Origin of the sequence: Pseudaestuariivita rosea (assembly GCF_017592335.1) — a bacterium.
Classification (GTDB): Bacteria; Pseudomonadota; Alphaproteobacteria; order Rhodobacterales; family Rhodobacteraceae; genus Parasulfitobacter; species Parasulfitobacter rosea.
Window position 1 is genome coordinate 1 of the sequence record NZ_JACNMP010000025.1, and the last position, 47,601, is coordinate 47,601.

Annotated in this window: 53 protein-coding genes and 1 tRNA gene; 30 read left to right on the plus strand and 24 right to left on the minus strand. The window is 58.9% G+C overall.

The annotated features are described in order from the left end of the window. Positions 1 to 124: 124 nt before the first annotated feature. Positions 125 to 748 (minus strand): LysE family translocator, encoded by a 624-nt coding sequence (locus H7848_RS14705; RefSeq protein WP_208352894.1) that lies wholly within the window; start codon positions 746 to 748, stop codon positions 125 to 127. A 61-nt stretch (positions 749 to 809) separates the two neighbouring features. Between H7848_RS14705 and H7848_RS14710 the strand changes: the two genes are divergently transcribed. Then, positions 810 to 1,256, plus strand: coding sequence for a hypothetical protein (locus tag H7848_RS14710; RefSeq protein WP_208352896.1), 447 nt, complete (start codon positions 810 to 812; stop codon positions 1,254 to 1,256). Between the two features lies 1 nt (position 1,257). Here the strand turns inward: H7848_RS14710 and H7848_RS14715 are convergent, their stop codons facing one another. The 3 genes from H7848_RS14715 to H7848_RS14725 all read right to left on the minus strand — a co-directional run bounded on the left by H7848_RS14715 (position 1,258) and on the right by H7848_RS14725 (position 2,996). Continuing rightward, positions 1,258 to 2,016, minus strand: a complete 759-nt coding sequence (locus H7848_RS14715) for a Stf0 family sulfotransferase (RefSeq protein ID WP_208352897.1) — start codon at positions 2,014 to 2,016, stop codon at positions 1,258 to 1,260. Between the two features lie 61 nt (positions 2,017 to 2,077). Continuing rightward, positions 2,078 to 2,590: a copper chaperone PCu(A)C gene (locus H7848_RS14720; protein ID WP_208352900.1), complete on the minus strand. Its 513-nt coding sequence runs from the start codon at positions 2,588 to 2,590 to the stop codon at positions 2,078 to 2,080. Positions 2,591 to 2,639: 49 nt separating this feature from the next. After that, complete coding sequence (locus tag H7848_RS14725) at positions 2,640 to 2,996, minus strand: hypothetical protein (RefSeq protein WP_208352903.1); 357 nt, start codon at positions 2,994 to 2,996, stop codon at positions 2,640 to 2,642. Positions 2,997 to 3,044: 48 nt separating this feature from the next. On the opposite strand from H7848_RS14725, the gene H7848_RS14730 reads away from it, so the two are divergent. After that, the gene (locus tag H7848_RS14730) at positions 3,045 to 3,668 is read left to right on the plus strand and encodes an eCIS core domain-containing protein (protein ID WP_208352905.1); all 624 of its coding nucleotides are present in this window, start codon (positions 3,045 to 3,047) and stop codon (positions 3,666 to 3,668) included. Between the two features lie 276 nt (positions 3,669 to 3,944). On the opposite strand, the gene rpmB is transcribed toward H7848_RS14730, so the two are convergent. Together rpmB and H7848_RS14740 are read right to left on the minus strand one after the other, a co-directional pair. Then, complete coding sequence (gene rpmB / locus H7848_RS14735; RefSeq protein WP_208352909.1) at positions 3,945 to 4,232, minus strand: 50S ribosomal protein L28; 288 nt, start codon at positions 4,230 to 4,232, stop codon at positions 3,945 to 3,947. A gap of 157 nt (positions 4,233 to 4,389) precedes the next feature. Next, entirely contained in the window at positions 4,390 to 5,349 is a 960-nt protein-coding gene (locus tag H7848_RS14740; protein WP_208352911.1) for an OmpA family protein, read from the minus strand. Between the two features lie 284 nt (positions 5,350 to 5,633). Here H7848_RS14740 and H7848_RS14745 point away from each other — a divergent pair, with 284 nt between their 5' ends. The 3 genes from H7848_RS14745 to H7848_RS14755 all read left to right on the plus strand — a co-directional run bounded on the left by H7848_RS14745 (position 5,634) and on the right by H7848_RS14755 (position 7,024). Further along, a complete protein-coding gene (locus H7848_RS14745; protein WP_237072770.1) occupies positions 5,634 to 5,921 on the plus strand; it encodes a YjhX family toxin in 288 nt (95 codons plus the stop codon). 12 nt (positions 5,922 to 5,933) lie between these two features. Next, positions 5,934 to 6,398: a GNAT family N-acetyltransferase gene (locus tag H7848_RS14750; RefSeq protein WP_208352912.1), complete on the plus strand. Its 465-nt coding sequence runs from the start codon at positions 5,934 to 5,936 to the stop codon at positions 6,396 to 6,398. Positions 6,399 to 6,487: 89 nt separating this feature from the next. Beyond that, entirely contained in the window at positions 6,488 to 7,024 is a 537-nt protein-coding gene (locus H7848_RS14755; RefSeq protein WP_208352915.1) for a GNAT family N-acetyltransferase, read from the plus strand. A 7-nt stretch (positions 7,025 to 7,031) separates the two neighbouring features. Here H7848_RS14755 and H7848_RS14760 read toward each other — a convergent pair whose 3' ends face one another. Beyond that, positions 7,032 to 8,225, minus strand: a complete 1,194-nt coding sequence (locus H7848_RS14760) for a DegT/DnrJ/EryC1/StrS family aminotransferase (protein WP_208352919.1) — start codon at positions 8,223 to 8,225, stop codon at positions 7,032 to 7,034. 321 nt (positions 8,226 to 8,546) lie between these two features. Between H7848_RS14760 and H7848_RS14765 the strand changes: the two genes are divergently transcribed. From H7848_RS14765 to cysE, 18 genes are all read left to right on the plus strand, one after another. After that, positions 8,547 to 8,888 carry a hypothetical protein gene (locus tag H7848_RS14765; protein ID WP_208352920.1) on the plus strand — a complete coding sequence of 114 codons (342 nt, stop codon included), beginning with the start codon at positions 8,547 to 8,549 and terminating at the stop codon, positions 8,886 to 8,888. Beyond that, positions 8,815 to 10,170, plus strand: coding sequence for a DNA-packaging protein (locus H7848_RS14770; protein ID WP_208353018.1), 1,356 nt, complete (start codon positions 8,815 to 8,817; stop codon positions 10,168 to 10,170). The genes H7848_RS14765 and H7848_RS14770 overlap by 74 nt, the downstream gene beginning before the upstream one ends. 145 nt (positions 10,171 to 10,315) lie before the next feature. Then, positions 10,316 to 11,488 carry a phage portal protein gene (locus tag H7848_RS14775; protein WP_208352921.1) on the plus strand — a complete coding sequence of 391 codons (1,173 nt, stop codon included), beginning with the start codon at positions 10,316 to 10,318 and terminating at the stop codon, positions 11,486 to 11,488. Next, positions 11,481 to 11,705: a GTA head formation protein, RCAP_rcc01685 family gene (locus tag H7848_RS14780; protein ID WP_208352922.1), complete on the plus strand. Its 225-nt coding sequence runs from the start codon at positions 11,481 to 11,483 to the stop codon at positions 11,703 to 11,705. Before H7848_RS14775 ends, H7848_RS14780 begins: the two co-directional genes overlap by 8 nt. A gap of 14 nt (positions 11,706 to 11,719) precedes the next feature. Further along, positions 11,720 to 12,265, plus strand: a complete 546-nt coding sequence (locus H7848_RS14785; RefSeq protein ID WP_208352923.1) for an HK97 family phage prohead protease — start codon at positions 11,720 to 11,722, stop codon at positions 12,263 to 12,265. 35 nt (positions 12,266 to 12,300) lie between these two features. Further along, a complete protein-coding gene (locus H7848_RS14790; RefSeq protein ID WP_208352925.1) occupies positions 12,301 to 13,482 on the plus strand; it encodes a phage major capsid protein in 1,182 nt (393 codons plus the stop codon). A 155-nt stretch (positions 13,483 to 13,637) separates the two neighbouring features. After that, a complete protein-coding gene (locus tag H7848_RS14795; RefSeq protein ID WP_208352927.1) occupies positions 13,638 to 14,234 on the plus strand; it encodes a head-tail connector protein in 597 nt (198 codons plus the stop codon). Next, positions 14,234 to 14,569, plus strand: coding sequence for a head-tail adaptor protein (locus H7848_RS14800; RefSeq protein WP_237072771.1), 336 nt, complete (start codon positions 14,234 to 14,236; stop codon positions 14,567 to 14,569). Before H7848_RS14795 ends, H7848_RS14800 begins: the two co-directional genes overlap by 1 nt. After that, positions 14,566 to 14,964, plus strand: coding sequence for a DUF3168 domain-containing protein (locus H7848_RS14805; RefSeq protein ID WP_208352933.1), 399 nt, complete (start codon positions 14,566 to 14,568; stop codon positions 14,962 to 14,964). Before H7848_RS14800 ends, H7848_RS14805 begins: the two co-directional genes overlap by 4 nt. Before the next feature lie 23 nt (positions 14,965 to 14,987). Beyond that, the gene (locus tag H7848_RS14810) at positions 14,988 to 15,401 is read left to right on the plus strand and encodes a phage major tail protein, TP901-1 family (protein ID WP_208352936.1); all 414 of its coding nucleotides are present in this window, start codon (positions 14,988 to 14,990) and stop codon (positions 15,399 to 15,401) included. Between the two features lie 3 nt (positions 15,402 to 15,404). After that, positions 15,405 to 15,722 carry a gene transfer agent family protein gene (locus tag H7848_RS14815; RefSeq protein WP_208352939.1) on the plus strand — a complete coding sequence of 106 codons (318 nt, stop codon included), beginning with the start codon at positions 15,405 to 15,407 and terminating at the stop codon, positions 15,720 to 15,722. Position 15,723: 1 nt separating this feature from the next. After that, entirely contained in the window at positions 15,724 to 15,909 is a 186-nt protein-coding gene (locus H7848_RS14820) for a rcc01693 family protein (RefSeq protein ID WP_208352942.1), read from the plus strand. 10 nt (positions 15,910 to 15,919) lie between these two features. Then, positions 15,920 to 16,582: a phage tail tape measure protein gene (locus H7848_RS14825; RefSeq protein ID WP_208352946.1), complete on the plus strand. Its 663-nt coding sequence runs from the start codon at positions 15,920 to 15,922 to the stop codon at positions 16,580 to 16,582. 19 nt (positions 16,583 to 16,601) lie between these two features. Further along, positions 16,602 to 17,234 carry a DUF2460 domain-containing protein gene (locus H7848_RS14830; protein ID WP_208352949.1) on the plus strand — a complete coding sequence of 211 codons (633 nt, stop codon included), beginning with the start codon at positions 16,602 to 16,604 and terminating at the stop codon, positions 17,232 to 17,234. Next, positions 17,234 to 18,118 carry a DUF2163 domain-containing protein gene (locus H7848_RS14835; RefSeq protein ID WP_208352951.1) on the plus strand — a complete coding sequence of 295 codons (885 nt, stop codon included), beginning with the start codon at positions 17,234 to 17,236 and terminating at the stop codon, positions 18,116 to 18,118. The genes H7848_RS14830 and H7848_RS14835 overlap by 1 nt, the downstream gene beginning before the upstream one ends. Next, positions 18,115 to 18,558, plus strand: a complete 444-nt coding sequence (locus H7848_RS14840; RefSeq protein WP_208352953.1) for an NlpC/P60 family protein — start codon at positions 18,115 to 18,117, stop codon at positions 18,556 to 18,558. Before H7848_RS14835 ends, H7848_RS14840 begins: the two co-directional genes overlap by 4 nt. After that, the gene (locus H7848_RS14845; protein WP_208352954.1) at positions 18,558 to 22,490 is read left to right on the plus strand and encodes a baseplate multidomain protein megatron; all 3,933 of its coding nucleotides are present in this window, start codon (positions 18,558 to 18,560) and stop codon (positions 22,488 to 22,490) included. The genes H7848_RS14840 and H7848_RS14845 overlap by 1 nt, the downstream gene beginning before the upstream one ends. Before the next feature lie 64 nt (positions 22,491 to 22,554). After that, positions 22,555 to 23,367 carry a serine O-acetyltransferase gene (gene cysE / locus H7848_RS14850; RefSeq protein WP_208352956.1) on the plus strand — a complete coding sequence of 271 codons (813 nt, stop codon included), beginning with the start codon at positions 22,555 to 22,557 and terminating at the stop codon, positions 23,365 to 23,367. Positions 23,368 to 23,380: 13 nt separating this feature from the next. Here the strand turns inward: cysE and H7848_RS14855 are convergent, their stop codons facing one another. The 6 genes from H7848_RS14855 to H7848_RS14880 form a co-directional block, all read right to left on the minus strand. After that, on the minus strand, positions 23,381 to 24,277 hold the full coding sequence (locus H7848_RS14855; RefSeq protein WP_208352958.1) for a hypothetical protein: 897 nt from the start codon (positions 24,275 to 24,277) through the stop codon (positions 23,381 to 23,383). Positions 24,278 to 24,416: 139 nt separating this feature from the next. Continuing rightward, complete coding sequence (locus tag H7848_RS14860) at positions 24,417 to 25,721, minus strand: pyruvate dehydrogenase complex dihydrolipoamide acetyltransferase (RefSeq protein WP_208352961.1); 1,305 nt, start codon at positions 25,719 to 25,721, stop codon at positions 24,417 to 24,419. A 2-nt stretch (positions 25,722 to 25,723) separates the two neighbouring features. Further along, positions 25,724 to 26,149, minus strand: a complete 426-nt coding sequence (locus tag H7848_RS14865; protein ID WP_208352963.1) for a hypothetical protein — start codon at positions 26,147 to 26,149, stop codon at positions 25,724 to 25,726. Between the two features lie 3 nt (positions 26,150 to 26,152). After that, entirely contained in the window at positions 26,153 to 27,523 is a 1,371-nt protein-coding gene (locus H7848_RS14870) for a pyruvate dehydrogenase complex E1 component subunit beta (RefSeq protein WP_208352966.1), read from the minus strand. Positions 27,524 to 27,529: 6 nt separating this feature from the next. Next, complete coding sequence (pdhA, locus tag H7848_RS14875; RefSeq protein WP_208352969.1) at positions 27,530 to 28,540, minus strand: pyruvate dehydrogenase (acetyl-transferring) E1 component subunit alpha; 1,011 nt, start codon at positions 28,538 to 28,540, stop codon at positions 27,530 to 27,532. Positions 28,541 to 28,810: 270 nt separating this feature from the next. Next, complete coding sequence (locus H7848_RS14880) at positions 28,811 to 29,410, minus strand: histidine phosphotransferase family protein (protein ID WP_208352971.1); 600 nt, start codon at positions 29,408 to 29,410, stop codon at positions 28,811 to 28,813. Positions 29,411 to 29,435: 25 nt separating this feature from the next. Here H7848_RS14880 and H7848_RS14885 point away from each other — a divergent pair, with 25 nt between their 5' ends. The 3 genes from H7848_RS14885 (at position 29,436) to olsA (ending at position 31,335) form a co-directional block, all read left to right on the plus strand. Beyond that, positions 29,436 to 29,618, plus strand: a complete 183-nt coding sequence (locus H7848_RS14885; RefSeq protein ID WP_208352974.1) for a DUF3553 domain-containing protein — start codon at positions 29,436 to 29,438, stop codon at positions 29,616 to 29,618. Positions 29,619 to 29,743: 125 nt separating this feature from the next. Then, on the plus strand, positions 29,744 to 30,511 hold the full coding sequence (gene olsB, locus H7848_RS14890) for an L-ornithine N(alpha)-acyltransferase (protein ID WP_208352977.1): 768 nt from the start codon (positions 29,744 to 29,746) through the stop codon (positions 30,509 to 30,511). Next, positions 30,508 to 31,335, plus strand: a complete 828-nt coding sequence (gene olsA, locus H7848_RS14895; protein ID WP_208352979.1) for a lyso-ornithine lipid O-acyltransferase — start codon at positions 30,508 to 30,510, stop codon at positions 31,333 to 31,335. Before olsB ends, olsA begins: the two co-directional genes overlap by 4 nt. Before the next feature lie 211 nt (positions 31,336 to 31,546). Here olsA and H7848_RS14900 read toward each other — a convergent pair. From H7848_RS14900 to H7848_RS14930, 7 genes are all read right to left on the minus strand, one after another. Further along, positions 31,547 to 31,620: transfer RNA gene (locus H7848_RS14900), tRNA-Gly, on the minus strand. A 38-nt stretch (positions 31,621 to 31,658) separates the two neighbouring features. After that, positions 31,659 to 32,474 carry a class I SAM-dependent methyltransferase gene (locus tag H7848_RS14905; RefSeq protein WP_208352981.1) on the minus strand — a complete coding sequence of 272 codons (816 nt, stop codon included), beginning with the start codon at positions 32,472 to 32,474 and terminating at the stop codon, positions 31,659 to 31,661. After that, a complete protein-coding gene (locus H7848_RS14910; RefSeq protein ID WP_208352983.1) occupies positions 32,471 to 34,498 on the minus strand; it encodes an ASKHA domain-containing protein in 2,028 nt (675 codons plus the stop codon). Before H7848_RS14910 ends, H7848_RS14905 begins: the two co-directional genes overlap by 4 nt. Positions 34,499 to 34,593: 95 nt before the next feature. Beyond that, positions 34,594 to 34,860, minus strand: a complete 267-nt coding sequence (locus H7848_RS14915) for a hypothetical protein (RefSeq protein WP_208352985.1) — start codon at positions 34,858 to 34,860, stop codon at positions 34,594 to 34,596. Between the two features lie 99 nt (positions 34,861 to 34,959). Continuing rightward, positions 34,960 to 35,940: a methyltetrahydrofolate cobalamin methyltransferase gene (locus H7848_RS14920; RefSeq protein ID WP_208352988.1), complete on the minus strand. Its 981-nt coding sequence runs from the start codon at positions 35,938 to 35,940 to the stop codon at positions 34,960 to 34,962. Between the two features lie 3 nt (positions 35,941 to 35,943). After that, on the minus strand, positions 35,944 to 36,870 hold the full coding sequence (locus tag H7848_RS14925) for a methylenetetrahydrofolate reductase (protein ID WP_208353021.1): 927 nt from the start codon (positions 36,868 to 36,870) through the stop codon (positions 35,944 to 35,946). Between the two features lie 26 nt (positions 36,871 to 36,896). Then, positions 36,897 to 37,193: a virulence factor gene (locus tag H7848_RS14930; RefSeq protein ID WP_208352991.1), complete on the minus strand. Its 297-nt coding sequence runs from the start codon at positions 37,191 to 37,193 to the stop codon at positions 36,897 to 36,899. Between the two features lie 232 nt (positions 37,194 to 37,425). On the opposite strand from H7848_RS14930, the gene H7848_RS14935 reads away from it, so the two are divergent. Together H7848_RS14935 and H7848_RS14940 are read left to right on the plus strand one after the other, a co-directional pair. Beyond that, entirely contained in the window at positions 37,426 to 38,538 is a 1,113-nt protein-coding gene (locus H7848_RS14935) for a Ppx/GppA phosphatase family protein (RefSeq protein ID WP_208352993.1), read from the plus strand. Positions 38,539 to 38,540: 2 nt separating this feature from the next. Continuing rightward, on the plus strand, positions 38,541 to 39,248 hold the full coding sequence (locus H7848_RS14940; protein ID WP_208352995.1) for an RlmE family RNA methyltransferase: 708 nt from the start codon (positions 38,541 to 38,543) through the stop codon (positions 39,246 to 39,248). 150 nt (positions 39,249 to 39,398) lie between these two features. Here the strand turns inward: H7848_RS14940 and H7848_RS14945 are convergent, their stop codons facing one another. From H7848_RS14945 to H7848_RS14960, 4 genes are read right to left on the minus strand one after another with little or no spacing between them, the layout of a single operon-like run. After that, positions 39,399 to 39,971 carry a hypothetical protein gene (locus H7848_RS14945; protein WP_208352998.1) on the minus strand — a complete coding sequence of 191 codons (573 nt, stop codon included), beginning with the start codon at positions 39,969 to 39,971 and terminating at the stop codon, positions 39,399 to 39,401. 45 nt (positions 39,972 to 40,016) lie between these two features. Continuing rightward, complete coding sequence (gene ureG / locus H7848_RS14950; RefSeq protein WP_208353001.1) at positions 40,017 to 40,628, minus strand: urease accessory protein UreG; 612 nt, start codon at positions 40,626 to 40,628, stop codon at positions 40,017 to 40,019. After that, entirely contained in the window at positions 40,625 to 41,248 is a 624-nt protein-coding gene (locus H7848_RS14955) for an urease accessory protein UreF (RefSeq protein WP_208353002.1), read from the minus strand. Before H7848_RS14955 ends, ureG begins: the two co-directional genes overlap by 4 nt. Next, positions 41,238 to 42,104 (minus strand): YihY/virulence factor BrkB family protein, encoded by an 867-nt coding sequence (locus H7848_RS14960; protein ID WP_208353004.1) that lies wholly within the window; start codon positions 42,102 to 42,104, stop codon positions 41,238 to 41,240. Before H7848_RS14960 ends, H7848_RS14955 begins: the two co-directional genes overlap by 11 nt. A gap of 160 nt (positions 42,105 to 42,264) precedes the next feature. On the opposite strand from H7848_RS14960, the gene H7848_RS14965 reads away from it, so the two are divergent. Both H7848_RS14965 and H7848_RS14970 read left to right on the plus strand, forming a co-directional pair. Next, complete coding sequence (locus tag H7848_RS14965; protein WP_208353007.1) at positions 42,265 to 44,052, plus strand: autotransporter assembly complex protein TamA; 1,788 nt, start codon at positions 42,265 to 42,267, stop codon at positions 44,050 to 44,052. Next, positions 44,052 to 47,291: a translocation/assembly module TamB domain-containing protein gene (locus H7848_RS14970; RefSeq protein ID WP_208353014.1), complete on the plus strand. Its 3,240-nt coding sequence runs from the start codon at positions 44,052 to 44,054 to the stop codon at positions 47,289 to 47,291. The genes H7848_RS14965 and H7848_RS14970 overlap by 1 nt, the downstream gene beginning before the upstream one ends. Positions 47,292 to 47,601: the final 310 nt, after the last annotated feature.

The window sequence follows — 47,601 nt, forward strand, 5'->3', positions numbered from 1 at the left end:
TCTCCCGAAGGTCCATCGAAAGTGCCTTACCCACTGCTCGCCCTCCATCTTGTGGTCGGCGACAGTGAATCAGCAAAATAAGCCTATGTGAATCCCCCTTGATTCAGGTCGATTTCATCACGCTCTAGGCGCTACGTTGAAGCGTGGCCGTCATCACCCCCATGCTCACCAGCGCACCGCCGCCTGCGCGGTTCATCCAGCGCAGGACGCCGGGGCGGCGGATGCGGGTGCGCAACTGGTCGGCCAGCAAGGCATAGGCCAGCGCGTTGATGGCGGCCAGCGTCACGAAGGTCGCAATCAGGATCGCAAACTGCGGGATCAGCGGCTGATCGGGGCGTACGAACTGCGGCACAAAGGCGATGAAGAACGCGATGCTTTTGGGGTTCAGCGCAGTGACCGCCGTGGCGTGCAGGAACGTGGTGCGCGCTGTGGCCCGCGACACGGCGGCGATGTCAAGTGACGGGGGCGGGCTGCGCAGCAGTTTGATGCCCAGATAAACCAGATAGACCGCCCCCACCCATTTCAGAACCGTAAACGCCGTGGCCGAGGCCAACACCAGCGCCCCCAACCCCGCCAGCGACGCCGTCATCGCGATCAGATCGCCCAAGGCCACCCCCGCCGCCGTGCTGACCGCCACCCGGCGCCCCTGCGTGATAGCATAGGACAGCACCAGCAAAATCGTCGGCCCCGGGATCAATAGCAGCGCAGTTGATGCGGCAACGAATGTCAGCCATAGGTCAAGTGGCATTGCAGGCCCCTCTTTGGTCTTGTTACGCGTTAGTTAAAGCATTCTTTGGAAGTGGTAGTCTATGGAACAGATATCAGCAACCAGCGCCGCGCGGGCTTTTTTGGACAAAGTATGGGGCGGCGATGCGCCATCGGATGCTGAACTGAGCAGCGCCTTGGATCAACTGGTCTGTGCCTATCATGCAACAAAGCCTCAAACGAATGTAAATTCAGATGTGACAGGGCCCGAGCGGGATTGGAATACACTTTACGCCCAAACGGGCGCCAGATTTCCCGATTATGGGTATTATAGCGTGGCCGATCCGATGGACATGATCAGCTTTTCTGCCAGCGTCGGTGATGCAATTGATGATATCGCAGATATCACGCAAGACATGCGCGAGGTGATTTGGCTGGCTGAGAATAGCAGCGCAGCCGACGCAGAATACCGTTTTCGCACTTTGTTTTTTCACTGGGGCCGACACGCCCGAGAACTGACGCTTTACCTGCACGCACGGCAATTCGGATGATTTACCGGACTGTTTCTTCTAAGAACCGTTCTTTCCACTCAAGGCTGGTGGCATCTGCCAGTTTCGCCGTGGCTGGGGTGGTGGTTTGGGCGATTGTTTCGTTCAGCCCAAGGGTTTTCAATATCTTGGCAAGTGTTGACCGTGGGTCGCGGGATAGGTCTTCGTAGGTCAGGCTTAGCGGCGTGATGCCATGGGCTTCGAACCAGCTTTGCCATTCGGTGTCCAGACGGTGCATTTCGTCCATCCACCGTTGGATCAGCGCCGCGTCATAGACTGGGGGCTGGGGGTCGGACAGTCGTTCCAGCTCTGATCCATCGGAATTGCGATGCCACAGTCCGGTTTGGCTGGCCATGACATAGGAAATCGCCTGGTCGACTTTATCGCTGCGGGTCAGGTGGATGAAAAGCGTGCGGCCAAAGGCGGCCTGAAATCGGTCCATATCCGTTGGCAGACCGGGATAGAGAACATCCAGCTTGCGGTTTAGAAAATCAAAGCTTTTGCGTTGCAGGCGCAGGGCGAACAGATCGGTACCGCCGCAGCCTCGGGTCAAGACGGTTGTCATGATACTGTCCAGCGTGGTGGTTTCGCTTTCACCGCCGACCTGAGGCAGGTCCAGATAACACAGCCAGTCTGCTATATCGGCTTTGTGAAACCACGATTTGGGGTGCCCAGCCACGCCGGTATCTGACAGCATTCTGCACAGCAATGTACTGCCGCTGCGCGGGGTCGTGCAGATGATATAGGACTGATAGCCTGGCATTCCCGATTTGTGCTTTGGTCTATGTAAAAGACCCCGGGCCATGATCCGGGGTCTCTGAGTTTTACATGCCGTCGCCATGTTTCATGCCGTGATCATGACCGTGATCGCTGTGGGCGCCATGACCATGTGCGCCGTGCTGCGGCTGGCGCTCCAGATCGACGGGGATCTGCACCTGCACCTCGCCCGCTTTTTCAAAGATCAGGGTCACGTCGATCATATCGCCCTGATTGAATGGCCGGTTCAGACCCATGAACATCACATGATCGCCGCCGCGTTCCAGCATATGGGTTTCACCAGCGGCGATAGAGAAGCCTTCTTTGACCTCGACCATCTGCATGATTCCGTCTTCTTCGATATGGGTGTGCAGTTCAACCAGAACGGCGGCGTTCGAGCGAGCCGAGATCAGGCGGTCATCTTCTTCGCCCATATTCATGATCCCCAGAAATGCCGCCCCGGATTTTGCCATGGGGGTAGACGCGCGGGCGTAGGGGTCCATGATCTTGATCTCGGCCACAGCGGGGATCGCAAGGGCCAGTGAAACGGCCGCTGCCGTGCAAAAACGTGTCAGAAACATAGTATTGTCCTTTGGTTCAGTGATGTTTTCCAGGTGTCAAAGAAACGTGTCAGAAAAACATCACAAAAGGCGGCGCGCGGGCTTTGGCGGGATCGGTGTTGACGTTATATTCCAGATCATACGGCGCCATGACGGTGTCACCCCGTCCCCAGACGGCCGGATCGATCTGCGGCTGATAAATAGGCACTGCGGCGATCAGGCTGCTGGTGCAGTCAGGGCAGATATGCGGGTGTTCGACCGGGTTGCCCTGTTCATCAATCAGCACCACGATGGTATCCTGGCCGATACACAGGATCATCTGGCCTGCGACATGGGTCTGACCGCGGGCAAGCGCCAGGCTTTGACTGGTCAGCGCCAGCGTCAGGATAAAGCAAAGGCAAAGGAACCGCTTGATCATAGGTCGCATTTATCGTTCTGATCGGGGAAACCCAAGTGACAAAATGAACCAGCCTTTATGTTTGCAAGATTATACAGTGCTTTGATCTGTTTGACGGTTTTGGCGGGCACGGCGTGGTCGCAAGTGATCTGTCAGGTAGAGCGTGACCTGGATATAACCATCCTTGCCGATGGGATTGGGGCATCGATGGGGCCGGTTCTGGCCGATGCGATCCGCGCCAGCCGTACGGCGGCGATCGAAAAGGGGGTGCAGCCCCTGCTGCCCGAGGTGCGGCGCAAGATGCAGCGCAGTTTTGACAATGCCGTGCTGAACCGGGTGCGTTACCGCATCGGGGTCGAGGGTACGACGCTGCAGACGCTGTCCCTGAAGTTCGGGCGCTATCATGCGATGGTGCTGGGCGATGTCGTGATTTTTCGGTCGGAAGAGGATTTGAACGATCCCGCGCTGGTGGCGCATGAACTGGCCCATGTTCTGCAATACGACGCCTGGGGGATCGATGAATTCGCCCGCCGTTATGCCCGTGACCATATCGCGGTTGAGGATGAAGCCGATCGTGTCGCGGACGACTGGCTGGCCGGGCGGCCTGCGCAGGTCAGCAATGATACGGGGGTGGGCGATGTGATCCGCAAAATCATGGTGCCGTGCGATGCTGTGTCGCCAAACGAAACAACCCAGCCGTGAGGCGTGTTACGTAAGAGTGGGAACTTTCTTAAAGCATCATACCAAAAACTTGTAATATATTTCATGAAACTAAGGGCAGCGACCGGCCCGAGGGTGGGTGCTAAAGGCGCCCGCCCTGGGGGGAGGGTCGGGCGCTGCCCGGTGGTGCCCACCGGGCGGAGTGAGTGGATAAATACGTCGCAGATTTTCACGACAATGCTTCAGCGATATGCGTTAATCAAAACGAAACAACCCCGCCGTAGGGCAGGGCTGCTTCAAACCGCAAAAGGCGTCAGATCAGGCGGTGGCCTGGGCCTTTAGGATATCTTTCTTTACTTTCAGCGCGGAAGACGACAGCTCGGCATCTTTGGCTTTCGCCATGAAACCGTCCAGCCCGCCACGGTGGTCGACTGTGCGCAGCGCAGCAGAGGACACGCGGAACTTGAAGGAACGGCCGAGAGCCTCGGACTGCAGGGTCACATCCTGCAGGTTCGGCAGAAAGCGGCGCTTGGTTTTGTTGTTTGCATGGCTGACGTTGTTGCCAACCATTGGACCTTTGCCGGTCAATTCGCAGCGGCGCGACATGGGTTCATCCTTGGTTTTTATAAAACGTACAGAGGCCGCGGCAACACCACGCCCGAATTCAGTCTGTGCCGTTTAAGGGCATCGGCGCTGCGGGTCAAGCGATTCATTTGTGTTTTTTGTGCTTTCGTGTCCTGACTTCAGAAGTAAATGCGGGCTTCTATTTATGCAGGACAAGTTCGACCCGTCGGTTGGCGGCACGTCCTTCTTCATCCGTGTTTGTGGCATTTGGCGCGACCGGGCCAATTCCGACGGCTATCAGGCGGTCGGCCCCCACGCCCCTGGACATCAGCGCGTCTGCAACGGCTTTTGCGCGCTCTTCCGACAGGTTAAGGTTAAAGTCATAACTGCCGTCCCAATCGGTGTGGCCGACGACATAGAACTGCAGATCAGGATTTTCCGACAGATATGCTGCTGTTGTGTCAAGTGTTTCGTTGGATCTGGGGTTCAGCTCTGCCGTGCCTGTTTCAAAGAAAACGCCCTCTAACACGACAGTTCCGGTCTGGGTCATGGCCGCCGACACATCCTCGATGGTGCCAATCCCGATCTTGTCGACATCTAACGAGGCACTTGTCACAATTGTCTGATGCACACTACGGTCCGCATCATAATTGCTGGCCCCGGTGACGACCATTACATGCGCCTGTTGATCGTCTTGTGTGACAACGGCAGTTATGATCCCGAAATCGTTAAGGAAATAGATAACCTCACCGCCAAACAACATGCTGTTGCCAACACTTTCGTTATAAAAATCAGTGTCAGTCCCGCCGCAATCAGCCTGTCCGAAACAGGAAAACAGGATTTCAGCCCCCAGATCATTCAGTGCCTTTTCATAATTGGCAAAAATCTGGAAACCCGACAGGGCGTCATTTTCAATAAGATATTTGATATTGCTGACCTGTCCTTGCACGGTGGTCAGATCATATTCACCGTTGTCGAAAGCAGAGGTGATCATCTGGGCGCGATCGAATTCGCGTGATTTGTAAGTCTCGATATAAAATCCGGGATACCGTGATATCAAAGGATGATCAGATGATCCTTTGATGTCTGTCTCGGCTTGCAAAGATGCAGCAAGTGCCAGGTAAAATACTGATATTACATAAACAATCAATTTGGGCATGGTGCTGTCCTATATCTGGTTCAATAATTGTACCCCGCCACATTATCTGAATGGTTTCACAAGTCCATCTGCTGAATGATCATAAGAAGTAGAGGCGGATATGCTTCAGTGCCTACTGAATGGCCGCTTGCAAAAACCGTATCAGCCGCCTATTCAGCATGCATATCCCGCGCTGTTGCGGGGTGATGGAGAATTTATGTCTACGATTGCGGCCCGCCGCTGAGGTCCATTTGACTGGACCATCCTGAACCAAAAGACTTCCGCGCGCGAGGCCGGAAGCCTTTTTGTCTGACATAAACTCAAAAGATAATCCGGTGAATATATCGAAACACGAACAGCGTGTTTTGCATGTTTTGGCACAGGGCGGAGAGATTCATTTCGAACGCCTGCCGAACGGCAAAATACGCGATGTCTGCTGCTATACGCGCGACGGCCATATCCTGATCGATTGCGATTTGCGGCTTTTTGAACGTCTGAAAAAGCGGCGCTTCATCAAATCGGTAAACGGACGCCCCTATCGTGCCACGCGGCTTGGGATCAGTTCCGTGAATGCTCAACATGATAATCGTTAAGGAGAGGGATCAATGACAAAACCTGAAATTCAACCAACACAGCAGGCTGATATCGCTGGTCTTCAAGTGGTGCTGGACCAGACCGGGCTTTTCCCAAGTGACATGCTGCCAGATATGCTGGCACCCGCTTTGGCGCGTGAAGCAGAGGCATTCTGGCTGACCTGTCACATTGGGGACGCCGCTGTCGGCTTTTGTTATACTGCGCCCGAAGAGCTGACTGTTGGTACCTGGAACATGCTTGCGCTTGCGGTGCGGCCGGACTTTCAGGGGCAGGGGCTTGGCGGTGCGCTGGTCAAGGCGGCTGAGAAGCATCTTGCCGATATGGGGCAGCGGATTTTGATCGTCGAGACGTCAGGGACCGATGCCTTTGCTCTAACGCGCAAATTTTATGCCGAGAACGGTTATGATGAGGAGGGTCGTATTTGCGATTTCTGGGCGGAGGGCGATGACAAGGTGGTTTTTCGTAAGACTTTATAGTTGCCAGCGGGCCCTTCGCCCCAGCAATCGGCGAAGGGCTTGATGGTCGATATTGACATCTGACGTCGGTGTGGTCTGCATGCGGTGTGATGGATCAGGATATTGAAATTAAAAAGCTGGGACCCGAGCCGCTTGGGGAGTGTTTGGGCGATTTGGCTGATGTTCTGCATGCCACTGTGCAGCAGGGAGCGGCGGTCAGTTTTCTTTTGCCGCATGGGGTGCAGGATAGCCGTGCGTTTTGGCAGTGGGACGTTTTTCCGGATGTTGCGCGGGGCAATCGGGTGATTTGGGCCGCTATGGTCGGCGCGCGGGCGGTTGGGACGGTACAGTTGATCACGCGTTTGCCGGAAAATCAGCCGCATCGGTGCGAGGTCGCCAAGCTGTTGGTGCATCCTGAGTTTCGCCAGCTCGGTCTAGCGCGCAAACTGATGCATGCGCTTGAGAACGAGGCGCGTGTGCTGGGCAAGCATCTGATCACGCTAGACACGCGCACCGAGGATTTGGCCGAACCGTTTTATCAGAAGCTGGGGTATCAGGTGGCCGGTGTTATCCCTGATTTCGGGCTGGATGCGGACCGCAGCGGGTATCACGCGACGACGTATATGTATAAGATTTTGTCTCGGTAACGGTGCCCTAATGGGACTGCCAGACCGCGCTGATCTCGGCGCGGATGATGCGGGCGATCAGGGCGCAGTCGTCCAGGCTGAAGGTCAGGGGCAGGCGCATGTCCATGACGCTGTTCAGGATACGGTCGGTTTTGGGCATGGGCGCCGGGTTTGCATAGCGCCAGCTGTCGTATTTTGAGGTAAAGCCCACAGGTTCATCCGGGCCGAACCATTTCAGTTCGACCCCGCGGTTCAGGCACCTTGTGATGACCTCTCGGATATCATTCGCAGCCCAGTCCAGCAGCAGGAACTGAAAGGATGAGGCCACGTATTTTTCCTGGGGCGGGCGGCGGATTACGGTCAGGCCGGGGGTATTTTGCAGGCCGTCTTCCAGCACACTGTAGCGGTCATTCCAACGATCGGCCTGTTGCATCAGGATTTCAATCTGTGGCCGCAGGATGGCGGCGCGCAGGTTATCCATACGGCCCGACATATTGGGCATCTGATAGCGCACGTCCTGAAAGGCCTCGAAGGGTGGGGCGGCTTCGTGACGGCCGTACATCATGTATGAGCCTGACATCACAATGGCGCGGGCCATCAGATCGGGATCGTCGCTGATCAGAAAACCGCCTTCACCAGAGTTGACGTGTTTATAGGTCTGGCAGGAATAGCAGCCAAAGACGCCAAAGCGGCCCGACCAGGTATCACCCCATTTGGCGCCCATGGTGTGGGCGCAGTCTTCCACCACTTTCACGCCGGCGTTGTTGCAGATGCCCATCAGGCGGTCCATGTCGCAGATGTGCCCGCGCATATGGCTGAGCAGCAGGACCTGCGCCTGATCTGCTTTGGCGGCCAGATCGTCGAGGTCGATGGTCAGATCTTCGGTCACTTCGACAAAGACCGGTACCGCCCCCACATTGGCAATCGCGCCGGGGACGGGGGCCAGGGTGAAGGCATTGCTGAGGACTTTATCACCGGGTTTGACACCCAGGGCGCGCAGGGCGGTGGCCATGGCGTAACCGCCGGATGCAACGGCAAGGCAATATTTGGCATCCATTGCACGGGCGAAGTCAACTTCAAGCAGCGTTGTTTCGGCGACCTCGTCCGGCGCGGTGTTATAGCGGTGCAGGCGCCCGTGATTCAGAACGCGCAGGGCGGCGTCGATTCCTTTTTGTGGAATCGGTTCCTGTTGCGTGAAAGATCCTGTGAAGATTTCTGTCATGGAAAATACCGTGATATCAAAATTCATCGGGCGTCAATCGGGGTGTGTCACTTTATCTGGTCCGGATTGGATCGGGGAAAGTTCAATGGAAAGAAAGGGCTAGGGAAAAATTAAGGTTTTGTTAACCACTCAAATTAAGAATTTGTTAATGATACCGTACGGTTAGCGGGAAAAGCTAAGACGATTTCGCTTGACTTTCCGAACGGTCCAATGTAGAACTTGTGGCATGCTAGAGGAAATGGGCAAACGGCCGGGGTCACCCCTTGGGCCGTTTTTTTGTTTCTCTCGTGTGGAGGGTCAAAAGCAACATAGGCGAACCACATGAGCATAATAACCAAGATCGCGGCGGTTGACGCAGAGGCACAGCAGATCATCGAAGAGACGCTGGAGAAGCTGAAAGAATGTCAAAAGGCCGTTGACGAGCACCTGAAGGCTATCAAGGCCGGGCAAGTCGATACAGGCAAGTCACTGGATACCGAGGTCAGGCAACTGACCAAATTGAGTGATTTTGTCATCACTGAAAGGACGAAGTTCAATGAAAGGCGTCAGCAAGACGAGCGGATCGAGCATGGATACCAGATCGACCTCGATGCCGCCCGATATCAGATCGGGTGCCGCTTGGATCGCCTGCGCGCACGAAGATGTCCAAAAGGACTTACTTGATAGTCTGAGTGAGGGAGAGCTTATGGCTCTCCCTTTTTTATTCGAGTTCTGGGCGCATGATCACCAGTTGCCACCCGAGGGGGATTGGAAGACCTGGGTGATCATGGGCGGTCGTGGTGCGGGCAAGACGCGTGCCGGGGCGGAATGGGTGCGGGCACAGGTCGAAGGATCTTTGCCCAAGGATAAGGGCGCGGCGAGCCGTGTCGCGCTGGTGGGCGAGACCTTTGATCAGGTTCGCGATGTGATGATTTTTGGTGCCAGCGGGATTATCGCCTGTTGTCCGCCGGACCGGCGTCCGCGCTGGGTGGCGACCAAGCGGCAGCTGGTCTGGCCGAACGGGGCTGTGGCGCAGGCGTTTTCGGCGCAGGAACCCGAGGCGCTGCGTGGGCCCCAGTTCGATGCGGCCTGGGTGGATGAGCTGGCCAAGTGGAAAAAGGCTGAGGCCACCTGGGACATGCTGCAGTTTGCATTGCGGTTGGGGGACAACCCGCGGCAATGCGTGACGACGACGCCGCGCAATGTGGGTGTTCTGAAACGTCTGCTGTCGACGCCATCGACAGTGACGACGACGGCCCCAACCGAGTCCAACCGCGCGTATTTGGCTGAGAGCTTCTTGTCGGAAGTTCGCGCGCGGTACGCTGGGACCCGGTTGGGGCGGCAGGAGCTGGACGGCGTGTTGTTGGAGGATATGGAAGACGCGCTGTGGACGTCGCAGATGATTGAGGCGTTGCGGGTGGAAGTGCCGCCTGCGCTGGACCGGATCGTCGTGGCGGTGGACCCGCCGGTGACGGGGCACGCAGGGTCGGACGACTGCGGGATCATCGTGGCTGGCGTGGCTGCCAAGGGGCCGCCGCAGGATTGGGTCGCATATGTTTTGGAGGACGCGAGCGTTGCGGCGTCGTCGCCCCTGGGATGGGCGCGGCGGGCGATGGCGGCTTTTGACAAACACGGGGCCGAGCGGCTGGTGGCCGAGGTCAACCAGGGCGGCGATCTGGTGGAAAGCGTCGTGCGTCAGGTTGATCCGCTGGTGCCTTACCGGGCGGTGCGGGCATCGCGGGGCAAGGTCGTGCGGGCCGAGCCTGTGGCCGCTTTGTACGAACAAGGCCGGGTGCGGCATTTGCGGGGTTTGGGCGATCTGGAGGATCAGATGTGCCAGATGACCGGGCAGGGCTATCACGGCAAGGGCAGCCCGGACCGGGTCGATGCCCTGGTTTGGGCGCTGCATGAGTTGATGTTGGAACCCGCGGCGAAGTGGCGGCAGCCGAAGATCAGGGTTTTGTAAAGGACGGTAGAGGTCCCGGATCACGTCCGGGGCTTTGTTTCGCGCGTGCCGCGCGAGAGTATTTGGGACCAAGAAGAAGGTAGGGGGTGTGTCCTATGACCCCTGGTGCCCGGCATGGCAATGGGACAAGACTGAGGAGTTTTTCATGGTAATGCAATTCTTTCGCCGGGGGGCAGGTGCCCCGCCGGAGCAAAAGGCGTCTGCCACGGGACCGGCGATTGCCTATCACGGATCGGGTCGTGTGGCCTGGAGCCCGCGGGATACGGTGACGCTGACCAAGACGGGGTTCAGTAGCAATCCGGTGGGTTTCCGGTCGGTCAAGCTGATTGCCGAGGCCGCAGCGGCGCTGCCATTGGTGCTGCAGGATCGCGAGCGTCGGTATGACGTGCATCCGCTTTTGGCACTGATCGGACGGCCCAATCCGGCCCAGGGTCAGGCCGAGCTGTTCGAGGCGCTTTATGGCCAGATTCTGCTGTCGGGGAATGGCTATGTCGAGCTGGTGGGCGCTTTGGAAGAGCTGCATGTGCTGCGGTCGGACCGGATGAGCGTGGTGCCTGGTAAAGACGGTTGGCCCATTGCCTATGAATATGCCGTGGGCGGGCGCAAGCATCGGTTTGATATGACGCAAGGTGCGGCGCCGATTTGCCATTTAAAGAGCTTTCATCCGCAGGACGATCACTATGGCCTGTCGCCCTTGCAGGCGGCGGCGACAGCGATTGATGTGCATAATGCGGCCTCGCGCTGGTCGAAAGGGTTGCTGGATAATGCCGCGCGGCCGTCGGGTGCGATCGTCTATCAGGGTGCCGACGCCCAGGCCACGATGTCGAATGATCAGTATGACCGGCTGGTGTTTGAGCTGGAGGCGAACCATCAGGGGGCGCGGAATGCGGGGCGTCCGATGCTGCTGGAAGGCGGATTGGACTGGAAACCCATGGGCTTTTCGCCGTCGGATATGGAGTTCCAGAAAACCAAGGAAGCCGCCGCGCGTGAGATTGCAACAGCGTTCGGTGTGCCGCCGATGCTGTTGGGCATCCCCGGCGACGCGACCTATGCGAATTATCAGGAAGCCAACCGCGCGTTTTACCGACTGACCGTGCTGCCCCTGGTCACGCGGGTGACGGCGGGTCTGTCGGATTGGCTGTCGCGGATTGCAGGTGATGAGGTGCAGCTGAAGCCGGATATGGATCAGGTATCCGCGCTGGCGGTGGAGCGTGACCAGCAGTGGTCGCGTGTGGCCAAGGCGGATTTTCTGACCCAGGCCGAGAAGCGCGCTTTGTTGGGCTTGCCCGCGCTGCCCGAGGATCAGGTCGATGACTGAGATGATCAGTCTGGAAGGCTTTGATTGTGCCCCGGCGCATCGGATTGCTTCGAACGAGCGGATCAACGCGCTGCAGTTCGAGGCGATCAATAAGCGGCTTGATCGGGTCGAAGAGATGATTGAGCGGCTGGAAAAGCGGCTTTGGCTGATCGTTTTCGGCGTCGTCGGCGTGATCCTGGCGCAGGCCTTTCAATCAGTATTGGCGGTAACGCCGTGATGCAGGAGAAACATATGAGCGGATTGGAACATAAGTTCTGCCAGATGGAGGCCGCACTGACGGTGACCGATGGCACGCAGGTGGCGGGCTATGCCTCGCTTTTCGGGAAATGCGATCAGGGCGGCGATGTGGTCGAACCTGGCGCCTATGCCCGCAGCCTGGCCAAGCTGAAGGCCAAGGGCGGCACGGTCAAAATGCTGTGGCAGCATGATCCGGCACAGCCCATCGGCGTGTGGGACGAGGTTTATGAGGATGACAAGGGCCTTTATGTCAAGGGTCGCATCCTGAGTGATGTCGAAAAAGGCCGCGAGGCGGCTGCGCTGATCGACGCGGGTGCAATTGACGGATTGTCGATCGGTTATCGCACTGTGACGGCGGCGAAAGACAGCAAGGGCCGCAGGCTCTTGTCCGAGCTGGAGCTTTGGGAGGTGTCGCTTGTGACCTTCCCGATGCTACCGGAGGCGCGGGTCGGGGCGAAGGGCGACAGCCCGGAAGACGCGACTTTGCGCGAATTGGCGGCTGCGTTTGAGGACGCGCGTCAGCTGCTGGCACGCACCTGAGCCAGCGTTTCATCAACTCATTCAAGGACTGAAAGATGAGCATACCCGAGACGAAGGCTCGGGCCGGTGACGCTATGTCTCCGGCCAGCGAAATGAAGACCGCCTTGGCGGCTTTCGTGAGCGACTTCAAAGACTTCCAGGATGTAATAAACGCAAAACTTCAAAAACAGGACGAACGACTGACCATGCTTGATCGTAAAAACATGACCTTCGCTGCACGCCCCGTGCTTTCCGCTGCCAATGAAGAGGCACCCCACCAGAAGGCCATCGATGCCTATATCCGCACCGGCGACGACGACGGTCTGCGCGGACTTGAACTGGACGGTAAATCCATGTCGACCGCTGTCAACAGCGACGGCGGCTATCTGGTTGACCCGCAGACATCCGCGACCATCAACTCGGTTCTGCATTCGACCGCTTCGATCCGTTCGATCGCGACAGTGGTAAATGTTGAGGCGACATCTTATGACGTAATCGTTGATCACGGCGACATGGGGTCCGGCTGGTCATCAGAAACCGCTGCGATGACTGAAACACAGACACCGCAGATCGATCGTATCTCGATCCCGCTGCATGAACTGTCCGCGCTGCCAAAAGCGTCGCAGCGTCTGCTGGACGATAGCGCGTTCGACATCGAAGGCTGGCTGGCCGGCAAGATCGCCGACAAGTTTGCCCGCGCTGAAGCTGCGGCATTTGTGGCAGGCGACGGTATGGACAAGCCCATGGGTTTCCTGAGCCACCCATCCGTTGACAATGATGCATGGACCTGGGGCAACCTGGGCTATATCGCCACCGAAGTACCTGGCGGTCTGGGTAACCCCGACAAGCTGGTCGAGGTGGTTTATGCGCTGGGTGCCGAATATCGCGCGAATGCGACATTCGTCATGAACTCGAAAACAGCGGGCGAGATCCGCAAGGTGAAAGACGCAGAAGGCCGCTTCCTGTGGTCCGACGGTCTGGCCGCGGGTGAGCCTGCACGTCTGCTGGGCTATCCGGTTCTGATCGCCGAAGACATGCCCGACATCGCAGATGGTGCCGACGCAATCGCCTTTGGTGATTTTGCAGCCGGTTACACTGTTGCGGAACGTCCTGACCTGCGTATCCTGCGTGACCCGTTTTCGGCCAAGCCGAACGTTCTGTTCTACGCCACCAAGCGCGTGGGAGGTGATGTCAGCGACTTCAAGGCAATCAAGCTGCTGAAATTCGCAGCGTCGTAAGGCGTTGTGACAGGGCGGTCCCGGACAGGGCCGCCTGACCCCGGGCGCGCGCCGGACTGACCCCCGTGTTGTCTAGCTGCTTTCCCCTCCGTCCGAGCAATGCGGAGGCGCGCGCCCATCTGGCCGGAGGGGCCTTGGATTTTCGGAGAGTTTCCATGATGTTAGTCGAAGAGACCACAGTGCCCGCAGGTGCTCTGCCGGTCGAGGCATTCAAACGGCACCTGCGTTTGGGCACCGGATTTGGTGACGACGGGCTGCAGGATGCAGTTTTAGAGAGTTTTTTGCGGGCAGCATTGGCCGCGGTTGAGGCGCGAACCGGTAAGGTTCTGATCGAACGGGATTTTTCCTGGAGCGTGACGAAGTGGCGGATGGTATGTGAGCAACCGTTGCCGGTCGCGCCAGTGAATGAGCTTTTGTTGGTAACACGTATCGATGCCGACGAGGTATCGACGGCGGTTGAACCTGATGCCTATCGGTTGGTTCAGGATCCGCACAGGCCGCTGCTGGTATCGGTCGGGCTGGGTTTGCCAAGCATTCCGGTGAACGGTCGTATCGAGGTGCGGTTCCGTGCAGGTTATGCCACCGAATGGGCTGATTTACCTGCCGATCTGGCGCAGGCGGTGTTGTTGCTGGCGGCGCATTATTACGAGTATCGGCAGGAAACCGGGCTGGGCGAGGGCTGCATGCCCTTTGGTGTCACTGCGTTGTTGCAGCGGTACCGGCCCATGCGTGTGTCGGTCGGGGGTGCGTGATGACCCCTGTTTTATCCAGAAAGCTGGTGTTGGAGGGGGCCGTGCAGGTGCCCGACGGCGCGGGCGGCTTTGCCGAGAACTGGCAGCCCTTGGGCGAGCTATGGGCCGAGATCCTGGCGGGCAGTGGGCGCGAAACCGCGGGCAGCTTTGCCCCGGTATCGCGCGTCAGCTACCGGATCACCGTGCGCGGGGCACCCTTTGGCGCACCGTCGCGGCCTAAGCCCGACCAGCGGTTTCGCGATGGCGATCGGCTGTTTCGCATTCTGGCGGTGGGCGAGCGTGACCCGCAGGGCCGCTATCTGACCTGCCACGCGGTTGAGGAGGTGGCGGCATGAGCTATGCAGTCAGTGCCGCCCTTCAGGCGGCCGTTTATCAGCGGTTGGCGGATGATGCCGGGATCACGGCACCGATATACGACGCCGTGCCAGCGGGCACTTTGCCCGACACCTATGTGACGCTGGGGCCAGAAGATGTGCGCGACCGGTCCGACAAAACCGGCGCCGGGGCCACGCATATTTTCACCGTTTCGGTGATCACCGATGCGGCAGGGTTCCAGTCGGCCAAGGCGCTGGCGGGGCTGATCAGCGACGCGCTGGTCGATGCTGATCTGACCCTGACGCGGGGCCATCTGATCGGCCTGCATTTCGAAAAAGCTGCGGCGCGCCGGGTGGAAAACGGCCAGGCGCGACGGATTGACCTGAAATTCCGCGCTCATGTGGAAGACGACTAACCAATAGTGAACGGAGAATGACAATGGCTGCCCAGAACGGCAAGGACCTTTTGATCAAGCTTGATATGACCAATGACGGTCAGTTCGAGACCATTGCGGGGCTGCGCGCCTCGCGTATCAGTTTTAATGCGGAAAGCGTGGATGTCACCAGTCTGGAAAGCCAGGGCGGTTGGCGTGAGCTGCTGGGTGGTGCCGGTGTGAAAAGCGCCGCGATCACCGGATCCGGTGTGTTCAAGGATCAGGCGACGGACGAACGTGCGCGCCAGATTTTCTTTGACAGCGAAACGCCGCGGTTTCAGGTGATTATCCCTGATTTCGGCATTGTCGAGGGGCGCTTTCAGGTGACCTCGATCGAGTATTCGGGCAGCTACAACGGTGAGGCGGCGTATGAGCTTTCGATGGCCTCGGCCGGGGCGCTGACCTTTACGGCGGCGTAAGTCATGGCCAATCCGTGGACGGGGGAAGTGGCGCTGGTTGTGGATGGCCAGCGGCATGCGGCCAAGCTGACACTTGGTGCGCTGGCCGAGCTTGAGGCGGCGCTGGAGACTGGCACGCTGGTCGAACTGGTCGAACGTTTTGAGGGCGGCCGGTTTTCCACACGCGACGTGCTGGCGTTGATTGTCGCCGGGTTGCGCGGTGGCGGCTGGCAGGGATCGGCTGCTGATCTGATGCAGGCCGATATTCAGGGCGGCCCGGTTGAGGCGGCGCGGGTGGCGGCAGAGCTGCTGGCGCGCGCCTTTGCGATACCGGGCAACTGATATGCAGGACGGATTTGACTGGCCCGCGCTGATGCGGGCCGGGATGCGCGGGCTGGGGCTGCGACCGCAGGAATTCTGGGCGCTGACCCCGGCTGAACTGCTGTTTTTGCTTGGTACAACCAGCACCGATGCGCCGCTGACGCGGTCACGGCTAGATGAACTGGCGGCAGCCTATCCCGATAAATGAGGAGATCACGATGGACGAGTTGCAAGGTCTCGATACGCTCGACGACCAGGTTACGGCGCTTGAGCGCACTTTGGATGGGGCGTCGAACGTGGCGGCGACCTTTGACAGCGAATTGGTGCGGATGCGGAATACGCTGGGGGCCACAGGCCGCGAGGTGGACACGCTGTCGACCGGGCTAAGTCGCGGGTTGCGGCGGGCCTTTGACGGGCTGGTGTTTGACGGCATGAAGCTGTCGGACGCGTTAGGCGTTGTGGCCAAGGCGATGGTCAATGCCAGTTATGCCGCGGCGGTCAAACCGGTGACGAACCATGTCGGTGATCTGATCGGTGGTGGGATCGGGTCACTGATGCAGGGACTGATGCCGTTTGAAAAGGGCGGTGCCTTTTCGCAGGGCAAAGTGATGCCATTCGCCAAGGGCGGCGTGATCAGCGGGCCCACGACCTTTCCGATGCGGGGCGGCATGGGCCTGATGGGCGAGGCTGGGCCAGAGGCGATCATGCCGCTGTCGCGTGGGCCTGATGGCAAGCTGGGTGTCCGCACCGATGGCGGTGGTAAGCCGGTGACAGTGGTCATGAATATCTCGACCCCCGATGTCGACGGCTTCCGCCGGTCGCAATCACAGATTTCATCGCAAATGAGCCGCGCTTTGACCCGCGGTCAGCGCAACAGATAGCGCAAGAGAGGAGGGGACCATGGGGTTTCATGAGGTACGTTTTCCCGCATCGCTGAGCTTTGGATCAGTGGGCGGACCCGAGCGCCGGACCGAGGTCGTGACGCTGGCCAACGGGTTTGAGGAACGCAACACGCCCTGGGCGCATTCGCGGCGGCGCTATGATGCCGGTGTTGGTATGCGGTCTTTGGATGATATCCAGACACTGATTGCGTTTTTCGAGGCGCGGCGCGGGCAATTGTATGGTTTTCGCTGGAAAGACTGGTCGGATTTCAAATCCGGTGGTGCGCTGGTTGATACTACGTTTGAAGACCAGGTGATTGCGATCGGCGATGGCGAGACCCGGCAGTTTCAACTGACCAAGACCTATCGGTCCGGCGAACACACCTATGTGCGTCCCGTGACCAAACCGGTTTCAGGCACTGTGATGCTGGGCTTGCAGGGTGAAGTTCAGCGCGAGGCGGTGCATTTTGAGGTCGATACGGCGACCGGTGTCGTGACGTTTGATACTCCGCCTGATCAGGATGTTGAAATTTCGGCGGGGTTCGAATTTGACGTGCCGGTGCGCTTTGACACGGACCGTATTCAGACCTCGGTCGCCAGTTTTCAGGCGGGTGACATCCCCAATGTTCCAGTGGTCGAGGTGCGCGTGTGATGAGTGATATTGAGGGGCTGAACGCCCATATGGCCAGTGGTCTGACGACCGTTTGCCGCGCCTGGGCCGTGATCCGCAAGGATGGTGAGACTTACGGGTTTACTGATCATGATGAGGGGTTTTCCTTTGACGGGGTGGACTTCAAGGCCGACACCGGGCTGACGGCAAGCGCGCTGCAGCAGACGACTGGTCTGGCGGTCGATAACTCGGAAGCGCTGGGTGTTCTAAGCGACAATGCGATCAGTGATGACGATATTGAAGCCGGGCGTTTTGACGGGGCCGAGGTTTTGTCTTGGCTGGTCAACTGGGCTGATGTCAGCCAGCGCAAGCTGCAGTTTCGCGGCTCGATTGGTGAAATTCAGCGTGGGGCGGGGGCGTTCCGCGCGGAACTGCGCGGGCTGACCGAGGCGTTGAACCAGCCGCAGGGGCGGGTGTTTCAGAAAAACTGTTCGGCTGTTCTGGGCGATGCGCGGTGCCAGTTTGATCTGGACACCCCAGGTTATGTGTTTGAGAGGCCTGTCGAGCAGGTGGAAGACGGCCGGATTTTCCGTTTTGGCGACCTGAAGGGCTTTGATCAGCGCTGGTTTGAACGGGGCCGGGTTGTGATGCAATCGGGCGCGGCCAAGGGGCTGATCGGGATTGTGAAAAACGACCGTCTGAGCGACGAGGGTCGTGTGGTCGAATTGTGGGAACCGCTGCGTTCGCCGATCGTGGCGGGCGATGTCATTCGCATTGAGGCCGGGTGTGACCGGCGCGTTGAAACCTGTCGGTTGAAGTTCAATAACTTCCTGAATTTTCAGGGCTTTCCGGATATTCCAGGTGAAGACTGGCTGATGACGTTCCCGTCCCGCAAGGGTGAAAACAACGGAGGCAGCCTGAGATGATTGGCAGACAGGATGTTGTCGCCATTGCACGCGACTGGATCGGGACGCCTTATCGGCATCAGTGTTCGACCAAGGGGGCTGGCACGGATTGCCTGGGCCTTTTGCGCGGTGTTTGGCGTGAACTTTATGGCGCTGAGCCGCAAGAGGTGCCCGCCTATACTGCCGATTGGTCCGAGCCGCAGGGGGATGAAACCCTTTGGACTGCGGCGCAGGAGCATTTGCGCGCGGTTGATGGCCGGTCGATGGCACCGGGCGATGTGTTGTTGTTTCGGATGCGGGACAGTGGCGTGGCCAAGCACGTGGGGTTGGTTGGTCAGGTGGGCGAGGTTCCGACATTTATTCACGCCTATTCGGGGCATGCGGTGCTGGAAAGTCCGCTAAGCACCCCATGGCGCCGCCGTATTGTGGCGCGATTTGCTTTTCCTGAGGAGATGAACTGATGGCAACGATCGTACTTGCATCGGTGGGCATGGCCATCGGCGGGTCCATTGGGGGCACCGTCGCGGGTTTGTCCATGGCGGCGGCCGGCCGCTTCGTGGGCGCGACCGTGGGCCGTGTGATCGACCAGCGTCTGATGGGGCAGGGGTCCGAGACGGTTGAGACGGGCCGCATTGACCGTTTTCGCCTGACGGGGGCCAGTGAAGGGTCGGCCTTGACCCAGGTCTACGGCCGGATGCGCGTTGGTGGTCATGTGATCTGGTCGACGCGCTTCAAGGAACGGCGCAAGAAAAGCGGTGGCGGCAGTGGCAAGGGTGGCGGTGGTGGATCGCAGCCCGAAACGGTGACCTACAGCTATTCGATCAGCATGGCGCTGGCCTTGTGTGAGGGCGAGATACAGAAGGTTGGCCGCGTCTGGGCCGATGGGGTTGAGGTTTCGCCCGAAGATCTGAACATGCGCGTTTACACGGGCAGCCTGGATCAGCTGCCCGATCCCAAGATCGAGGCTGTTGAGGGTGCCGGTCAGGTGCCCGCCTATCGTGGGACGGCCTATGTCGTTTTTGAGGACCTGCAGCTGGAACAGTTCAACAACCGCGTGCCGCAGTTCACCTTTGAGGTTTTCCGTGCGGGCAAGGCTGCGGGCGATGCCGTGCCAGAGGTGGCTGAGGCTGTACGTGCTGTGGCGATGGTGCCAGGTACGGGGGAATATGCGCTGGCCACGACGCCTGTTTACTATCGCAGCAGACGAGGTCGGAATTCGGCGGCGAACATCAATTCACCCTCGGGCAAGACGGATTTCGTGACGTCCATTGATGCGCTGCGGGGTGAGTTGCCGAATTGCGGGTCTGCTTTGTTGGTCGTGTCTTGGTTTGGCGATGATCTGCGTTGTGGGGCGTGTCAGGTCAAGCCCAAGGTCGAACAGCGTGTGGATGAAGGCTATGGCATGCCCTGGATCGTATCTGGCGTGCGCCGGACGCAGGCCGAGGAAATCGCGCGGCTGGACGGTCGCCCGGTTTATGGCGGCACGCCGTCTGATCAGTCGATCATTCAGGCGATCCGCCATTTGCAGGCGGGGGGTCAGGATGCGGTGTTCTATCCCTTTATCCTGATGGAGCAGATGGCGGGGAATACCTTGCCTGATCCTTACTCTACTGCGGACGAACAGCCTGCGCTGCCATGGCGGGGGCGGATTACGCTAAGCAAGGCGCCAGGGCAGGACGGATCGCCTGATCAGACCGCTGATGCCGATGCGCAGGTTGCGCAATTCTTTGGCATGGCGCAGTTGTCAGACTTTCAGATCGCCAATGGGGGTGTGACTTACTCTGGCCCCAATGAATGGTCGTATCGTCGGTTTATCCTGCACTATGCGCATCTGTGCGCGTCAGCGGGCGGTGTTGCGGCGTTTTGTATTGGGTCCGAGATGCGCGGGTTGACACAAATTCGCGGGGCGAATGGCTTTCCTGCGGTTGACGCGATGCGGCAGCTGGCAGCCGAGGTGCGTCAGGTGCTGCCTGAAACCAAGATCAGCTATGCCGCGGATTGGTCCGAATACTTCGGCTATCACCCGCAGGATGGCAGTGGTGACGTGTATTTCCATCTGGACCCGCTTTGGGCGGATGAGAACATCGATTTCATCGGGATCGACAACTATATGCCGCTGTCCGACTGGCGTGATGGCGAGGATCATGCAGATGCAGACTGGGGGTCGATCTATAATCTGGATTACCTGAAGGCGAATATCGAAGGGGGCGAGGGGTATGACTGGTATTATACCTCACCGACAGCAGAACTTGCACAGCGCCGGACGCCTATTCGCGATGAAGCCTATGGCGAGAACTGGGTGTTTCGGTACAAAGACCTGCGTGGCTGGTGGGACAATGCGCACCACGACCGTGTCGGCGGTGTGCGGGCCGAGGCCCCGACGGCGTGGCAGCCACGATCCAAGCCGTTCTGGTTCACGGAACTGGGATGTGCCGCGATCGACAAGGGCACCAACCAGCCCAATAAGTTTCTTGATCCGAAGTCGTCCGAATCGAGTTTGCCCAAATATTCGAACGGTGCGCGCGATGATCTGATCCAGATGCAGTACCTGCGGGCGATGTTCGATTATTATAACGATGTGGCTTATAATCCGCGTTCAGAGCTATATGAAGGTTCGATGTTGGATATGTCGCGGGCGCATGTCTGGGCTTGGGACGTACGGCCTTATCCGTTTTTTCCTAACAATACCGGGCTTTGGAGTGATGGTGAAAATTATGCGCGCGGTCACTGGCTGAATGGGCGCAGCACAACGCGGGCCTTGTCCGAAGTTGTACGGGATATTGTGCGGCAATCGGGCGTTGAGGCCGTTGATGTGGACCAGCTTTACGGCGTTTTGCGTGGGTATCAGGTTGAGGATATCACAACGGCGCGGGCAGCACTTCAGCCGCTGATGGTGGCCTTTGGGTTCGAAGCGGTGGAGCGTGACGGGCTGTTGGTCTTTAAAAGCCGTGATGGCAAGGCATCGAAAACACTGGTGCGCGAACATCTGGCGGTTTCGGACGAACAAGAGGCCATCATCGAGGCGACCCGTTCGCCCACGGCCGAACTGTCGGGTCGCGTGCGGTTGAACTACGTCGAAAGCGATGGCGATTATGAAGCGCGCACGGTCGAGGCGACGTTCCCGGATGAGACATCTTTATCAGTGTCACAAACCGAGGTGCCGTTGGTCATGATCCAGGGCGAAGGGCAGCGGATTGTTGAACGCTGGCTGGCCGAGGCTCGCGTGGCGCGTGACAGCCTGCGCTTTGCTTTGCCCCCGTCTGAGACGGCTTTGGGTGCTGGCGACATCATTGAAATTGCGGATGGTGAGGCGCCCGGGCACTATCGGTTGGACCGTGTCGAGGATGGCGGGCTGAAACTGGTCGAGGCGGTACGGGTTGACGAAAATGTTTATCAGCCAAGTGATATGGTTGAGGGGCGCGTTTCACTGAAACCCTTTACGCCGCCAGTGCCCGTTTTGCCGATCTTCATGGATCTGCCACTGATTTCCGGCGACGAGGTTCCCCATGCGCCGCATCTGGCCGTGACGGCCACACCATGGCCTGGATCTGTTGCGGTGTTTTCGTCGTCTGTTGACAATGACTATGTGACGAACAGCTTGGTCACGGGTCGGGCGACGGTGGGTGAAACGCAAACGCGGCTGCCAAGATCACGTGCCGGAGTTTGGGATCGTGCGCTTGATCTGCGGGTAGAGCTTTATTCGGGTGAGCTTTCGTCAGCCTCGATGGAGCAGCTATTGGCAGGTGCCAATCTGGCGGCTTTGGGTGGCGGGACGACCGATGGATGGGAGCTGTTTCAGTTTCAGTCGGCACAGTTGATTGAGAAAGACACTTATGTGCTCAGCGGGTTTCTGCGGGGGCAGCTTGGTACGGATTCTGTTATGCCGGATGTCTGGCCAGAGCAAACGACTTTTGTTCTGATCGACAGCGCGGTTGAGCAGATTGATCTCTCAGCCCAGTTGCGCGATGTAGCGCAGCACTATCGGATCGGTCCGGCACAGCGTGGGTTTGATGACCCATCTTACGAACATCTGACCGAGGCGTTTCGTGGTGTGGGGTTGAGACCTTACGCGCCTTGTCATTTGACATTCGATGATCGAACCAATGGTGATGTTGTCGTAAGTTGGATCAGACGGACCCGCATCGGTGGGGATAACTGGAACGGACTAGACGTGCCGATTGGTGAAGAACGTGAGCAGTATCTGGTAAGGGTATTTGTTGACGATCGCATCGTGCGTGAGGTGATAACGGATCGCCCAAATTGGCTTTATCCGACTGCGATGCAGTCCGATGATGGTGTCGGCGGCGGTTTCAGCGTGCAGGTGGCTCAGATCTCGGACCATTACGGTGCGGGATCTTTCGCAACAACCGAGGTTGATCGGCTGACTGTATGACTTGTTTTTGAATGGCGACCCTCTGCATAATGGTGTAAATCAACCATTAGTGTTGGAGGGCGCCATGGGCGAGACAAAGCTGAAATTGACCGAGATCGACCCCGTTTGGAGCCGGATCTGTGAAGAGGCTGAGACCGCCGTTCAGGACGAGCCGCTTTTGGGCGGGTTGGTTCATTCCAGCATCTTGCACCATCGGTCTTTGGCTTCGGCCTTGGCGTACCGTATTTCGCTGAAGCTTGCATCGGCCGAAATGTCCGAGCAGCTTTTGCGTGAATTGTCAGACGAAGCGTTTGCGGCTGAACCTGATCTGGTAGATGCTGCGCGCGCTGATCTTGTGGCTGTTTTCGAGCGCGACGCCGCGTGCCATCGATTGATGCAGCCTATTCTTTATTTCAAGGGTTTTCAGGCTGTTCAGGCCTATCGTGTTGGTCACTGGTTGTGGCGTCAGGGTCGCAAGGATTTGGCTTATTTCTTTCAAATGCGCGTGTCTGAGATGTTTGGGATCGATATTCACCCGGCGGCCCGAATTGGACGGGGCATCATGATCGACCATGCGCATTCAATTGTTGTGGGTGAAACGGCTGTGGTTGGCGATAATGTCTCGATGCTACATTCGGTGACCCTGGGCGGGACCGGTAAGGAAGATCATGATCGGCACCCGAAAATCGGCAATGGCGTTCTGATTGGGGCTGGGGCCAAGGTTCTGGGAAATATCCAGATTGGCCATTGCAGTCGTATTGCCGCGGGTTCGGTGGTGCTGGCAGATGTCCCGCCGATGAAAACCGTCGCAGGCGTACCTGCCCGTATTGTGGGCGAGGCCGGGTGTTCGCAACCCGCGATCACCATGGATCAGCTGCTGCGGGATAATTTTCAGTAAAATCTGATGATGTTTATTTGTTTATTTCCAATGGGCAAATAGCATTTTCTGAACGTTCTTCATGCAGCATTGTACGAATGCCACTTAACCCGTTGAATCTGCGTAATCTTGGACAATTTTCAGAAATGCAAGTTGTGCGTTCATCATTGATTATCGCAACAAAAGCCTCTGAAACAATGTAAAGAGGTTCTAATGTATCGTGCTGCGAAAATGCAGGTATACAAGCCAATTGGGTACTCAGCATGTTAAATTCTGTCGGATTGAATTCAAGAAAAAGATCAATCCTTGGGTTTTCGAAAAGCTGACTCCAATACCAGCTTTGAAGATGCTGGAACGACATAGCACTGCCGTTATCACCTGCCGACAAAAGAGGCTCATTCTGAGGAACGGCAACTTCGGTGCCATTGTCTGTGTATGTTAATTGTCCATCTTTGTTGCTAACAGTGACCTGCCATTCGCTTTCGGTAAGCTTCCAGTCTAATGGTGATATACAAAGTGTTGCTGATCCCTGCATGGAAACTGATAAATTCAGATTTTTAATTTCTTCTAAAAAGCGTGTCTCTTCGTCTTCTGTACATCCAATTTCAAATTGGATGCGTTCTGTGCCGCGCATTTCTGTTGAGAAGCATTTTCCATGGCTTCCTGTTATAGTACCATTTTCAACAATCGCCCGTGGATTAAGTGTTTCGTCGGCTATGATATAGCTGATGTCTTGCGCAACGAAAGGCACACGATAGGCTATCTGATGGTCATCTGAACATCCTTGGTGGTTCTCAAGCAGCTCAAACTGGCCGTACACAAAGTTGGGTTGGCCAGTTGTAACGGGTATTGAAGTTTCTTGTGACCAAGCTGGTAGGCCGATGATGCCTGTCAAACTTATAAGTATCATTGCGAAAATACGCCTGCGCATAAAAATCTTTTCCTAATATACTTTCTGACACGGCTTACAGGCGTAACATGACCTTTTCATAATTCAGATCAAGTAAGATAGGCAGTTGTCCGCCTGTCTCATTTTAGATACTTTCGATCAATGCTGTCGTTTCCAAGGCCTAGGCCAGCATCACCATCGGGTTTTCCAGATTGTCTTTGATCGCGGCCAGCAACTCGGCCCCCAGGGCGCCGTCGATCACGCGGTGATCCACGGATAATGTGACCGACATCACGGTTGCCACAGCCAGTTCGCCATCTTCACCCACAACCGGTTTTTTCACACCAGCCCCGACGGCCAGAATGGCCCCATGGGGCGGGTTGATCACTGCGTCGAAGTTATCGATCCCGAACATCCCCAGATTTGAGATTGCAAAGCTGCCGCCCTGATATTCGTGAGGGGCCAGTTTGCGGTCGCGGGCGCGGGCAGCCAGATCTTTCATCTCGGCCGAAAGTGCAGAAAGCGACTTCGTGTCAGCGTCTTTCAGAACCGGCGTGAACAACCCGCCTTCAATCGCGACGGCCACAGCGACGTCAGATGGTTTCAATTCCAGCACCCGGTCACCCGCCCATACGGCATTGGCGGCGGGAACGGATTGCAGGGCCAGCGCGCAGGCCTTGATGATGAAGTCATTCACCGACAGCTTCACGCCGCGCGGTTCCAATTGTTTGTTCAACTGACCGCGGAACTTCAACAGAGCATCCAGATGGATATCGCGGCGCAGGTAGAAATGCGGGATCGTTTGTTTGGCCTCGGTCAGACGGGCCGCAATGGTTTTGCGCATGCCGTCCAGCGGTTTTTCTTCGTAATCCCGGCCGTCGTACATTTTGATGACGGCGTCGGTCGATGGCCCGGCTGGGGCACGGGCAGTGGCTGCCGCTTTGGGGGCCTCGGTTTTGGGGGCCGCTGTTGCGTTTTCGACATCTGCCTTGACGATCCGGCCCTTTGGCCCTGACCCCTTGATCTGGCTTAGATCCAGACCTTTATCCTTGGCAATACGACGGGCGAGGGGCGAGGCGAAGATGCGATCACCGCTTTCTGTTTTGGGGGCGGCCTCGGCGGGTTTGCTCTGAGGTTTCGGCTCGGGCGTTTTTTCCTGAGGCCCCGGCGCTGTTTTTTGTGCGTCGGAGGCCGGGGCTGCGTCTGCCTGGGACTTGGTTTCACCGATATCATCCGCGCTTTCGCCATCGTCCAGCAGTACGGCAATGGGGCTGTTGACCTTCACGCCCTCGGTCCCTTCGGCCACGATGATCTTGCCCACGACACCTTCGTCAACCGCTTCGAACTCCATCGTCGCCTTATCGGTCTCAATCTCGGCCAATAGATCGCCCGAGGACACCGTGTCGCCCTCTTTCACCAGCCATTTCGCAAGCGTGCCTTCCTCCATCGTGGGGGACAGGGCGGGCATCAGGATTTCTGTGGGCATGTTCAGTTTGCTCCCGTAGTTCGGCAGACGGTGGCATCCGTCGCATTGCGTTCGCAGTGATTGGTGATCCAGGCAAGCTGATCGTTTTCGAAAACCAAAAACGATGGAGAGAAATAGTCATATTGCACCAGAACCTCGGAACCGCTGGTGTCATATGGTGCAGATACGTTGGGCATCTGTTCAAGCGCATTCAAAAGCTGCTGTTTATCAGTGCCTTCCAGCCCATAAACGGCCAGCGCACGCATCAGATCTGACTCGTATTCAAGCTCACCAATCGTGATTTCCATATAGGTCACCGCGGCAGATGAATTTGCGACCGCTGCCAGGGAATCCCCCAACCCGTCGGCAAAGGTCCAGGCCATATGGCCGACAACGCCCACCAGCGTGCCGACGCCCAAACCGATTGCAAAGACCCAGGGTTTCTTCATGGCTTACCGATAGGTGACTTGTTTGACGGCTTCGATCACCTCATCCGTGGTGACCAGTGCCAGTTTTTCCAGGTTTGCGGCATAGGGCATTGGAACATCCTTGCCGGTCATGTTGATCACGGGGGCGTCCAGATAATCAAACGCCTCTTGCATCAGCACGGCCGAGATATGGTTGCCGATGGCACCGACGGGCCAGCCTTCCTCGACAGTCACGCAGCGGTTGGTTTTCTTCACAGATGCAATCACGGTTTCAGTGTCCATCGGGCGCAGGGTGCGCAGGTCGATGACCTCGGCGCTGATACCGTCCTCGGCCAGTTTATCGGCGGCCTCAAGCGCGTATTGCATGCCGATGCCAAAGCTGACGATCGTCACATCGCTGCCTTCGCGCCAGATGCGGGCCTTGCCGAAGGGTACGGTGTAGTCGTCCATCACGGGCACATCGAAGCTGCGACCATAAAGAATTTCGTTTTCCAGGAAAATCACCGGGTTCGGATCGCGGATCGCGGTTTTCAGCAGCCCCTTTGCGTCAGCGGCGGAATAGGGCATCACAACCTTCAGTCCCGGAATATGGGCGTACCACGCCGCGTAATCCTGACTGTGTTGTGCACCCACACGGGCGGCGGCACCATTGGGGCCCCGGAACACCATGGGCGCACCCATCTGACCGCCGGACATGTAAAGCGTCTTCGCGGCCGAGTTGATGATCTGGTCAATCGCCTGCATCGCAAAATTGAACGTCATGAATTCGACAATCGGTTTCAGCCCGCCAAAGGCTGCGCCCACGGCGATGCCCGCAAACCCGTGTTCAGTAATCGGTGTATCAATCACGCGGCGGGCGCCGAATTCGTCCAGCAGACCCTGACTGACCTTATAGGCGCCCTGATATTCGGCGACCTCTTCGCCCATCAGATAGACCGCATCGTCGGCGCGCATTTCCTCGGCCATGGCGTCACGCAGCGCTTCGCGAACGGTCGTCGATTTCATCTCGGTGCCTTCGGGCACTTCCATCTCAACCACCTTGGGTGTCGCGGGGGTGGGCCGCGTTTTGCTGTCTGATGGGGCATCCTCGGATGTCGGAATATCCTCGGCGGGCGCGGCCTGTTTTGACACCTCGATATCATCGGCGCTTTCGCCGTCCTCGACCAACACGGCGATGGGGGTGTTCACCTTGACCCCTTCGGTGCCCTCGGCCACCATGATCTTGCCGATGATGCCTTCGTCGACGGCCTCAAATTCCATCGTGGCTTTGTCGGTTTCAATCTCGGCGATGATGTCACCGGAACTGACGGTATCGCCTTCCTTGACCATCCATTTGGCCAGCGTGCCTTCTTCCATGGTGGGCGACAGGGCGGGCATGAGCACTTCGATTGCCATTTTTGTTCAAGCCTCCTGCGGGATTTCTTTTGCGTAGATGTCGGTCCAAAGTTCCTCAAGCGCGGGCTCGGGGCTGTCTTTGGCGAATTCGGCGGCGTCGTTGACGATGGCTTTGATTTCCTTGTCGATGGCCTTCAGCTCATCTTCCGTCGCATGTTTGCCGGTCAGCAGCAGGTCACGCACCTGTTCGATGGGGTCGCGTTCGTCGCGCATTTTCTGCACCTCTTCGCGGGTGCGGTACTTGGCCGGGTCCGACATGGAATGGCCGCGATAGCGATAGGTTTTGACCTCAAGAATGTACGGCCCCTTACCTGCGCGGCAGTGGGCGACGGCCTTTTCGCCAGCCTCTTTCACGGCCAGCACGTCCATGCCGTCGACCTCTTCGCCCGGAATGCCAAAAGCGACACCACGTTCGTAAAAAGACGGCGACTTGGTCGATCGCTGCACACTGGTGCCCATGGCGTACTGGTTGTTTTCAATAACAAAAATCACCGGCAGATCCCAAAGTTCGGCCATATTATAGGTCTCATAAACCTGGCCCTGGTTCGCGGCACCGTCGCCGAAATAGGTGAAGGTCACCCGGTCGTTGCCCTTGTATTTGTCTGCAAAGGCCAGACCCGCACCGATAGGAACCTGCGCCCCAACAATCCCGTGGCCGCCATAAAAATGCTTCTCTTTCGAGAACATATGCATCGACCCGCCTTTGCCGCGGGAATAGCCGCCCTCGCGGCCCGTCAGTTCGGCCATCACACCCTTGGGATCCATGCCGCAGGCCAGCATGTGGCCGTGATCGCGGTAACTTGTGACGCGCTTGTCGCCTTCGTCGGCGGCGGCCTCAAGCCCCACGACCACGGCTTCCTGACCGATATAAAGGTGGCAGAATCCGCCGATCAGACCCATGCCGTAAAGCTGGCCTGCCTTTTCTTCGAACCGTCGGATCAGCAGCATTTCACGATAGTGATGCATCAATTCGTCTTTTGATACATTCGGTTTCTTGGTCGCTTTCCGGGTCGCCATAAACGCGCCTCCCTCAGGAATCTGAAGATAGTTTAGTGTTAAACTATTTATTAGCCGAGTGGTTCCGGAATGGCGAGAGGGAATTTTACCTTACGTAAAAATGCGGGTGGAAGGCTGGTGTTGAGAGAGTTTTTGTTCAAAGTACCCCGCCCGGTGGGCACCACCGGGCCGCGCCGACCCGCCCCCCTAGGGCGGCGCGATTGCGCCACCCTCGGGCCGGCGCTGCCCTTAGCACTTCATTCCTTAAGGTATGTCCTGCAAACGCCGCCGCTAAAACCGCGCCGTAATCTGACGGTCAGTCAGCTCATAGCTCACCGAACGCCCCGCCTCTTGCAGCACCCCGGGCAAAATCGCGAAATGTACGTGCGCGGCGGCGGGCAGGTCGGACTGATCGCCCTGATCCAGCGATTGCCACAGCGCGTCATCGATCTTCAACCGATCCGCGACGCCTGTCATCTGCCACGTATCACCATCTTTTGTGATCGTGATCGCCCCCCCATAAGCCATCGCGCTTTCCATACATTGGATCAGCAGAAATGCGATGCGGACCTCTTGCCGGGGCTGTTCGCCTTGGGCGGTCCAGTCATAGGTGACCCGGCCGCCCTGCGACACCATATTCAGGATCGATACGATCTCGGGCTCGCCCACCTTTTGATCCGCCGCCGCTGCGCCAAATGCCACACGAAAGAACCGGATGCGGGCATTGGCGTTTTCGACGCTTTCGGATATCAGGGCAATCTCGGGGCTGTGCTGGGCGCCGGACAGGCCCAGCAACTCAACCCCATTGGAAATTGCGCCCAGGGGGCTGATCAGATCATGACAGATCCGAGACCCCAAAAGCGCCGTCAGCCGGTCCGCACGATCAGACATCGGTATATCCGAAACGGAGAGTGGAATGAATGATTTGAATGCCCTTCTTGAACCGGGAATGCTGGTGCGTCATCCCGACTGTCCTGATTGGGGTCTGGGGCAGGTGCAATCCAATATCGGTGGCAAAGTCACGGTGAACTTTCGGGAACAGGGCAAGGTGGTCATCGATGCTGCGCAAATTGAACTTATCCCGGTTTTCGATGGTTAGATGTACATCGTGGCATTGTATTAAGTTCAAGCTATCACAACCCATGGTCGAGTCAATCGGCCTGAGCTTGTCAATTCAACACCGCCCCCGTAGAAGCACATCACGTACTGATCAGATCGGTTTGAATGGCTCGTAAATCTCAGTTTGAAACCCGTTTGGCCCGGACGCCGGACGAATTACGCGCGGCTCAGGCGCTGCGATATCGTGTGTTTGTCACCGAACTGGGGGGGGACGGTGACATGGTCGATCACAAGGCGGGACTTGAGATGGACCGCTTTGATCCGTTCTTCGATCACATGCTGCTGCTGGATCACGCGCGTCCCGATGCGCCAGTGGTTGGCGTCTATCGGCTTTTGCGCGGCGAACAGGCGCAGAAGGCCGGGCAGTTTTATTCCGAGGATGAATACGATCTGACAGTGCTGCGCGAAAGCGGGCGCAGTCTTTTGGAACTGGGGCGGTCCTGCGTTGATGCCGATTATCGCGGCGGCCCCGCGCTGTTTCACCTGTGGAACGGGCTGGCCGACTATGTTCTCGATCACGGGATTGAGGTGATGTTCGGCGTCGCCAGCTTTCACGGTACCGATGTTCAGGCGCTGGCCCAACCGCTGAGTTACCTGCACCACCGCCACCTGGCCCCGCCCGATCTGAGGGTTCGCGCGCAAGAGGCGCATTTTCAGCCCATGGATCTGATCCCCGACGATCAATTGGACCGCAAACAGGCGATCATGGACATCCCGCAACTGATCAAGGCGTATCTGCGGCTTGGCGGTTTTGTGGGCGAGGGCGCTTTTATCGACCATGCCTTCAACACCACCGATGTCTGCCTGATCATGGACACCGAACGCCTGAACGCCCGTCAGGCCAATCTGTATTCCAAGGGCCGTGCCGCATGACCAAAACCTGGGACGAAGGCGCGCGGCCTGACCCCTTTGTCATGACGCCCGCCGGGTGGGCGCGGGCTGTGCTGCGCGGCATTCCCCTGGCGCTGGTGACTTTTGGCTGTCTGCTGGTGATGCTGCTGCTGCGCCTGATCGAACGGCCGCTGTTCGGCGTCCGGCGGCCCATGACCCCCTATATCACGCAGTTTGTCTGTTGGAGCGCGCTGCGCATTCTGGGCATCACCCACCGCACCACGGGCGATGTCATGGCCCACCGCGGCGCCGTTGTGGCCAATCATGCATCCTGGCTGGACATATTCGCGCTGAACCTGCGTAAACGCATCTATTTCGTGTCCAAGTCCGAGGTCGCAGGCTGGCCCGGAATCGGCTGGCTGGCCCGCGCGACGGGTACGATTTTCATCAACCGCGATAGGAAAGAGGCCCGCGCCCAAAAGCAGATTTTCGAAGACCGGCTGCGTGCGGGTCACAAACTGCTGTTTTTCCCCGAAGGCACATCGACTGACGGCCAGCGTGTTTTGCCCTTTAAATCAACACTGTTCGCCGCGTTCTTCACCCCCGCGCTGGTCGATATCATGCACGTACAGCCCGTCACCGTGATCTATACCGCACCCGCCGGTCAGGACGCGCGGTTCTACGGCTGGTGGGGCGACATGGGCTTCGGCGCGCACCTGAAAAAAATCCTGGCCACGCCCCGCCACGGGCAAGTCCACATCATCTACCACCCGCCTGTCAAAGTATCCGATTTCACATCCCGCAAGGACCTGGCGGGTCATCTGGAAAAGACTGTCAGGAGTGTGTTTCGGATCGGTTCTAAATAAGATCAGTCTGAATACGTGAAGTGTGTATTTAGAGCGCCATGCCCGGTGGGCACCACCGGGCCGCGCCGACCCGCTCACGTCATGCCGAAGGCGTGCTTGCAGCACGAGGGCGGCGCGATTGCGCCACCCTCGGGTCGGCGCTGCCCTATGTTCTTCTTTTGAAGCTATTGATCTTATATGGAAAAATTTCTTCTATCAAAGTGAATTTCGTTGGAGCGGGTAACGGGAATCGAACCCGTAACTTAAGCTTGGGAAGCTCGCGTGATACCTTTTCACCATACCCGCGGATCAGGGGGATCAGTTATGATACGACGCGCGCGGCGTCAAGCGGGGGCTTGGCCGGTGTAAAGGTTAATGACGGCCGGGATTTGCAGGCCGCCCACAGTGTCGTATTTGGCAAAGACGTCGGCGATGCCTGCGCGGATGGTCAGGCGGTCGTCTTCACTGCCTTCGAAATGGTTCAGCACGCGGCGGGCGGGGCCGATGTGGGTGCAAAGCTCGGCCGCGTCGGGCAGGGACCCTGCGGCCAGGGTCAGGGGAATGGCCTGGCATTCGGCAGTCTGAACCCCCGCGGCCCCAAACATCGGCAGGACACGGTCAGCGTTTTCAAAGGCAAAGGGGCCGGGCAGGGTGCGGTCGGTCTTGGGCGGGTCGCCCAGATGGGCGGCGGCAACGGCGGCGGGCTCCATAAACCAGGGGTTCAGATGGGGCGGCCCCCAAGCGGTCAGTGTCAACCGCCCGCCGGGTTTCAGCGCTGTCAGGATATTGCGAAAGGCGGCAGTGGTGTCGTTGAAAAACATGACACCAAAGCGCGAGATTACGGCGTCATAGTCCGGTCTAAAGCGATAGGTTTGCGCATCGGCTTCGGTAAAAGACACATTGTCCACAGCCCGCGTTCTGGCCAGATCAAGCAATGTGGGTGAGATATCAAGGCCAGTGACATGATCGGCAACAGCGGCCGCCGCCAGTGTGCTGTTGCCCGTGCCGCAGCCGATGTCAAGGACCCGTTCGCCCGGTCGCAAGGCCGCATGTTTCAGTAACAAATCCAGCACCGGGGCCAGCGTCAGGTCCATCTGCTTTTGATGCGCGACCCACCCGGTTTGGGCGGCCCAGTATTCTGCTTGATCCGCGTTGCTCATGCCCGTCTGCGCCGACGGCGGCCGCCCTGCGCGTCGCCGCCTGTATTGAAACTGACCTTGGGCAACTCGGGCAGATGCGGGAACGGGTCGGTCGCATGGGGGATTGCGTTGGCGTTGACGAAATGTTCCTGAAACTTCGGCTCAATCGCGGTCTCGATCTTTTCGATCTGGCCCACGGTCGCCTCGATCGCCGCGCGGTCACTGCGGTTGCACAGCGCCATGCGCGCGCCGTGTCCCGCCGCATTCCCGGCCGAAGTGACCTTGTCCAGGGCGGCGTCCGGGATCATGCCCAGCACCATCGCGTGTTTGGGCGAAATATGGGCGCCAAAGGCCCCGGCCAGCACGACGCGGTCAACTTTATCCACGTCGATCTCATCCATCAGCAGCCGTGCACCTGCATAAAGCGCGGATTTCGCCAGTTGGATCGCGCGAATATCGCCCTGGGTCACGCTGATCAGCGGACCACCTTCATCGCGCCCGTCGTGCAGCACATAGGCATGGGTGCGCCCATCCGCAATGCAACGCTCGGTGCCCGTTTGCGCAGCCGATCCGATCAGGCCCGAGGCATCCAGCAGCCCGGCCAGACGCATTTCGGCGACCGCTTCGATAATGCCCGACCCGCAGATGCCGGTGACGCCCGTTGTCGCGGTGGCTTCGGAAAAGCCGGGGTCATCGGACCACAGATCACTGCCAATCACGCGAAAGCGGGGGGTTTTCGTCACTGGGTCAATCTCGACCCGCTCAATCGCACCGGGGGCGGCGCGTTGACCGGATGAGATCTGCGCGCCCTCAAACGCGGGGCCGGTGGGCGACGAACAGGCCAGCACCTTATCCTTATTGCCCAACAGAATTTCGGCATTCGTGCCCACATCGACGACCAGCACCAGATCGTCGGATTTATCGGGGGCCTCACTTAATGCGACGGCGGCGGCGTCGGCACCCACATGGCCCGCGATGCAGGGCAGCAGATAGGTGCGGGCCGATGGGTTCACCGTGTCGATATCCATATCACGCGCGTCCAGCGACAGCGCGCCCGAGGTCGCCAGCGCAAAGGGCGCCTGGCCCAGCTCGACCGGGTCAATCCCAAGCAGCAGATGGTGCATCACGGGATTACAGACAAAGACCGCCTCGACAATCAGCGTCGGATCAACCTGCGCCTCATCCGTCAGCACGCGCACCAGATCGTTGATCGCGGCGCGCACGGCGGCGGTCATTTCCAGATCACCGCCGGGGTTCATCATGGCGTAACTCACCCGGCTCATCAGGTCCTCGCCGAAACGGATCTGCGGGTTCATGATGCCCGAGGACGCCTTGACCGACCCGTCCTGCAGATCACACAGATGCGCAGCAACAGTCGTCGATCCCAGATCAATCGCCAGACCATAAAGGCCGCCGTCATAATATCCGGGCCAGATATCGATGACCTTATGCTGAGTGTCCTGATGCCCCTGATGCAGCGCCACGGTGACGCGCCACGCGCCTTTGCGCAGCACCGGTTGCAGTTTGCGCAGCACGTGCAGATCGGCGTGAATGGCGCCAATATCCCACTGGTCGCGCAGGGCATCGGCCAGCCGTTCCAGATCGCCCGAGGGTTCGTGCATATCGGGTTCGGCCACCTCGACATAATAAAGCCGCGTGGCGGGGTCCATCACGATCGGGCGGGATGATGCGGCCTTGCGCACCACCTGTTTGTGCACTTGGCTTTCGGGGGGCACATCGATCACCACATCGCCCTGAACTGTCGCCTGACACCCCAGACGCCGCCCGTCGATCAGCCCGCGTTTATCCTTATAACGCTGCTCGACCGCGTTCCATTCGGACAGCGCGTTACCGGCAACCGTCACCCCATGCTTGGAAAACTCCCCGTAACCGGGCATGACCTGACATTTCGAACAGATGCCGCGCCCGCCGCAAACACTGTCCAGATCCACGCCCAATTGCCGCGCCGCAGTCAGAACGGGCGTGCCTTTGGGGAAATGTCCGCGTTTGCCAGAGGGGGTAAAGATGACCAGGGGGTCGGACATGCTGCCTGCCTTTCATTTTCAAAAAATGTGGGGCAGCACGCCCCGATGTCAAAGCCCCGCGCAGATGTGCCGCGCGGGGCCTGTTATGTCGTCGTTTATGACCCGGCTTCTGCCAGAAGCTGGTCGTAGTAATCGCAAACTTCCTGCATATCCGAGGCGGTCGACATCTTCTGCGACGCTTCCTGCGCTTTGGCTGCAAATTCGCTCATCTTGCCGGGGTCTGACGCCGCCATTTCCTGAATGGCAGCATTCAGTTGCATTGCCTTGGCCTGAACATCGGCCTGCGTGCAATCGGCAAAGGCAGCCGTTGTACCAAGACCCATCGCAACGACAAAGGCTGCAAGGATTGATTTCGTCTTCATTTTCATAGTCCTTTATAGTGCTCGAACGTTTTGCCCTTGGTGGTTAAATATACATGATATCGGGCAATTTCCACTGGTGGCATTCCTGACTGTTGCAAATCAGGCACGCCGTCTGCGGCGTCCGCCACGGGTCCGTGCACCATCAGATGCGGCTTTCGAGGCTTCAGTAAAGGATGTTCCATCTTGGGTTGCATCAACGATGCGCGAAAAATTGATCCAGGCCCCGCCGTTGGGGTCGTGGTTCATCAGCAGATCGGCGGCGCGGATCGCCTCCATTTCAGCCAAACGCAGGGGATTCATGATGGCCGAGGTCATGCCAGCGGCAATCGCCATCGGCAAAAACGCCCCGTTGATCCCGTGCCGGTTGGGCAGGCCGAAACTGACATTCGATGCGCCACAAGTTGTATTGACGCCCAGTTCTGACCGCAGACGCCGCACCAGCGTAAAGACCTGTTCGCCAGCGGTGGCCATGGCGCCGATGGGCATCACCAGCGGGTCCACCACGATATCATGGGCCGGAATCCCGTGATCTGCGGCGCGTTCGACGATCTTTTTGGCGACGGCAAAGCGGACCTCGGGGTCTTCGCTGATGCCGGTGTCATCGTTCGAAATCGCAACAACAGGCACATTGTATTTCTTGACCAGCGGCAGGATCAGTTCCAGCCGCTCTTCCTCGCCGGTGACGGAATTCAGCAGCGGGCGGCCTTCGCAGGCCTCAAGCCCGTTTTCCAGTGCGCCGGGCACGGACGAGTCAATACACAGCGGCACATCGACCAGCGCCTGAACGCGGCTGACCAGTTCGCGCATCAGGGGCGGTTCGACAAAGTTATTATCCGCATAGCGCGGGTCGTCGGCCATTTTATTGGTGAACACCGCGCCTGAATTGATATCCAGCACCGTCGCCCCACAGGCCACCTGATCCAGCGCGTCCTGTTCGATGGTGCTGAAATTGCCCTCTTCCAACTCGGCCGCCAGCTTTTTGCGACCCGTCGGATTGATCCGTTCCCCGATCACGCAAAAGGGTTCGTCAAACCCGATAACAACAGTTTTTGTTTTTGATTCCAGAACGGTACGGGTCATTCTTTATCCTTGTGTCTCGGCCGCAGGTACGCCAGAGGCGCCGCCATGATCACGGGCCCAACCCGCGCTGGTCTTGATCCCGCCAAGCGGGAACAGATGGACGTTGGTGATGTTGAAATCCGGATGCGCGGCCTTGTGGTCTGCCAGATCCGCGATGAATTGCGTGGGCTCAAACGGCAGCAACAGCTTGGTGACGTCTTTCGCGCGTCGTTGCAGAACGCGCAGCGATGGGCCAACCCCGCAGGCGATGGAAAACTTGATCAGTGTCTGCAGCTTGGCTGGCCCCGCCACACCGATGTGGATGGGCAGGGTAATCCCGGCCGCGCGCAGGCTATCGGCCCATTTGATCACAGGCGCGGCTTCGAAACAGAACTGCGTGGCGATGGCCATGTCTGCGTCGGTGGTGTCAGAAAACGCCTGTTTCCAGTGCAGGGCCTCGGTGACAGTCTCCATGCCGCCATCGGGGTCGATATCACGGTTCCCTTCGGGGTGACCCGCGACGTGCAAGTGTTTGAAATCGCCGAAAAGATCGGTTTCCAGCAATTGCATTGAGCTATCGAAATCGCCATGCGGTGTGGTCACACCACCGGCCAGCAACAGCGCCTGATCGACGCCCGCTTCGCCCTGATAGCGCGCAATCCAGTCGGCCAGCGTCGCGCGGTCGCGGATGATGCGTGCAGGAAAATGCGGCATGACGGGAAAGCCCTGATCGGCCAAACGACGTGCGGTCGCGACCATGTCGTCGATCGGCGTGCCCTCGATATGGGCGATGTAAACGCGGGTGTCTGCGGGCAGCAGGTCGCGGAAATCGTCGATCTTTTCGGCGGTGCGGGGCATCACCTCGATCGAGTAGCCTTTCAGGAACGCCTCGACCAGCGGGGAAACCGCGCCATCAAGGGCGTCTTTCTTCTTGAACTGTAAAAGCCCCATCGTGGTCCTCCACCATTTGGTCAGGCTCATGCCCACCCATCGTTTGCAATCAGGGATTTGATCCGGTCCTGATCATATTCTGCGTCCAGACGTGCGGCTTCGGCCTCGGCCACGGCGTCGGGATCGCCTTCGACAGGATAGGGATCAGCCTTGCGCCACTCAGCCAGATAGGCATCGGTTTCTGCCGCGCCGACCTTCATCGCCGCGCGATCGATGGCTTGCTCAAACCGTTCCGGCAATGGCTTTTTCGATCCGCGACGTCCTTTGCCCACAATCACCTGCGCCGGAATATCCCGCCAGTAGACAATCGTGACATCGGGCATGGCTCATCTCCCTTAACCTTGTTTCCTTGCATACGACGGTTTACAGCCCAAACGGCGCCTGTTTTCGACAGAACGCTGTTTGGCTGCGACCTTGTGGTACTTTATTTCGAATATGGCACCGGGGCCATGGGGTGGGCCTGGAAAAATCTTCATGAAGATCATGAGCCTGCGCCTTGCGCCGCGGCGATGCAGCGATTACCTTAGCGTTAACTTGATATGGAGGGCGTGTCGCATGGCGCCCAAGCGTCCGAAGGGTGTGGGCGCGTTCCCGAAGCCGGTTGAAAGCCCCGCGCCGAAATCGCCTGACCCGGCCGAGCTATATGCCGCGCTGGATTTGGGCACGAACAGTTGTCGTATGCTGATTGCCCAGCCCAAGGGCAGTCAGTTTCACGTTGTGGACAGTTTTTCGAAATCTGTTCAGCTTGGCGCGGGTCTGGAAAGTTCAGGCCAGCTGAGTGAATCATCCATGGCCCGCGCCGTGCAGGCCATCCGCATCTGTCGTCAGAAATTGCGCCGCCACAAAGTGCGCCGCATGCGCCTTGTCGCGACCGAGGCCTGCAGACGTGCCCAGAACGGTTCCGAGTTCATGCAATATGTGCGCGCCGAAACGGGCCTGACACTGGATATCATCGAACCCGAGGAAGAGGCCCGCCTGGCCGTCATTTCCTGCGCTCCGCTGGTCAGTGTGAAAACCGAACAGTTATTGGTCGTTGATATCGGCGGGGGGTCGACTGAACTGGTGTGGATCGACCTGTCAAAGGTCCCGCGCCATGACCGGCCCCGGTCGATCATGCGCCTGCATTCGGGGTTTGAGGCCAGCGATGGCCCGTTCCCCGCCGCCAAGGTCGTCGACTGGATATCGATCCCCCTAGGCGTGGCCACGCTGCGCGATCAGTTTGACGACGTCGACGACGATGCCGCGCGCTTTGCCTTGATGAGCTGGTTTTTCGAAGAAAGCCTGGCCGAATTTTCCCCCTATGATCTGGAACAAACGCGCGAGGGGTTTCAGGTCATCGGCACCAGCGGCACGGTCACGACGGTCGCGGCCAGCCATCTGGGGCTGAAACGCTATGACCGCAACAAGGTCGACGGGCTGCGCATGACCTCGGACCAGATCGACAGGGTGATCCGCGACTATCTGGCCCTTGGCCCCGAAGGTCGTCGTGTTGACCCGCGCATCGGACGCGACCGTCAGGCGCTGATCATGTCGGGGGCTGCGATTTTGCAGGCGCTGTTGAGGGTCTGGCCGACGGACCGTTTGTCGGTTGCCGACCGCGGCCTGCGCGAAGGGTTGCTTTACGCGCAGATGACCGAAGATGGCGTGTTGGAAGAGGGCGGGATTTAGCGATGGCCAAGAAACCCGGCACTAGCGGGCGCGGCCAGCGTGATCTGCGGGTCAAGGTCAAGTCCGCCCGCGGCCGCAAGCTGAGTTCGACCCTGTGGTTGGAACGGCAGCTGAATGATCCTTACGTCAAGCGGGCCAAGGCCGAAGGGTATCGGGGCCGCGCGGCGTTCAAGATATCGGAACTGGACGACAAATATCGCTTTCTGGTCCCCGGCGCACGGGTCGTCGACCTGGGCTGTGCGCCCGGCGGCTGGTGTCAGGTGGCCGTCAAGCGCGTGAATGCCTTGGGCGAAAAACAGGGCAAGGCCGTGGGCCGTGTGCTGGGCGTGGACCTGCAAGAGGTCGAACCCATCGCGGGGGCTGAAACGCACCAGCTGGACTTCATGGAAGACGGCGCCGACGACAAGGTCAAGGACTGGTTGGGCGGCAAGGCCGACGTGGTGATGTCAGACATGGCTGCGGCGTCCTCGGGCCACAAACAGACCGATCACATGCGGATCATGGCGTTGTGCGAGGCCGCGGCCTATTTCGCGTTTGATGTGCTGGACGAAGGCGGCACCTTCGTCGCCAAGGTCCTGGCCGGCGGGGCCGAGGGCGATTTGCAGAAACTGCTGAAACAGAAATTCACCAAGGTCGCCAACGTCAAACCCCCCGCGTCGCGGTCGGATAGTTCCGAAAAATTCGTCGTTGCGACCGGGTTCCGAGGGTAAGTGGTTTCCTTTTCGTGCAAGCAAACGCCCGGTGGGCACCACCGGGCAGCGCCCGACCCGCCCCCATGGGCGGGCGCTTTCAGCACCCACCCTCGGGCCGGTCGCTGCCCTCTAAGCGTGGCATTCGTGTTTCAGATTTTCGTACGATCCTCAGTCTTCTGAGCCAGAAACCCCGATGCCGGTTTTCAGCAGGGTTTCAAAGTATTTATCAAGAAATTTCTGATCCCCGATCAGGCCGTCAAGCTGCAGCCAGTAGTCAGCAATCATTATCGGATGTATCTTATTGATCCGCTCAAACGTGCGCCTGAGCGCGGCTAATTCTTCGACATCGTCTGAGGCGCAATCATACCAGATCGCCTGCAGCGCATCGCCCTCTACCTCTAGCCGAACATACAGACGGTTCCCAAATCCATAGCAATAGGGGTCTTTTGCAAAGTGGTAGAGCGGATTGCCTGGATCATAGCCGACTTCGAATTCTTCTACGCGCGGCAGTTCGTGCTGAATGGCGTTCGCGATCTGTTCAAGGCTTACGTTCAGCGCGCGAAACGAATTTTCCGGTTCCTTGATTATGTGTAATTCTGTCCACGACATTCCGTCCGGCGACAGGTTTTTCTGCGCATTTTCCTGTGATGCCGCCATGTCATCTTTGGCCTCTTTGAATGCTGACGCGGGATAGAGGTTTCGCATCCCTTCATCATCTTCATGAATACGAACTTTTGTCATAAAATAATTTCTTTCAATTCGTGTAGCCGTTAAGCCAAGCGCATATCACAACCCGCCCTGATCTTTCAGAAACGCGACCACCTCGTCCACGCCTTGCCCGGATTTCAGGGCGGCCATGACGAAGGGGCGGGGGCCTCGGGCCGCCTTCGCATCGGTGCGCATTTGGTCGGTTGAGACACCCACGTAAGGCGCCAGGTCGGTTTTGTTGATGATCAGCAGGTCGGATCGCGTCAGGCCCGGCCCCTTTTTGCGGGGGATGTCCTGACCGGCGGCGGTGTCGATGACGTAAAGCGTCAGATCTGCCAGTTCGGGCGAAAAGGTGGCAGCCAGGTTATCGCCGCCGGATTCGATGAAAATTACGTCCAGATCGGCAAAACGGTCGCGCAGCTCGGCGACAGCCGCCAGGTTGATCGAGGCATCTTCGCGGATCGCCGTATGCGGACAGCCGCCCGTTTCGACGCCCTTGATCCGGTCCAGCGGCAGGGCCTGCACCTGCATCAGGTATTCGGCATCTTCGCGCGTGTAGATATCGTTTGTGATCACCGCGACCGAATAGTCATCCGCCATCGCACGGCACAGCTTTTCCGTCAGGGTTGTCTTGCCCGCGCCCACCGGGCCGCCGATGCCCACACGCAGGGGGCCGTTTTTGGAACTCATGTCTTGAAAATCCGTACCTGTTGGGTTTCGTGCATCATCGCTGCCATGTCACTGGCAAAACAGGCATTGCCGATGGCGTCAAGATCGGATTGCGCGGCGCGCTCGGCAATGTCGGTGATCAGGGGGTGCAGGGCGTTCAGCACGGCTTGGCCCGCGGTTTGACCAAGGGGGATGTGGCGCACGCCAATGGTGACCAGATTGCTGGTAAAGGCCTGCAGACAAAGGGCAATCACTGTCTGATCGGGCAGGTCCAGCGGACGGCTGGCGATGCCCACGACGACGGGCAGGGGCGCGTCGGGCAGGCTCTGACCGGTCATCGTGTTCACCGTTCGGGCAAAGGCCGCGCCCTGGGCCAGCGTTTCCTGCAGGCGTTCCGGGCTGGCGGCCAGGGCCGTGGCGATGCCTGCCACATCCGCGCCGCGCCGGGCCTGGACCAAAAGGATGGCATCAGTTTGCCCCGCGCCCGCCCTCAGCACGCCCGTTAACCAGTTCTGCAAGCTGTCTGCATCCGTCACATCACCCCGTGCCACCGCCGTTTCCAGCCCGTGGGAATAGGCAAATCCGCCCAGGGGAAAGGCGGGGGACACCCATTGGGTCAGGGTCAGCAGATCAGGTGTCATTCGGTATCACGATGAGGGGGTCAACTTCGGCCAACCTGACATTCAACGCGGCCCCCAGCAAGACCAGAAAGGCACTGATGTAAAGCCACATCAGCAACGCGATCACCGCCCCAAGCGATCCGTAAACCTGATTGTAACTGCCGAAATTCGCAAGATATTCCGAAAACCCATAGGATGCCACGGCCCACAGGATCACGACCAGAACGGACCCCGGCGTGATCCACGGCATTCTGTAATCTCGGTGATTGGGGCCGTAGCGATAGATGATCCCCAAACCGGCCAGCAAAACGCCGATCGCGGCAATCCAGCGGGTGGCGCTGAGGGCCTGCGCGGCAAAGGCGCCCTCGGGCAGAAAGGCCAGCACGATGGGCACCACAACCACCGCGCCCAGGGCCACCAATGCCGCCCCCATCAGGGCCGAGGTCAGCCAGAGGGCAGCGAAATAATGCCCGATGCCAGACCGGTTCGGCACCACATAGATCGCGTTCAGCCCGCGCACCAGGGCACTGACCCCCTTGCGCGATGACCAGATCGCGGCTGAAATTGAGATAACGGTCGCCCAGCCCAGCGTCTCGGTCGGTGCGCTGACAAGGGCGTTGACCTGACTGTCCAGCAAATCAAAGGCATCATCGGGGATGATCCCCTGCAACAGCCCCAGTTGCGCGTTCACCACCACTGGGTCGGCCCAGATGCTGAAAATCGCAATGACCGCAGCAATGCCGGGAAAGACCGCCAGAATAGCAAAAAAGGCCACACCGGCCGAAATCAGGCTGATGTTCTTGTCGTTCATGTCGTTCCAGACGGCTGTGGCAACGCGCCATAACTGCGCCGGGGATTGGTTCAAAAGTAGTTTCATTCTGGTGCGCAGATTAGCCCGGTCAACAAAAGGCGCAAGTCAAAGACATTTGCGTGATCAGCCCTTTCCTGTCGCAGCGCCTGTGGTATTGAAGGGCTATTTGAAACTTAACGCATGATATCGGTGTTGGTTTCATGTCCCGGTTGGTCTGGAGCTTTCGTTGCGCACATTCCTTTTGATCCTGATGTTGGGTGCGCTGTTTGCCGGGGCGCCTGCTGTTGCGCAGGAACCACCGCAGGTCCGGTTTCAGATCGTTTCGGACGACAGCGATTTTCAGGACCTGATCGTGTCGGCATCGCTGGTCAGCGCAATCCGGCGCGACAACAGCAACGCGGCACAGGATTACATTTCAGCAGCGCAGGCGGATTATAACCGCATTCTGGCAGCTCTTTATCAGGAAGGTTACTATGGTGCTGTGATCTCGATCCAGTTGGATGGGCGCGAGGCGGCTGAAATCGCCCCGCTTGGTGCCCCCGATCAGGTACGGGTGATCGTGCTGCGGATTGATCCAGGCCCCCGGTTCCGTTTTGGACAGACGCGGATCAGTCCCTTGGCATCCGATACCGATCTGCCGCCCGAATTCGCGCGCGGCCAGCGGGCACGGACGACCGCGATCAGGGACGCCGCGCAGGCCTCGGTCGAGGCATGGCGCAACGCGGGCCATGCCAAGGCTGAACCTGGCGGGCAGTCCATTGTTGCGCGGCACGACGAACGGCTGCTGGACGTTGATATTGGCATGGACCCCGGCCCGCAGTTGCGTTTCGGCAGCCTGATTATTCAGGGCAACGAACGGGTGCGCACCGAACGCATCCGCGAAATCGCTGCCCTGCCGGGCCGCGAGGTCTATTCGCCCCAGGAACTGGCGCAGGTGGCCGAACGGCTGCGGCGCACCGGCACCTTCCGCATCGTGACCCTGACCGAGGCGGATGAACCCAACCCCGACGGCACGCTGGATATCACTGCACAGGTCAGCGAACAAAAGCGCCGCCGTCTGGGATACGGGATCGAGGCCGAGGCGGACGAGGGCCTGGCGCTCAGCGCGTTCTGGCTGCATCGCAATCTGCTGGGCGGGGCCGAACGGCTGCGCATTGACGGCGAAATCAGCGGCATCGGCAGCGACACTGATCTGGATTATCGTCTGGGCGCCCGGTTCACACGCCCCGCCTTTCGCAATCCGGACATGGAGCTTTACCTTGAGGCAGAGCTGGAACAGCTGAATGAACCCGATTTCAGCACCCGCCAGTTTCAGGTCGGCGCGGGCGTGAACCGCTATCTGCGCCCCAATCTGCAATACAGTGTCGGCGTCGCGATACTGGGATCACGGGTCGAAGATGACCTGGGCACGCGCGACCAGCTGTTTCTGCTGTTTCCCTTCGACGGCGAATACGATCTGCGCAATGACCGGTTCAATCCAACGGCTGGCAGCTACGTCTCGGCCCAGATCACCCCCTATATTGGCGCGCAAGAGGGCGGAACGGGTGGCCGCCTTTACGGCGACGGGCGCATCTATCGGGCACTGGGCGACACCACGGTCTTTGCCTTTCGCGGTCAGATCGGGTCGATCCTGGGGTCCGATGCTGAAAGCACTCCTGCAGAGTTTCTGTTCTATTCCGGCGGCGGCGGCACGGTGCGCGGGCAGGGATTTCAGTCGCTGGCCGTGGAACTGGGCGGTGGCGACCGGATCGGCGGGCGATCGTTTCTGGGCGGTGCCTTTGAACTGCGTCAGGGCATCACCGATCAGATCAGTCTGGTGGGGTTCTATGATGTGGGCTATATTGGTGCCGACAGCTTTCCGGGCGATGAGGGCGACTGGCACAGTGGTGCGGGCCTTGGGCTGCGCTATGAAACAGGGATCGGCCCGATCCGGCTGGATATCGGCGTTCCCGTCAGCGGACCTGAAGCCGAGTCGGATTTTCAGGTCTATATCGGGATAGGACAGGCGTTCTGATGCGATATCTGATTTTTATCCTGCTGCTGATCTGGCCCGCAACGCTTTGGGCGCAGCAGGACCGGTCTGACGAAGGCTTTCTGGTGCGTCTGATCGAAGATAATCTGTCCGGCGTCAGCCGTGAGGTCCGCCTGACCGGGTTTCGCGGTGCGCTCAGTTCTCAGGCCACATTGGATCGGCTGACCGTGGCCGATGATATCGGGATCTGGCTGACGATCGAGGACGCGACACTGAACTGGAACCGTCAGGCGCTGCTTTCGGGCGAACTGATTGTACAGGAACTGACCGCCGCGCGTATCATCCTGTCACGCTTTCCGCAGGCCGCCCCTACGGCGCCCTCGGCCGAGGCCACAGAGTTTTCCCTGCCCGAGTTGCCGGTTTCGGTCGATATTGATCTGATCCAGGCCGACCAGATCGTCATCGGTGCCCCCATTCTGGGGCAAGAGGCCCGCTTTTCGATCCGCGGCGCGACCGAACTGATCGGCGGGGCTGGTGAACTCAGCGTGCAGGCGCGGCGTACCGATGGCACCATCGGGCGCTTTGATCTGAATGTGGGGTATTCCAACGAAACCAATATGTTATCGGTTGCCCTGAACCTGCAAGAGGGTCGCCAGGGCCTGATATCCACGCTGGCAGGTTTGCATGGCGCGCCGTCTTTGTCATTGACCGCCCAGGGCGAAGGTCCGCTAGCCGATTTTGCCACCGACATCCGTCTGGCCACCGACGGACAACAGCGCCTGACGGGCACCGTCGCGCTGCGCAACCGCGTGGGCGACACGCCGGATGCGCCCCCCACACAGGTCTTCAACGCCAATCTGAATGGCGATGTCGCGGTGTTGTTTGCCCCTGATTTTCGCCCGTTTTTCGGCCCCGATGTGCAGATGCAGGTCACTGGCGAACGCCTGCCGTCAGGTCGGATCACGCTGAATGATCTGCTGATTCAGGCCGCGGCGCTGCGTCTTTCCGGCCGCGCCGCCTTCAACCCCGATGGCTGGCCCGAGCTGCTGGAAATCGAAGGCCTGATCGCCGATCCGCGGGGCGGCAAGACGCGCTTGCCCGTGGGCGGTGCGCCCTTGCTGATCGACCGCGCCAGCCTTCTAGTGCTTTATGATCAGACCCAGGGCGAAGGCTGGCTGGGCCGCATGGGTATTGCAGGGGTCGAACACCCCGATGTCACGATCTCGGCCCTGACCTTGATCGGCGGGGGCACGATCCAGCCCGGCGACGCACAGACCATCGGACGTGTATCAACCGATTTCAAATATGCCGCGCAACAGATGATCTTTCAGGACACCGCCCTGACCGCCGCCATCGGCCCCCAGATCGAAGGCCGCGCGGTGGTCAATCTGACCGAAGGCCAGGCGCTGCAGATCCCGGTTCTGACGGTGCAGGGGGCCGATTACAGCGCTTCGGGGCTGGTACAGGTGGGTCTGTTGGACGATGGCCTTCCCACAGATCTGAACCTGAATGTGACTTTTGAACGGTTGTCGCGCTTTTCACCACTGGTGGGCCGACCGGTGCAAGGCACGGCGCGTGCCAATCTTAGCGGCCGTGTCAGCCCGGTCAGCGGCGCCTTTGATCTGGGGTTTTGGGGTAACATTGACGATCTGCGTGTAGAGCAGCGCGATCTGAACCGCATCGTTGGCGGGCAGGTCACTATGGTGGGCAATGTCGAACGCTCGACCGAAGGCACGGCGATCGAAGGTCTGACCTTCAGCACGCCCAACCTGTCGGGCAGCCTGGAAGGTACCCTGTCATCACAGACCAGTACCCTGACCTATCAGGCACGTCTGCGCGATGTGGGCGTCATCAGCCAGGAATTTTCCGGACCGGCGGTGATGAATGGCACGGCCCTGGGGTTCGGAGAGGTCTGGCAGGTCAATGCGACCGCCAGCGGTCCCGGCAACGCGACGCTGCAGGTTCTGGGCGGGATCGCGACGGCAGGTACCTTAGCGCTGAATGTCATCGGCGAAGGTCCATTGGCTGCCGTTAACCCCTTTATCGCGCCACGCAACCTGCAAGGCCGCGGTCGCGCCGAACTGGCCGTGAACGGCCCCGCGGCGCTGTCATCGCTTCTGGGCACAATCACGGTGTCGGGCGCGCGGCTGTCTGCGCCCACATATCGCACGGCGGTTGAAGACATAAATGCCACTGTCGAACTGGGCGGGTCGCAGGCGCGTGTGAACATGACTGGCAATGTCGAGGAGGGCGGGCAGGTGGCGGTCACCGGTCCCATCACGCTGAACGCACCCTATCAGGCCGATCTTCAGATCAGGATCAGTGACGCGGTGATTATCGACCCGAATTTGTATGAAACCAGTCTGGCCGGAAATATCGCCTTTACCGGTCCGCTGGCCGGTGGCGCGCGGATTGCGGGGGCACTGACGCTTGGCCCTACGGAAATTCAGGTTCCCTCCAGCACGGTGACGACCATCGGTGCAATCCCGGATGTCACCCATATCAATGAACCCCGCGCTGTGCGTGCCACGCGCCAGCGGGCGGGGCTTTTGCAGGCCGGTGCCAATGGCGGGCAGGCAGGCCCGGCCTATCCGCTGGATCTGACCGTGCGCGCGCCGGGGCGTATTTTTATCCGCGGGCGTGGTCTTGATGCGGAACTGGGCGGTGAATTGCAGTTGACCGGCACAACGCAAAATGTGATCGCCAGCGGCCGGTTCGAACTGATCCGTGGCCGGCTGGACATTCTGCAACAGCGGTTCCAACTGGACGAAGGCTGGGCGCAGTTGCAGGGGGATTTCGACCCGGTGATCCGGCTGGTGGCGACGACCGAAACCGAAACCGGCACCGCCAGCATCGTGGTATCAGGCCTGGCCTCGGCGCCCGAGGTCAGCTTTGAATCCTCGCCTCCTTTGCCCCAGGACGAAATTCTGGCGCAGCTGTTTTTTGGCCGGAATATCGAAAGCCTGTCAGCCCTGCAGGCGTTGCAGCTTGCGTCCGCCGTGGCCACGCTGGCCGGGCAGGGCGATGGCGGCGTGGTCAGCCGCTTGCGCCAGAACATCGGGCTGGATGATCTTGACGTGACCTCGGATGCCGAAGGCAACACCGCAGTGCGTGCGGGCACCTATATCACGGAAAATATCTATACCGACGTCACGGTTGGATCGCAGGGCGATACCGAGATCAACCTGAACCTGGATGTCACCGACAATATCACGGTCAAAGGCAGCGTTAATGACGATGGTGGCACCGGTATCGGGTTGTTTTTCGAGCGGGATTATTAGGGGGCGCTGCCCCCTCGGGCCTGGCGGCCCTCACCCCCGGAGTATTTTGTCCAAGAAGAAGGCATGAAGAGCACTCCCTGGGCTCTGCCCGTTCGGGCCTGAAACGCCCCCCGGGGAGCGTTTCCAGGACAACCCTCACCCTTCTTCTTGGCAAAAATACTCAAATCCCGCCGTACGCAGCCCTAGAGCGTGATGAAATCGACCTGAATCAAGGGGGATTCACATAGGCTTATTTTGCTGATTCACTGTCGCCGACCACAAGATGGAGGGCGAGCAGTGGGTAAGGCACTTTCGATGGACCTTCGGGAGA

What these genes read in the sequence shown, in the direction of transcription:
- H7848_RS14750 (WP_208352912.1), top strand. Translation starts at nt 5,934, where the DNA reads ATGACAAAACCTGAAATTCAACCAACACAGCAGGCTGATATCGCTGGT.
- H7848_RS14935 (WP_208352993.1), top strand. Translation starts at nt 37,426, where the DNA reads ATGGCGCCCAAGCGTCCGAAGGGTGTGGGCGCGTTCCCGAAGCCGGTT.
- H7848_RS14755 (WP_208352915.1), top strand. Translation starts at nt 6,488, where the DNA reads ATGGATCAGGATATTGAAATTAAAAAGCTGGGACCCGAGCCGCTTGGG.
- H7848_RS14970 (WP_208353014.1), top strand. Translation starts at nt 44,052, where the DNA reads ATGCGATATCTGATTTTTATCCTGCTGCTGATCTGGCCCGCAACGCTT.
- H7848_RS14940 (WP_208352995.1), top strand. Translation starts at nt 38,541, where the DNA reads ATGGCCAAGAAACCCGGCACTAGCGGGCGCGGCCAGCGTGATCTGCGG.
- H7848_RS14795 (WP_208352927.1), top strand. Translation starts at nt 13,638, where the DNA reads ATGATGTTAGTCGAAGAGACCACAGTGCCCGCAGGTGCTCTGCCGGTC.
- H7848_RS14840 (WP_208352953.1), top strand. Translation starts at nt 18,115, where the DNA reads ATGATTGGCAGACAGGATGTTGTCGCCATTGCACGCGACTGGATCGGG.
- H7848_RS14880 (WP_208352971.1), bottom strand. Translation starts at nt 29,410, where the DNA reads ATGTCTGATCGTGCGGACCGGCTGACGGCGCTTTTGGGGTCTCGGATC.
- H7848_RS14835 (WP_208352951.1), top strand. Translation starts at nt 17,234, where the DNA reads ATGAGTGATATTGAGGGGCTGAACGCCCATATGGCCAGTGGTCTGACG.
- H7848_RS14765 (WP_208352920.1), top strand. Translation starts at nt 8,547, where the DNA reads ATGAGCATAATAACCAAGATCGCGGCGGTTGACGCAGAGGCACAGCAG.
- cysE (WP_208352956.1), top strand. Translation starts at nt 22,555, where the DNA reads ATGGGCGAGACAAAGCTGAAATTGACCGAGATCGACCCCGTTTGGAGC.
- H7848_RS14740 (WP_208352911.1), bottom strand. Translation starts at nt 5,349, where the DNA reads ATGCCCAAATTGATTGTTTATGTAATATCAGTATTTTACCTGGCACTT.
- H7848_RS14760 (WP_208352919.1), bottom strand. Translation starts at nt 8,225, where the DNA reads ATGACAGAAATCTTCACAGGATCTTTCACGCAACAGGAACCGATTCCA.
- H7848_RS14720 (WP_208352900.1), bottom strand. Translation starts at nt 2,590, where the DNA reads ATGTTTCTGACACGTTTTTGCACGGCAGCGGCCGTTTCACTGGCCCTT.
- H7848_RS14810 (WP_208352936.1), top strand. Translation starts at nt 14,988, where the DNA reads ATGGCTGCCCAGAACGGCAAGGACCTTTTGATCAAGCTTGATATGACC.
- H7848_RS14870 (WP_208352966.1), bottom strand. Translation starts at nt 27,523, where the DNA reads ATGGCAATCGAAGTGCTCATGCCCGCCCTGTCGCCCACCATGGAAGAA.
- olsA (WP_208352979.1), top strand. Translation starts at nt 30,508, where the DNA reads ATGACCAAAACCTGGGACGAAGGCGCGCGGCCTGACCCCTTTGTCATG.
- H7848_RS14960 (WP_208353004.1), bottom strand. Translation starts at nt 42,104, where the DNA reads ATGAAACTACTTTTGAACCAATCCCCGGCGCAGTTATGGCGCGTTGCC.
- H7848_RS14820 (WP_208352942.1), top strand. Translation starts at nt 15,724, where the DNA reads ATGCAGGACGGATTTGACTGGCCCGCGCTGATGCGGGCCGGGATGCGC.
- H7848_RS14790 (WP_208352925.1), top strand. Translation starts at nt 12,301, where the DNA reads ATGAGCATACCCGAGACGAAGGCTCGGGCCGGTGACGCTATGTCTCCG.
- H7848_RS14785 (WP_208352923.1), top strand. Translation starts at nt 11,720, where the DNA reads ATGAGCGGATTGGAACATAAGTTCTGCCAGATGGAGGCCGCACTGACG.
- H7848_RS14855 (WP_208352958.1), bottom strand. Translation starts at nt 24,277, where the DNA reads ATGCGCAGGCGTATTTTCGCAATGATACTTATAAGTTTGACAGGCATC.
- pdhA (WP_208352969.1), bottom strand. Translation starts at nt 28,540, where the DNA reads ATGGCGACCCGGAAAGCGACCAAGAAACCGAATGTATCAAAAGACGAA.
- H7848_RS14925 (WP_208353021.1), bottom strand. Translation starts at nt 36,870, where the DNA reads ATGGGGCTTTTACAGTTCAAGAAGAAAGACGCCCTTGATGGCGCGGTT.
- H7848_RS14710 (WP_208352896.1), top strand. Translation starts at nt 810, where the DNA reads ATGGAACAGATATCAGCAACCAGCGCCGCGCGGGCTTTTTTGGACAAA.
- H7848_RS14930 (WP_208352991.1), bottom strand. Translation starts at nt 37,193, where the DNA reads ATGCCCGATGTCACGATTGTCTACTGGCGGGATATTCCGGCGCAGGTG.
- H7848_RS14805 (WP_208352933.1), top strand. Translation starts at nt 14,566, where the DNA reads ATGAGCTATGCAGTCAGTGCCGCCCTTCAGGCGGCCGTTTATCAGCGG.
- H7848_RS14920 (WP_208352988.1), bottom strand. Translation starts at nt 35,940, where the DNA reads ATGACCCGTACCGTTCTGGAATCAAAAACAAAAACTGTTGTTATCGGG.
- H7848_RS14830 (WP_208352949.1), top strand. Translation starts at nt 16,602, where the DNA reads ATGGGGTTTCATGAGGTACGTTTTCCCGCATCGCTGAGCTTTGGATCA.
- olsB (WP_208352977.1), top strand. Translation starts at nt 29,744, where the DNA reads ATGGCTCGTAAATCTCAGTTTGAAACCCGTTTGGCCCGGACGCCGGAC.
- H7848_RS14770 (WP_208353018.1), top strand. Translation starts at nt 8,815, where the DNA reads ATGCCGCCCGATATCAGATCGGGTGCCGCTTGGATCGCCTGCGCGCAC.
- H7848_RS14905 (WP_208352981.1), bottom strand. Translation starts at nt 32,474, where the DNA reads ATGAGCAACGCGGATCAAGCAGAATACTGGGCCGCCCAAACCGGGTGG.
- H7848_RS14945 (WP_208352998.1), bottom strand. Translation starts at nt 39,971, where the DNA reads ATGACAAAAGTTCGTATTCATGAAGATGATGAAGGGATGCGAAACCTC.
- H7848_RS14845 (WP_208352954.1), top strand. Translation starts at nt 18,558, where the DNA reads ATGGCAACGATCGTACTTGCATCGGTGGGCATGGCCATCGGCGGGTCC.
- H7848_RS14730 (WP_208352905.1), top strand. Translation starts at nt 3,045, where the DNA reads ATGTTTGCAAGATTATACAGTGCTTTGATCTGTTTGACGGTTTTGGCG.
- H7848_RS14800 (WP_237072771.1), top strand. Translation starts at nt 14,234, where the DNA reads ATGACCCCTGTTTTATCCAGAAAGCTGGTGTTGGAGGGGGCCGTGCAG.
- H7848_RS14825 (WP_208352946.1), top strand. Translation starts at nt 15,920, where the DNA reads ATGGACGAGTTGCAAGGTCTCGATACGCTCGACGACCAGGTTACGGCG.
- H7848_RS14725 (WP_208352903.1), bottom strand. Translation starts at nt 2,996, where the DNA reads ATGCGACCTATGATCAAGCGGTTCCTTTGCCTTTGCTTTATCCTGACG.
- H7848_RS14860 (WP_208352961.1), bottom strand. Translation starts at nt 25,721, where the DNA reads ATGCCCACAGAAATCCTGATGCCCGCCCTGTCCCCCACGATGGAGGAA.
- H7848_RS14780 (WP_208352922.1), top strand. Translation starts at nt 11,481, where the DNA reads ATGACTGAGATGATCAGTCTGGAAGGCTTTGATTGTGCCCCGGCGCAT.
- H7848_RS14885 (WP_208352974.1), top strand. Translation starts at nt 29,436, where the DNA reads ATGAATGATTTGAATGCCCTTCTTGAACCGGGAATGCTGGTGCGTCAT.
- H7848_RS14815 (WP_208352939.1), top strand. Translation starts at nt 15,405, where the DNA reads ATGGCCAATCCGTGGACGGGGGAAGTGGCGCTGGTTGTGGATGGCCAG.
- H7848_RS14955 (WP_208353002.1), bottom strand. Translation starts at nt 41,248, where the DNA reads ATGACACCTGATCTGCTGACCCTGACCCAATGGGTGTCCCCCGCCTTT.
- ureG (WP_208353001.1), bottom strand. Translation starts at nt 40,628, where the DNA reads ATGAGTTCCAAAAACGGCCCCCTGCGTGTGGGCATCGGCGGCCCGGTG.
- H7848_RS14705 (WP_208352894.1), bottom strand. Translation starts at nt 748, where the DNA reads ATGCCACTTGACCTATGGCTGACATTCGTTGCCGCATCAACTGCGCTG.
- rpmB (WP_208352909.1), bottom strand. Translation starts at nt 4,232, where the DNA reads ATGTCGCGCCGCTGCGAATTGACCGGCAAAGGTCCAATGGTTGGCAAC.
- H7848_RS14715 (WP_208352897.1), bottom strand. Translation starts at nt 2,016, where the DNA reads ATGCCAGGCTATCAGTCCTATATCATCTGCACGACCCCGCGCAGCGGC.
- H7848_RS14775 (WP_208352921.1), top strand. Translation starts at nt 10,316, where the DNA reads ATGGTAATGCAATTCTTTCGCCGGGGGGCAGGTGCCCCGCCGGAGCAA.
- H7848_RS14910 (WP_208352983.1), bottom strand. Translation starts at nt 34,498, where the DNA reads ATGTCCGACCCCCTGGTCATCTTTACCCCCTCTGGCAAACGCGGACAT.
- H7848_RS14865 (WP_208352963.1), bottom strand. Translation starts at nt 26,149, where the DNA reads ATGAAGAAACCCTGGGTCTTTGCAATCGGTTTGGGCGTCGGCACGCTG.
- H7848_RS14915 (WP_208352985.1), bottom strand. Translation starts at nt 34,860, where the DNA reads ATGAAGACGAAATCAATCCTTGCAGCCTTTGTCGTTGCGATGGGTCTT.